Below are 57,671 nucleotides of genomic sequence, written 5' to 3'. Positions count from 1 at the left end.
GCCGAGGCGCTGCATCCCCAGACGATCCTGGCCCACACCATGAACGGGCAGCCGCTCTCGGTCGGCCATGGCGCCCCCCTGCGCCTGCGGGTCGAACGCCAGCTAGGCTACAAGCAGGCCAAGTATGTGATGCGGGTGGAACTTGTCGCCAGCCTTACCGGCCTTTACGGCGGCAAGGGCGGATACTGGGAAGACCATTCCGGCTATCAGTGGTGGGCGGGAATCTAGGCCGCCACCACCCGCGTTTCGATCAGGCTTTGCGCGCAATCGGCGATCGTCTGCTCCACCGGCCGCGTGGCCCAGCCCAGGCGGCTGAGCGCGTGGCCGGCATCGGTATCGCGCACGTTGCCCAGTTCCCCGGTCACCTGGCGCACCATCGGATTGACCAGTGCCAGGGCGTGCACCATCCAGTCGGGCACATGGCGCAGCGGCACGCGCCGGGCCTGCTGGCCCAGTTGCTGGCGCAGGATGCGGGCAATGTCGATCATCTTGAGGAACGGGCCAGACGCGATGAAGCGTTCGCCATCGATCCCCGGCTCGGTCAGCGCGCGCACATGCAGCGCCGCCACGTCGCGCACGTCCACCACGCCAAAGCCAAGATCGGCGCAGCCCGGTACCGCACCCGCCAGCAATTGCCGCACCAGCTCGATCGAGGTGGAATAGTCCTCACCCCACACCGGCCCCAGCACGACCGATGGGTTGATCGAGACGAACTCCATGCCGCGCCCCTCGCGCGCGATCCATTCGCGCGCCGCGCGTTCGGCCAGGGTCTTTGACTTGGCATAGGCATGCACGCCCGGCCCGTCGGTATCAGTCCAGTCAGCCTCGGTAAAGCGACGGATGCCCTTGCCATGGCCATAGACGATGGCGGCCACCGACGATGTCTGCACGAACCGCTCCACCCCGGCGGCACGGGCAAAGCGCAAGGCGCGCAAGGCCCCTTCGCGGGCGGGCAGGATCAGTTCATCTTCCTGGCGCGGGGCTTGTACGGTGATGGGCGAGGCGACGTGGCAAACGTGGCTGCACCCGTCCATCGCCGCACGCCAGCCCTTGTCGTCCATCAGATCGGCTTTGAAAAACCGCAAGGTGGCATAGCTGCCGCCAAGCTGGGCACGCAGCTGCGCTTCGCGCGCAAGATCGCGCACCGTGGTGTTGACGGTCCACCCTTCATCCAGCAACGCCCGGATGATATATCCGGCGATATAGCCCGATCCGCCCGTGACCAGCACGGTGCCGCCGATCTTGTCCATTGATTCCGCCCCCAGCCCTCTCCGCCTACAGCCTATCGTACCGGCGGCGCAGTTCAACGGGCATCTTTGGTTAATGCGGAATCCCGATGCGCGAAGTGGGTCAGCGCATCAGGACAAGTTCCTCGGCCATCGATGGATGCAGCGCCACGGTGGCATCGAAATCGGCCTTGGTCAGCCCGGCTTTCACCGCAATGGCAGCAGCTTGGAGCACTTCTGGTGCCTCCGGCCCGATCAGGTGTACGCCCAGCACCTTGTCGGTCTGCGCATCGACGACCAGCTTGTACAGCCCGCGTTCGTGGCGGTGGGCGAAGATGTTCTTCATCGGGCGGAAGTCAGAGGTGAATACCTTGACGTTGCTGCCCAGCATCTCGCGGGCCTGCGCTTCGGTGAGGCCGACACTGGCCAGCGGCGGCTGCGAAAAGACCGCACTCGGGATGCAATCATAGGCCACGCGCGTGTCCTTGCCGCCAAATACGCGATCGGCAAAGGCGTGTCCTTCGCGAATGGCGATGGGCGTCAACTGCACGCGGTTGGTCACGTCACCCACGGCAAAGATGCTGGGGCATGAGGTTTGCGCGGTGTCGTCCACGCGGATTTCGCCATGTTCGCCAAGTTCGATGCCGGCGTTTTCCAGGCCCAGCCCATCGGTCTTGGGACGCCGGCCGGTGGCGACCAGCACCGCATCGGCGCCAAGCGGATCAGGCTGGCCCTTCATGTGCACGTTGAGGCAGCCGTCCTCCAGTCGCTCGACACGCTCGATACCGCAGTTGAACTTGTATTCGATGCCGCGCGCCATGGTGATCTGCAGCAGGCGGTCGCGCAGCGCCGCGTCGTAGCCGCGCAGGATCGTCTCGCTGCGGTTGACGACCGTAACATGGCTGCCCAGCGCATTGAAGATGCCGGCAAATTCCAGCGCGATATAGCCAGCCCCGGCAATCACCACGCGGCGCGGCAGCTTTTCCAGGCTGAATACCTCGTTGGAGGTGATGCAATGCTCGGCGCCCTCGAACGGCGGCATCACCGGCCAGGCGCCCACGGCCACCAGGATATACCTGGCGCTGATCTCGCGCCCGCTCGCCAGCTTGACACTGTTGGGGCCGGTGATCGTGGCGCGTTCGAGGAAATGCTCGACCTTGTTGGAATTCAACGTGTTGGTATAGGCTGCGTTCAAGCGGTCGACATCCTTGGCCACGGCATCGCGCAGCGTCGGCCAATCGAACGTCATCTTCTCGACGGTCCAGCCATAGTTGGCCGCGTCCTGCAGTTCCTCGGCGAAGTGTGAACCGTAGACCAAAAGCTTCTTGGGCACGCAGCCGCGGATCACGCAGGTGCCGCCGACGCGGTATTCCTCGGCCACGGCCACCCGCGCGCCATAGCCAGCGGCGATGCGGCTGGCGCGCACCCCGCCCGATCCGGCCCCGATCACGAACAGATCATAGTCGTAGGCGGGTTCGGTCATGGCACGGCCTTCTTGCTGCTGAATCGGAAACTGGCGCCGGATATGGCAACGATGCCCATCCGGCGCCAGCCCTGGCGTAGCGATTATCTGCGCCGTTTATTCAATTAGGCAGGCTAACGTTCACTCCACGCCGATGCCGGCTTCGGCCAGCAGTGCTTCGGTGCTGGGATCAAAGCCTTCGCCGCCACCGGCATCGATCTTCTTGGCAATCGCCTTGCCCAGTTCCACACCGAACTGATCGAACGGATTGATGCCCAGCAGCATCGCCGAAACGAACACGCGGTGTTCGTGGAAGGCGATCAGCGCGCCCAGCGTGGCAGCGTTGAGTTCGTCGCACAGGATCGTTGCCGAAGGCCGGTTGCCCGGATAGGCGCGCGCGCCATCCTCGCTCGCCTGGCCCGCCATCAGCGCGGCGCCCTGGGCAAAGCAGTTGGACAGCAGGATCTTGTGATGGACCGGATCAAGATCATGGCCCGGCACCTTCACGGCCAGGAAATCCACCGGGATCAGGTGGGTGCCCTGGTGCAGCAGCTGGAACACGGCATGCTGCGCATCGGTGCCCACGCCACCCCAGGTGATCGGCGCGCTCGGGCGGGTCAGCGGCGTGCCATCGGCCAGCACGCGCTTGCCGTTCGATTCCATTTCCAGCTGCTGGAGATAGTCGGGCAGCAGCGCCAGGCGCTCGTCATAGGCAAAGACCGCGCGGGTCTGGCAGCCGCGCGCCTGGGTGTAGAACAGATCGGCAAAGGCCGCGCGCACCACCACGTTTTCACCGATCGCGGCGTCGCGGAAATGTTCGTCGATCGCCTCGGCGCCCGCGAGGAACGCGGCAAAGGCTTCGTTGCCCAGGGCCAGCGCCACCGGGAATCCGATCGAGGACCATAGCGAATAGCGCCCACCCACGGTTTCGGAGAACGGCAGGATGCGGGTTTCGTCAACGCCCCATTCCACCGCCTTTTCCGGCGCGGCGGTCAGCGCGATGACGCGGCCATAAGGATCGGCCACGCCGCCTTCGCGCAGCCATTCCAGCGCGCTGTGGGCATTGGTCATGGTTTCGGTGGTGGTAAAGGTCTTGGATGCGACCGCGATCAGGGTGGTGGCCGGATCGCACTGCTTCATCGCCTGTTCCAGCGCGCAGCCATCGATGTTGGACACCACGTGCACGGCAACCTTGGCCTCTTCGCGGGCCAGCGCGTCGATCGCCAGCGCCGGGCCCAGGGCCGAACCGCCGATGCCGATGTGGATCAGGCTCTTCACCTCGCCCAGGACGCCTTCGTGGATGGCTTCGACCAGCAGGGCCATGCGCGCGTGCAGGGCCTGGGCTTCTTCCACGCTGGCTTCGGCGCCCACGCCGCGCTGGGCGGTGTGTTCGGCGGCGCGGCCTTCGGTGTTGTTGATCTTGGCGCCAGACAGCAGCTCTTCACGCTTGCCGGCGAAATCGGTGGCCTGTGCCAGCTGGGCCAGGATCGCCTCGACGTCGGCCGAAAGATGGGTCTTGGACCAGTCAAAGCGAATCGGGCCACCGGGCAGGTCGAGCGTGGTGGCATAGCGCTCAAGACGGGCCGGATCGGCAAACAGCGCGGCGAGCGTTGGCACCTCCAGCGTCTCCAGTGCGTGCCACAGCGTGGCCTGGTCCTGTGCTGCCATTGTCTAACGTCCTTTTTCGCGGTTGCGGGATGCGCCTCTCATGCCCGCTTGCGCACAATCTTCCAAGCGGTGGCGTGGCTCGACGAACGGATCGTGCAAACGTATTTGCCTCGGGCTATGGCACGTGCATTCCTGCTTGACGGATGCCTTTGCCCTCCACATGACCCAGCCGATGAACGAAACGCCCGAACCCGCCAATCCTGCGGTGGAAACGCCTGTGCCGCCCGCGGCCGCGCCAACTCCCGCGGGCGCGCCTGCCGCCCCAGCGAAAAAGCAGAAGAAGGAAGACAGCTTCCCGGTGTTCCTGGTGAAGCTGGTGCTGATCGTGGCGATCTTCCGCAGCTTCTTCTTCTCGCCTTTCAACATCCCGTCGGAATCGATGCTGCCCCGGCTGGAAAACGGCGATTATCTACTGGCGGCCAAGTGGCCCTATGGATTTTCCAAGTATTCCCTGCCGTTCAGCGTGCCGTTGCTGCCCAAGCGCATTTTCGCCAGCCAGCCCAACCGGGGTGACGTGGTGATCTTCAAGGCGCCCCCGGGCAACGATGTCGATTATATCAAGCGCGTGATCGGCGTTCCGGGCGATACCGTGCAGATGATCGGCGGCGTGCTTCATCTCAACGGCAAGGCCGTGCCCAAGGTGAAGGTGGCCGATTTCGTGATCAAGGTTTCGGCCAATACCGAGTGCATCTCGCCCGATTTTGCCGTGACCGAGGCCGATGGCACGCAGACCTGCCACTATCCGCAGTTCCAGGAAACCCTGCCTGGCGGCAAGACCTACAATGTGCTGGACCTCGGCTATCGCCCGCAGGACGATACGCCGCCCGTGGTCGTGCCTGAAGGCCGCCTGTTCCTGATGGGTGACAACCGCGACAACTCGATGGACAGCCGTTTCCCCGCGATCGAAGGCGGCGGCATCGGCCTGGTGCCGCAGGACAACCTGGTTGGCCGCGCCACCATCGTGATGTGGTCCACCGACGGTTCGGCCAACTGGTTCCTGCCGTGGACCTGGTTTACCGCGCTGCGCTGGAACCGGATCGGGGGCATGTTCTGAGCACGCCCCTTTCCCCCGAAACCGCCAAATTCCTGGCGGAACTGACCCAGGCGCCGGTTGCACAACCGGCGCTTTGGCATGAAGCGCTCACCCATGGCTCGCTGGGCGAGGCGCGCGATTACCAGCGCCTGGAATTCCTGGGCGATCGCGTGCTGGGCCTGGCCGTGGCCGAATGGCTGCATGAAGCGAGCGATGCCGCCGAAGGCAAGCTGTCGCAGCGGCTCAATGCATTGGTCAGCCGCGAAACCTGCGCCGATGTGGCCCGCGCATTGGGCGTGCCGGCGCATATCCGCCTGGGTAAGCAGGCCCGCGACGATGGCGGGTCCGATAGCGACAATATCCTGGGCGACGTGATGGAAGCGCTGATCGGCGCGCTGTTCCTGGAACGCGGCTTTCCCGCCGCGCGCGATTTCGTGCGGCGCTGCTGGGACAAGCCGATGCGCACTGGCGCCGGGCAGCGCAAGCATCCCAAGGCCGCCTTGCAGGAATGGGCCGCCGGCAACCGCCGCAAGCCCCCGGTCTATAGCCTGGTCAGCCGCGATGGCCCCGATCACGCCGCGATCTTTACCGTAAGCGTAGAGGTCAAGGGCGTGGGCCTGGCGGAAGCACGTGGATCGAGCAAGCAGGAGGCCGAAACGGCCGCTGCGCGCGATTTCCTCAAGCAGTTTGCCTGACCGCACGCACGACCGAGCGTCCATCCCCAATTCCGCCACTTTTTCCGGGCATTTTCCAGTGCCGCACCGGCCGCTTGTCGGCCGGCGCCATGAGGTTCATTCTGTTTCCATGATCGACACCACTTCCATTCCATCCGAATCCGGCCCCACTGAAACTGGCGGCGGGCAAACCTGCGGCCTGGTCGCCGTGCTCGGCGCGCCCAATGCGGGCAAGTCCACCCTGGTCAATGCGCTGGTCGGCCAAAAGGTCGCCATCGTTTCGGCCAAGGCGCAGACCACGCGCGCGCGGCTGATGGGCATTGCCCTGGAAGGCCAGGCGCAGATCATCCTGGCTGATACGCCGGGCCTGTTCGAGCCCAAGCGCCGGCTCGACCGCGCGATGGTCAACGCCGCCTGGGAAGGCGCGAGCGAGGCCGACGCCATTCTGCTGGTGGTCGATGCGCGCAAGAAGAAGCGCGAATACCTCGAACCGATCCTCGCCTCGCTCGCCGGGCGGCCCGAACGCAAGTTCCTGGTGCTCAACAAGGTTGATGCCAGCCCCAAGGAACCGCTGCTGGTCATGGCCGAGGCGCTGAGCGGCGAAGGCCAGTTCGACGAGGTGTTCTTCGTCTCGGCCCTGACCGGCGACGGCGTGCCCGAATTGAAGACGCGGCTGGCTGCCCTCATGCCGCCAGGGCCGTGGCACTATCCCGAAGATCAGGTGTCCGATGCCTCGGAACGCCTACTCGCCGCCGAAATCACGCGTGAGCAGCTCTATCGCCAGTTGCACGACGAACTGCCCTATGACAGCGCGGTGCGTCCCGAAAGCTATCAGCACCGTCGCGACGGCTCGGTGGAAATCCATCAGCAGATCGTGATCGCGCGCGACAGCCAGCGCGGCATCGTGCTGGGCAAGGGCGGCGCCAAGCTCAAGGCGATCGGCGAGGCATCCAGAAAAGAGCTGGCCAACCTGCTTGGTGCGAAGGTTCACCTCTTCCTGCACGTTAAGGTGGAAGAGAACTGGGCCGATAGCCGCGAAATCTACGAGGAAATCGGTCTCGACTGGGTGAAGTAATGGCGCTTGACCCGCCGCCAGGGCTGGCGCAGCCTGCAAGGATGTGGACGGGACCGATGACCGCCTTTGACCAGACACCGCCGTACCTGCCGGGCCTGGCCATCATGCCGGTTTTCGCCGCCGCGCCATGCGCAGACCGCGCCACCGTGCTCGATCCGGAACACCCGTGCGCGAGGGGCGTTGTCGCCGCGCCGGGTAAACTCCAGAACGCAGCTGCGGCCCTGCCCTGACCGGATCGGATCGGACTGTCGCGAATGCGCAATTTTGCCGTGTTTTTCCTGGTTGCCTTCGTGTTGCGCGCGCCGTGGCTGGGCGATCCACTGTTTCACGCAGACGAGCAGTTCTACCTGCTGATGGGCGACAGGCTGTGGCATGGCGTCATCCCCTACGTCGATCTGTGGGATCGCAAGCCGCTGGGCCTGTTCCTTATCTATGGCGCGGCGCGGGCCTTTCCCGGCAATGGCGTGCTGGCCTACCAACTCATGGCGATTACCTGCGCCGCTGGCACTGCCGTGGTTCTGGCGCGCTGTGCCCGCCACCTGGCCGGGCCACGCGGCGCGCTGTTTGCCGGGCTTGCCTATCTCATCTACCTGATGGCGTTCAATTGCGGCATGGGCCAGGCCCCGGTCTTCTATGACCTGCCGATGATCGCGGCGGCATGGCTGGTGATCGGTGCCCTGGCCGATACGGCCGCGCCCACCATCGCCGGGCAGCGTTTCGGCCTGATGGCGCGCGGCTGCATGGCGATGGCGCTGATCGGCATTGCCTTGCAGATCAAGACCAGCGTGGTGATCGAAGGCATCGGGTTTGGCCTCATGCTGCTGTGGGCCGGCTGGCGGCGCGGCTGGGGTTGGCCAACGCTGGCCGGCGCCGGCGCAGCGTGGATTGCCCTGGCACTGCTGCCCACGGCACTGGTCTTTGCCGCCTATGCGGCAGAGGGTGAAGCCCGCGCGTTCCTCATTGCCAATGTGGTGTCCATTCTTGGCCGCGGCCAGGATCTGGGTGAGGCCTCGTTCCGCCTGGCCAAGGTGGCGGCCGCGCTGATCCCGTTCTACGTGGCGCTGGCGATGGGCTGGCGGATCGCGCTGCCCCGCAGCGAAAGCGAAATCGTGCGGCGTGCGGTGCTGATGTGGCTGGGCCTGGCGATCGTCGGGTTCCTGGCGCCGGGCACCTGGTACGATCATTACGTGGCCCCTGCCCTGATGCCGCTGGCAATCCTGGCCGCCCCGGCCCTCGATGGCCGCTGCCGCCCCACCGGCTGGCTGCGCCGCGTGCTGTTCGTCGTGGGCCTTGGCGCGGGCCTGGGCGCAACGACGGTGCAGGCGCACCGCTTTGGCGACACCACCGACCTGGACGAGGCAGCCGCCGCCATTCGCCCCCATATCGACGCCAACCACTGCCTCTATGTCTACGAAGGCGACAGCGCCCTCTACAGCGCGACAAATTCGTGCCTGCCTACGCGCTTTGCCTTTCCCGCGCATCTTTCCACCCGGTTCGAGGAACATGCCCTGGGCATCGATCCCACCGCCGAAGTGGAACGCATCATGGCCAGCCGTCCGGGCGCGGTCGTGATCGACGCCGCGCCAAACCCCTATGGCGCCAACATGCAGACCCGCGCTGTCGTGCTCCAGGCGCTGGCGCAGCACTATCAGCGGATTCGCACCATCACGCTGGGCACGCGGTCATTCGCGCTGTTTGCCGCACGCTGACAGGCCACAACAATTACGTGTCAGCATTGCGACAATAATAGCCCATCCGCATTAAACGCGACGCTGAACGTTATATTGAGATAATAACAACCGCTGCGCTTGATAGCCAATTTCCGAAGCTTTAGCCTGTACAAATACAGCTGAAAACTTCGGAAATAAACGATGATCGATATCTCTGGCCCGTCCCTGATCGCATCGCGACCAGAATATCCTGTTGGGACGAAATCAACGCCGCCTGCCAGGCTCGAATACGCTCGTCTCTTTGCCGAGTATTTTGGCCTCGCCCTCGTCTTTCGACTGATGCTGCTGGGCAATCCGCTCGTCCACGTCGATGAAGAGTTCTATCTCTTCATGGCCGATCGCTGGGCGCATGGCGCGGTGCCTTTCATCGATATCTGGGACCGCAAGCCACTGGGCCTCTTTGCGCTCTATCGGCTGTTCGTGAGCCTGCCGGGCGATCCCGTGCTGGCTTATCAGGTGTGCGGCATTGCCAGCACGGCGGCCGCGGCGCTGGTCGTGCGGCGCCTGGCGCTGGAGTTGGCCTCGCCGCGTGACGCCTGGCTGGCAGGCCTGGTCTATCTCTGCGCCATGCCCGCGTTCAATTGCGCGCTGGGCCAATCGCCCGTGTTCTACAATCCGTTGGTGGCACTGGCGGCGCTGTTGCTGTTGCGCGCATGGCAACGCGCCGATGGCGCCGATCTGCTGCGGCAAGGCGCAGTGATCATGCTACTGATCGGGCTCGCGCTGCAGATCAAGTATGCCGCCGTGTTCGAGGGCCTGGCGATCGGCATCATGCTGCTGGCACTGGGCCGCAGGGTAGGCTGGCCCCTCCCCCGGCTGGCCGGCGCAGCACTGGTGTGGTGCGCCATCGCCCTGGCGCCAACCGTGCTGGTGCTGGGCAGCTATGCCGCGATCGACCAGGCGCACGCCTTCGTCTTCGCCAATTTCACCTCGGTACTGGAACGCCTCCCCGATGGCGCGCCCAGTTGGCGCCGGCTGCTCAAGCTGTCGGCCGGCCTGTCGCCGTTCGTGCTGTGCATCGCGTTCGATCCCCTGCGCCGCGCCGGGTGGGATGATCAACGCCGCGCGCTCGCCTATCGCCTGCTAAGCCTGTGGGCCGGGGCAGCGGTGCTGGGCTTCCTGCTGTTCGGCACCTGGTATGATCACTATGCCGGGCCATTGGTGGCGCCGCTCGCCGTGCTGTCGGCCCCTGCCCTGGCGGCTGCGGCGCGCGCGGGGCAGCCGTGGCAGGCGCGGTGGAGTGGGCGCTTCCTGATCCTGGCGAGCGCGATCGGCGGCATCGTGGTGATGGCTGGCGCGGTCCAGAACCACGGCACGGCGCAGCAATTTCAGCGCGCCACTGCAGTGATCCGCAGCGCCGTGAACCGCGGCTGCTATTTCCAGTTCGATGGCGTGCCGGCACTCTATCGGGGCGTGGGCGCCTGCGTGCCGACGCGCTTTGCCTTCCCCAACCACCTCAACACCTGGACCGAAGGCCCGGCGATCGGCGCAGACCCGGCAACCGAAGTACGCCGCATAATGGCCACCCGGCCCGACGTGGTACAGGTATCGGAAAGCGCGCCCGAAGACCTCTATCTGCCCAACCACACCACGCGCACGATCATGGCCCAGGCGCTGGCCCAAGGCTACATCCGCTTTGCCGAGATCACACTGGGGCAGGAACGCTACGCGCTCTATCGCCCCCGGTAGCGGGAGGGGCGGGCATGGTCGTGCCCGCCCCGGCACAGGGTTATTCCGCCGCGGCCTTCTTGCGCGCCGGGGCCTTTTTGGCAGCAGGCGCCTTCTTGGCCGCCGGTTCCTTCTTCGCCGCTGGTTCCTTCTTGGCAGCCGCCTTCTTGGGCGCAGCGGCCTTCTTGGCTGGCGCTTTCTTCTTGCCCTTGGCCGGTCCCTTGGCGGCGCGCTCGTCGATCAAGGCGATCGCTTCGGCGGGCGTCAGGCTTTCAGGCTGCTTGTCGCGCGGCAGCGTGGCGTTGGTAGTGCCATCGGTGACATAGGGACCATAGCGCCCAGCCATCAGCTTGATTTCCCCGCCAGAGGTGGGGTGCGGCCCGAAGGTCTTGAGCGGTTCGGCCGCCGTGCGCGCGCCGCGCCCGCCCGCACCGCTGGCCGCCTCGGCCAGGCGCACCACCGCTGCGTTCATGCCAGTGTCAAACACTTCGGCAGTGGATTTGAGGCGGGCATACTTGCCGTCATGCGCCAGATAGGGGCCATAGCGGCCGATCGCTGCCGTAATCGGCTTGCCGCTTTCAGGGTGCATGCCCACTTCGCGCGGCAGGCTGAGCAGCTTGAGCGCCCATTCCAGATCCAGCTCGGGAATGTCCTTGGGGATCGAGGCGCGCTTGGCATCCTTGCCTTCACCCAACTGGATGTAGGGACCAAACCGCCCGGTGCGGCGCGTCACTTCAAGCCCGGTGTCGGGATCCTTGCCCAGCCCGGTCTCTTCGCCGTCACCACCCTCGCCATTGCCGCCCGGCTGGGCAAACTTGCGGGTGAACTTGCACTCGGGATAGTTGGAGCAGGCGATGAACGCGCCGAAACGGCCACCGCGCAGCGAGAGCCGCCCAGCGCCACACTTGGGGCATTCGCGCGGGTCGTGTCCATCGGCACGCGGCGGAAAGAGATAGTCTTCCAGGAACACGTCCAGCTCGGCGGTAACCTCGCTGGGCTTCTTCTCCATGACCTCGTCGGACTTGGGTTTGAAATCGCGCCAGAATTCGGCCAGCACCTGCTTCCAGGCGGCGCGGCCACCGGAAACATCGTCCAGCTCGTCTTCCATGCCGGCGGTGAATTCGTAGGCGACATAGCGCTCGAAGAACCGTTCGAGGAACGCGGTGAGCATGCGCCCGCTTTCCTCGGCAAAGAACCGGTTCTTCTCGGTCCGCACATAGTTGCGGTCCTTGAGAACCTGCAGCGTGGCCGCATAGGTCGACGGGCGGCCGATGCCGAGCTCTTCCAGCCGCTTGACCAGGCTGGCTTCGGAATAGCGCGGGGGCGGCTGGGTAAAGTGCTGCGTGGCGTCAACGCCGTGCTTGACCGGGCAATCGCCCTTGTTGAGCATCGGCAGCAGGTTGCCGTCTTCATCGTCGCCGTCGGCCTTCTGGTCGCGGCCTTCTTCATAGACGGCCAGGAACCCGGGGAACTTGATCACCTGGCCGGTGGCGCGCAGCTCGTGCTTGCCGGTGCCTTCGCGCAGGGTCACGGTCGTGCGCTCGATCGCGGCAGAGGCCATCTGGCTGGCCAGCGCGCGCTTCCAGATCAGGTCGTAAAGCCGCGCCTCGTCACCGCTGCCATAGTGATCGCGGGTGAAATCGGTGGGGCGGATCGCTTCGTGCGCTTCCTGGGCGTTCTTGGCCTTGGTTTCATAGTGGCGCGGCTTTTCGGGCAGGAAGTGCCCGTTATAGCGGTCGGAGATCGCCCGGCGCGCGGCATCGATGGCGCTGGGGTCCATCTGCACGCCGTCGGTACGCATATAGGTGATGGCGCCCGCTTCATACAGCGTCTGTGCCACGCGCATGGTGTGGCTGGCCGAAAAGCCCAGCTTGCGCGCCGCTTCCTGTTGCAGGGTAGAGGTGGTGAACGGCGGCGAGGGATTGCGCCGCGTGGGTCGCACGTCCACCTCTTCGACGCGGAACGTGCCCGCTTCCACCGCCGCCTTGGCCGCCAGCGCGCTGCCTTCGTCGCCCAGCGACAGGCGATCGAGCTTGTTGCCGTCAAACTTGACGAGGCGCGCCACGAACGGCGTGCCATCGTGCTCCATCCGCGCGGCGACAGACCAGTATTCCTGCGCCTTGAACGTCTCGATCTCGCGCTCGCGCTCCACGATCAGGCGCAGCGCCACCGACTGCACGCGCCCGGCCGACTTGGCGCCCGGCAGCTTGCGCCACAGCACCGGCGACAGCGTGAAGCCGAACAGGTAATCCAGCGCGCGGCGCGCCAGATAGGCATCGATCAGATCCTGGTCCAGCTCGCGCGGCGCCTTCATCGCCGAGGTTACCGCCGGCTTGGTGATGGCGTTAAACGTTACGCGCGAGACATTCTTGGGCAGCGCGCGGCGCTTGGCCAGGAGTTCGCGCACGTGCCAGGAAATAGCCTCGCCTTCGCGATCAGGGTCAGTCGCCAGGATCAGGCCGTCGGCCTCCTTGGCGGCGTCGGTGATCGCCTTCACGCGCGATTGCTTGTCGCCGTACAGCTCCCAATCCATGGCAAAGTCTTCGTCCGGGCGCACGGACCCGTCCTTGACCGGCAGGTCGCGGATATGGCCGTAAGAGGCCAGGACCTTGTAGCCGGGGCCAAGGTACTTCTCGATGGTCTTGGCCTTGGCCGGGGATTCTACAATGACAAGCTGCATGGCGACTGGCAAAACGTCCTTACGCGTATACGTGCGTATGAGGGTGGGGGCGGTTGGACGGTGGCGTCAAGCCCCCGATTTTCAGCGACGGTTCAGGCGTGCGTTCAGGCAGGCGCTCAGGCAAGCGACACCCTCCCCCCGGCATGGCGTAGCAGGCGCCCGGCCAATTCCAGTTCGATCAGCGCCAGTTGCACCGATCCGGCCGGCGCGCCGCTCAGCCGCACCAGTTCATCCACGGCAACCGGCGCGGTGCCGAGCAGCGCGACGATATCGGCCGGCGCATCGTCGGCCGGCGCGCTGTCGAGCGCCACGGGCGCGGCTGCTTCGTGAAACGTGGAGCGCGGCGTGCCGGTAAAGCTTTCGAGCAGTTCGATCACGTCGGCCGGGCTCTGTACCAGGATCGCGCCCTCGCGGATCAACTGGTTGCAGCCCTGGCTGCGGCTGTCGAGGGGGGAGCCCGGAATGGCCATGATCTCCCGCCCCGCTTCTGCCGCCAGCCGCGCGGTGATCAGCGAGCCCGACTTGGGCGCGGCTTCCACCACCACCGTGCCGGCGCACAGCCCGGCGATAATGCGGTTGCGCCGGGGAAAATGGCGGGCCTGCGGTTCGGTGCCAGGCGGCATTTCTGCCAGCAGCACGCCCTGCGCCACGATCTGGGCCTGCAACGCGGCATGTTCGGGCGGATAGATGCTGTCGAGCCCGCCAGCAATCACGCCAATCGTGCCGCCGCCACCCGCCGCCACATCGGGCAGCAAGGAGCCCTGGTGCGCGGCGCCATCGACACCCCGCGCCAAGCCGGAAACCACGGCAAAGCCGGCCGCCGCCAGCGCCGCGCCGAATTCGCGCGCCAGGCGCATCGCTCCAGCTGATGCATTGCGCGCGCCCACCAGCGCCACCGCCGGCCGCGCCAGCAACGCTGCATCACCCTGCATCGTCAGGATCGGTGGCGGCGTGTCGGTCTGCGCCAGCAGCGCGGGATAGTGCGGCGAATCATGAAAGAGATAACGCCCACCCAGCGCGCGCACCCTGGCCGCCTCTGCCGCGATGCGCGCCGCATCGGCCGGGCGATAGGGCGCCCCGCCCCGCGCCGCCAGGCTGGGCAAAGCCTCCACCGCAGCGCCGGCGCTGCCAAAGCGGCGCAGCAACTGGTAATAGGAAACCGGCCCCACGTTGGGTGAGCGCAGCAGCCGCAGCCGGGCCAGCGCCTCGTCGGACGAAAGCGGCAGGGCCGCAGCTTCGTCCGCGCTGGCCATCAGGCGGCGTCCCCGCCGGTGTTCTTCTTGCCGCCGATCTTCGGCTCGGTTCCAGCGAGCAGGCGGGCGATATTGGCCCGGTGCAAAAAGATCACCAGCGCGGCGATCACGGCCAGCACCAGCGCATAATCGCTGCGCCCGATGGCAAGCGCAGCCAGCGGCGCCACCACCACGGCCGACATGCCGCCGACCGAGGAAATACGCACCAGCGCCAGCATGCCCAGCCACACCACCGCATAAGCCAGCCCAATCGGCCAGCCGAGGCCCAGTGCCACGCCCATCGTGGTCGCCACGCCCTTGCCGCCCTTGAAGCGCAGCCACAGCGGGAAGCAGTGCCCGATCACCGCCGCCAGCGCGACCAGCGCCTCGGTGCCGGGGGCATAGGCGCGGGCCAGCCACACCGCCACGCTGCCCTTGAGCAGATCGAGCAGCAGCGTGCTGGCCGCCAGCCCCTTGCGCCCGGTGCGCAAGACATTGGTGGCGCCGATATTGCCCGACCCAATCGCGCGCAGATCACCCGCCCCGGTCAATCGGGTGAGGATCAGGCCGAAGGGAATCGCGCCGAGCAGATAGGCCAGGATGCAGGCCGGAAGGGCAAGGTCATGGGTCACGCCGCCGCTCTTAGCCGTGGTTGCGCACAATCGAAAGGTGGCACGCCCTCCCTTTTTACCACCGTTATCGCTACAAGCGCGGCCATGACCGCTGCTGCCACCGCTTCCGATCCCGCCATGCCGCCGGCCGATGCGCCGATCCTGATGTTCGATTCCGGCGTCGGCGGGCTTTCGGTGCTGGCCAAGCTGCGGCAGGTGCTGCCCCAGGCGCCGGTGATCTATGTGGCTGATAATGCGGGCCTGCCCTATGGCACCAAGACCGAGGCACAGATCGCGGCGCGGGTATCGGGCCTGCTCGGCCGCCTGACCGAACGGCTGCGTCCACGCCTGGTATGCATTGCCTGCAACACGGCCTCCACCATTGCACTGGCTTCGGTGCGCGAAGTGCTGGAGGTGCCGATCGTGGGCACGGTGCCGGCGATCAAGCCCGCCGCCGCGATGACGCAGACCGGCGTGATCGGCCTGCTCGGCACGCAGGCCACCATCCGCCAGGGCTATGTCGATCGGCTGGAGGCAGAGTTTGCCGCCGACAAGCGCCTGCTGCGGCACGGGGCGCCCGAACTGGTTGCCGCAGCAGAGGCGCAATTGCGGGGCCATGCGGTTGATCCCGCCGTGTTTGCCGCAGCAGCCCAGGCCCTGCGCGAACAGCCGGGCGGCGCCCAGATCGATACCGTGGTGCTGGCCTGCACGCATTTTCCGTTGGTAGAGGCCGAGCTGGGCAAAGCATTCGGGCCTGGCGTACGCTTCATCGACGGGTCTGACGGCATCGCCCGGCGCATCGCGTTCCTCACCCAGGGCCAGGAATTTGCCCGCCGCGTGCCCGACCTTGCGCTGTTCACCCGCCTTGACGATGCCGTGGCCGAACTGGCGCCCACGCTGGCGGCACACGGCCTTGACCAGGTGGGCAAGGCTTGAGCGTTGCGGCGCGCCGCCTGGGGCATTTTGCCGCATTGACCTAAAGTGCAATCGCTTCGATCACTCAAACCGCAAAAGTCACTTGGCAAGACTTTACCGCGGGGAGTAGAAGCGCCTGGCAACCCGCGACAAACGCCTTTTGGGAGAGAGGTGGCGGGCGCACAACAACGATGTGGCATTATCCAACCCGTGCATTCACCGCAGGATGGGATTTTGTTGCGATAAGACAAAGACGCGGCCGCCTGGCAGTGCTTCATTGCGAGGCAATCCGGGCCCAGCCGGTCAGCTGCAGGAACGAAGGAGCAGCAAGCAGTGAACTACGACCAGATTTTTGATGCTGCCATCGATCGCCTGCACTCCGAAGGTCGTTATCGCGTTTTCATCGACATCCTGCGCAACAAGGGCGCCTATCCCAACGCGCGCTGCTTTGCCGGCCACAACGGCCCCAAGCCGATCACCGTGTGGTGCTCCAACGATTACCTCGCCATGGGGCAGCACCCCAAGGTGATCGCCGCCATGGAAGAAGCGCTGCACGATGTCGGCGCCGGCTCTGGCGGCACCCGCAACATCGGCGGCAACACCCACTATCACGTCGATCTCGAAAACGAGCTGGCTGATCTCCATGGCAAGCAGGGCGCGCTGCTGTTCACCTCGGGCTATGTCTCGAACGACGCGACGCTGTCCACGCTGGCCAAGGTGCTGCCGGGCTGCGTGATCTTTTCCGACGAGCTCAACCATGCCAGCATGATTGCCGGCATTCGCAACTCCGGCGCGGAAAAGCGCGTGTTCCGTCACAACGATCTGGAGCATCTGGAAGAACTTCTGGCGGAAACCGATCCTGCCGTGCCCAAGCTGATCGCGTTTGAAAGCGTCTATTCGATGGACGGCGACGTCGCCCCGATCCACGCGATATGCGACCTGGCCGACAAGTACAACGCCCTCACCTATATCGACGAAGTGCACGCCGTGGGCATGTATGGCCCGCGCGGCGGCGGCATCACCGACCGTGACAATGCGGCCCACCGCATCGACATCATCGAAGGCACGCTGGGCAAGGCCTTTGGCGTGATGGGCGGCTATATCGCGGCCGACAGCCGGATTATCGATGTGATCCGCTCCTACGCTCCGGGCTTCATCTTCACCACTTCGCTCTCGCCGGTGCTCGTGGCCGGCGTGCTCGCCTCGGTTCGCCACCTCAAGGCATCGAGCGACGAACGCAATGCCCAGCAGGCCGCTGCCGCCACGCTCAAGCAGCTGTTCCGCGATGCCGGCCTTCCGGTAATGGACAGCACTACGCACATCGTCCCGCTGATGGTTGGCGATCCGGTGCGCGCCAAGAAGGTGTCGGACATCCTCCTCGCGGAATACGGCGTCTATGTGCAGCCGATCAATTTCCCCACCGTGCCACGTGGAACCGAGCGCCTGCGCTTCACTCCTGGCCCGGCCCACACCGAGGCAATGATGCGCGACCTGACGCAGGCCCTGGTGGAAATCTGGGAACGGCTTGAACTGGAAATGTCGCAGCGCCAGGCCGCCTAACACTTACATCACCAATCAGAAAAAACGCCCTCGGACAGCAATCCGGGGGCCTTTTTCTTTAAGCCCCATCCTCTTCAGCGGATGGGGTTTGGGGATGGTGGAAACCAGGCACCAGCCCAGCCCCCACCTCCACCCATATCAGAACCGATCTGCGTTCATCACCTTGGTCCAGGCCGCGCCGAAATCGCGCACGAACTGTTCCTTGGCATCGTCCATGGCATAGGCCTCGGCCACGGCGCGCAGTTCGGAATTGGAGCCAAAGATCAGGTCCACCGTCGTCGCCGTCCAGCGCGGCTTGCCGCTGGCACGGTCGCTGCCCTGATAGAGGCCCGCTGCCTTGTCAGACTTCTTCCATACCGTGCCCATGTCGAGCAGGTTGACGAAGAAATCATTGCTCAACGTGCCAGGCTTGGCAGTGAGCACGCCGTTGGCCGAATGGCCGGTATTGGCATCGAGCGCGCGCATCCCGCCCAGCAGCACGGTCATTTCCGGCACGCTCAGGCCCAGCATATCGGCCTTGTCCACCATGGCTTCCGCCGGGCCCTGCCAGTTCGACGGGGCATCGTAATAGTTGCGGAACGGATCCGCCACGGGTTCGAGCACGGCAAAGCTGGCCGGATCGGTCTGCGCCTGGGTGGCATCGACACGGCCTGGCGTGAACGGCAGCGCCAGCGTGACGCCGCCCTTGGCTGCGGCCTGTTCCACCGCCGCATTGCCGCCCAGCACGATCAGATCGGCCAGGCTCACCTTCTTGCCGCCCGGCGCGGTTTTGTTGAAGCCGGCCTGGATTGCCGCCAGCTTGGCTAGCACCGCGTCAAGCTCGGCCGGATCATTGACCGCCCAGGCTTTTTCGGGGCTCAGGCGAATGCGCGCACCATTGGCGCCACCCCGCATATCGGTGCTGCGGAACGTGCTGGCCGAAGCCCAGGCGGCGCGGATCAGTTCGCGCTGCCCCAGCCCGCTCGCCAGGATTTGCGCCTTGAGCTTGGCGATGTCACCGGCATCGATCATGGCGTAATCGGCCTTGGGCAGCGGATCCTGCCACAGGAACGATTGCGCTGGCACGTCAGGGCCGATGTAGCGCCCCTTGGGGCCCATGTCGCGGTGGGTCAGCTTGAACCAGGCGCGGGCAAAGGCATCGGCAAACGCCTGCGGGTCCTTGCGGAACTTGAGCGCGATCGCGCGAAAGCCAGGGTCTTCCTTCACCGCGATATCGGTGGTGAACATCATCGGTGCGTGAGTCACGCCAGCCAGGTGCGCATCGGGCACGATCTGCACGTCCTTGGCGTTCTTGGGCGTCCACTGCTTGGCGCCGGCCGGGCTGGTCGTCAGCACCCAGTCAAACCCGAACAGGTTGTCGAGATACTGCGTGGTGAACGCGATCGGATTGGCTGACCATGCGCCTTCCAACCCGCTGGTCACGGTATCTTCGGCATTGCCCTTGCCACACTTGTTCTTCCACCCGAAACCCTGGTCTTGCACTGGGGCGGCAGCCGGCTGCGGGCCGGTGCATTCCTCCGGCTTGTGCGCGCCGTGCGCCTTGCCAAAGGTGTGGCCACCGGCGATCAGCGCCACGGTTTCATCGTCGTTCATTGCCATGCGGCCAAAGGCGCGGCGGATATCGGCTGCTGCCGCGATCGGGTCGGGATTGCCGCCCGGCCCTTCGGGGTTCACATAGATCAGGCCCATCTGCACCGCGGCGAGCGGGCCCTTGAGCTGGCCATTGGCGCCGATGCGGCTGTTCGCCCCGTCGAGCCACTTCTTCTCGCTGCCCCAGAACACCATGTCCGGCTCCCACGCATCGACGCGGCCACCGGCAAAGCCCAGGGTCTTGAAGCCCATCTGCTCCAGCGCGACGTTGCCGGTCAGCACCATGAGATCGCCCCACGAGATCTTGCGGCCATACTTCTGCTTGATCGGCCAGAGCAGGCGGCGCGCCTTGTCGAGGTTGGCGTTATCTGGCCAGGAATTCTGCGGATCAAAGCGCTGTTCGCCGCCGGCCGATCCGCCACGACCATCGACCGTGCGATAGGTGCCGGCGCTGTGCCATGCCATGCGGATGAAGAACGGGCCGTAATTGCCATAGTCGGCCGGCCACCACGGCTGCGAGGTGGTCAGCACCTTGGCGATATCGGCCTTCACCGCCGCCAGATCTAGCGTCTTGAACGCAGCGGCATAATCGAAATCGGCGCCATATGGATTCGATTTCACGTCATTCTGGCGCAGCGGCGACAGGTCGAGCCGAGCCGGCCACCAGTCCTTGTTGGTCGTGACCGTGTCGCTGGCAGCCATGGCCACAGGCGCAGCCCCAGCGGGAGCGGTTGCTTCGGCATGGGCCAGCGATGTGCCCCAAGGGGCAGTCATCGCCAGACACAAAGCGCCCAGCGAGCGATGAATATGACGCATTGCAACAATCTCCTGCGTTTTAATAAGACAAGCATAGGCGCTGCCGCAAACGCGATGGCGTGCGGCACGAATTGTTTCCGAATATATTCAGACCAACAGAACGAACGCGACCATCAGGCAAAATGCCTGATGACGGGTTTGAAACAGCAATTCCTTGGATTTCAGATCATGTCATCCCGGCATTGCAAATACACTTTCCCTTCATCACGAGTTCAGGGTGTGTCTTTCCGCAATTCGCGGTTTGGCGGAAACAGATTTATCCGGTCACAAAGATTGCCGAAATCGATCATGCGAAAAAGAGCGGGAACCAAGGTGCAGCCACGTGCGTTGCAGCGCGCGAGCGATGCCGTCTGTTGCGAACGAATGCCGCAGTATTGCCCCAAAGGCCAGGGTGTAACCTGGCTGCAACACCCGGACAAGCCATTGATCGAATTGGCGCAAAACAGTTGCGTTTTGATACCTCCCACGCAAGTTTGGTCGCACTTGCAACAAACGGGGGCTTTATGGCCGCGACTACTTTTTCGCAGCGCCGCATGCGTGCCTTGGCAGCTACGGCGTCATTCCTTGTTCCTCTGACCCTGGCCGGCGTGGCGCACGCACAATCCACCGACGCGGCCCCCGCCTCGGCGGAACAGGCTGCACCGGCCGACGCGTCCGATGCCGAAATCGTCGTCACCGGTTCGCGTATCACCCGCGCCCCGATCACCGACCAGCCCGTGGCCACGCTCGGCAGCGACCTGATCGAGCAGCGCGGCTATACCAACGTGGGCCAGGCGCTGCAGCAGCTGCCGGGCTTCGGCGTTCCGGGCAACAGCGTCGCCGGTGACCAGGGCAGCTTCGGCGCCGGCCAGACCTTTGCCAACCTCTATAACCTGGGTTCGCAGCGCACGCTCACCCTCGTCAACGGCATGCGCTTCGTCAGTCCGGCGACCGGCTCGATCTTCGGCGCCGTTGCCGGCAGCCCGGTGGACCTAGGCCAGATCGCGCCGAGCCTGGTTGACCGCATCGAAGTCGTCTCGGTCGGCGGTGCGCCGATCTATGGCTCTGACGCGATCGCCGGTACTGTTAACATCCTGCTGAAGAAGAACTACGACGGCGTGGAAGCCAATGGCTCCTATGGCCTGTCGAAGTATGGCGACGGTCAGGACTACAACTTCTCGGTGCTAGCCGGCAAGAATTTCGCCGAGGGCCGCGGCAACATCACTGCCAACTTCTTCTACGATAAGCAGAACGGCATTACCGGCGCCCAGCGCCCGACCACCTACGGTGGCGAAGCCTCGTTCTTCGGCACCGCCTTGGGCGATACCACCTATGCCTATCAGCTCTACGGTGGCGGCCTGCACTATAACGTGTTCACCAACACCGGCATGCCGATGTATCGGGACAACTATCCGATCCTAGGCAATGCTCCAGCTGCCGCGATCACCAACGCAGGTGGCCAGGCAATGGTCTTCAACCGTGCCGGCCAACTGGTGCCGTTCAAAAATGGTCAGGAAACTGGCAGCCTCATTTCTCAGGCTGGCGGTGACGGCTTTGCGATCGGCGACTACAGCAACTTCCTCGTTTCGTCTGAGCGTTATCAGGGCACTGTCCTCGCACACTACGATGTGAGCGACAGCATCCGATTCAATGGTGAAGTTTGGTTCAGCCGGAATTACGCGTCGAATACTGCTGGCCAGCCGTTTTATAACTATCGCGGTTTCGGCAGAGCGGGCGACACGAACGGCAACCTTATCCTAAGCACGGATAACCCGTTCCTGAGCGCGGCGGATCGCGCCACGATCATCAGCAGCCTGACGGCGAACGGCGCCAACCCCAGCCGCTTCTACATGTCACGCGCGAATACCGATCTTGCCACGGGCGAATTCCGCACCAGTTCCGACCTTCTACGTTTTGTCGGCGGACTGACCGGCGACATTGAAGCCGGCGAACGCAAGCTCACGTGGGAAATCAACGGCACGTATGGCCGTTCCATTTCAAGCACCACCTCGCGCGAAATCGTCACGCAGAACTTCTTCAACGCGCTTGATGCCACCACCGACGGCACTGGCAACATCATCTGCCGCCCGGGCTATACCAATGCCGCGATTGCCACGTTCAGCTCCACTTGCGCGCCGCTGAACATCTTTGGCAATGGTAACGCCAGCAAGGCCGCGCTCGATTATATCACCGCTCAGGCGACCACTCGCCAGATCAACAAACAGTCTGACATCATCGCCGATATCAAGGGCGATCTCGTCAAGCTGCCGGGCGGCTTTGCCAAGTTCGTACTGGGTTACGAGCATCGCTATGAAAGCGCGCGTTTCGATCCGGGTGCGTTCTATTATGGCCAGGACAACGGCGACGGCACTCGGTCGCAGTATGGCAACTCGATCCCGATCGATCCGGTGGCGGGCAGCTACAACACCAATGAAGGCTTTGGCGAAATCAGCCTGCCGTTTATCTCGCCCGACAACGCAGTGCCGGCGGTCTATCGCCTCGAAGTCAATGCGGCGGGTCGCTATGTGAAGAACAGCATCGCTGGTGGCTTCTGGACCTACACCGGTGGTGCTACCTATGCGCCGGTCAAGGACTTGACGCTGCGCGGCAATTACACCCGCTCGTTCCGCGCGCCGTCGATCACTGAATTGTTTGCACCGATCGGGTCGATTTTCGACACCGCCAACGACCCGTGCGACAAGCGCTACATCAACCAGGGGCCGAATCCGACCAACCGCGCCGCCAACTGCGCCGCAGCGGGCGTTCCCGCCAACTTCACGTCCAATGTGGTTGACTACACGGCGCAGGGCACGTCGGGCGGCAATCCGAAGCTGCGCAACGAAGTGGCCAACAGTTGGACGATTGGCGGCGTGTTGCAGCCCAGCTTCCTCCCTGGCCTGACGATCACCAGCGACTATGTGAATATCAAGATCAAGAACGAGATCGCAACGCTCAGCCTGACCGATCTCATGAACGCCTGCTATGACTCGGCCAGCGGCAGCAGTCCGTATTGCAGCACGTTCTCGCGTGACGCGGAAGGCCAGGTTAATGGCTTTGCCGAAGGCAACTACAACATCGGTCTGGAAGTGTTCCGGGCCCTGCAGACCTCGGCCAAGTGGAACCTCCCGCTCAGCCGCCTCGGCCTGCCTTCGTCGGCCGGTGCATTGCTGTTCGACGTGAACTACCTGCATACCTTCCGCCACTACTACCAGATCGGTGAAGGCGATTTCACCAAGACGGTGGGCGGCGTTGCCGAACCGACCGACAACTTCACGGCAACGGCAGTCTGGGCCACCAAGTCGATCAACTGGATGTGGCAGGCCACGTATTATGGGCCGGCCAAGGTTGCGGTGAACTCGGCCGACACGGTGTATCAATACCCGCGCGTGGGCGCCTATGTGCTGTTCAACAGCGCACTCGGCTTCAACGTGAATGACCGTTTCAGCCTGCGCTTCAACGTCAACAACGTCTTCAATCGCAGCCTGCCGTTCCCCTATGCCCTCGGCAGCGCGACTTCGACCCGCTACTACGACGCTGTGATGGGCCGCTACATGCGCGTTACGGCTGGCATCAAATTCTGATGACCACGGCTGCGTGGCGGTTTCGGCCGCCATGCAGCACGGGCCGCAACGCCCCATACTACACAACAAAAAAGGCCCCGCCGATGCGATCGACGGGGCCTTTTTTCTGGGTTGCGACCCGATTGGACTCGGGATGTGGGAAAATTATATCGATTGCAACATGACGCAAAAATGAACCGGCGGACCGCAGTCCGCCGGTTTCAAGTGTTCAGCGCAGCGAAACCACGTTGTCGCCGGTGCGCAGGTGGCGACGGCTGCCGTTGTACTGGCTGGCCATCGGCTCGTCCGCCACGGTGTAGGTTTCAACCGCTTCAAAGCCGTTGAACGCGGTCTTCATCGCCGCGCCATAGGCACCGAGCATACCGATCTCGATATAGTCGCCGGCGCGGACATCGCCGGGCAGCGGGAACGGCCCTTCCATGAAGTCCATGTCGTCGCAGGTCGGGCCATAGAAGCTGAAGTCCTGCGCCTCGACACTACCAGCGGCATCGTTGTCGGCTTCGCGCAGCAGGCGCACCGGAAAGCGCCAGCCCACGTGTGCGGCATCGAACAGCGCGCCATAGGCGCCGTCGTTGATGAACAGCTCGTTCTCGCGGCGCTTTTCAACGCGCACGATGATCGAGTTGTATTCCGCGCACAGCGCACGGCCCGGCTCGCACCACAGCTCGGCCGAGTAGGACACCGGCAGCGATTCGTAGGTACGGTCGATCAGCGCGAAGTAATCTTCGAGCGGCGGCGGCTCCATGCCCGGATAGACCGACGGGAAGCCCCCACCCACGTCGATGATGTCCACCGTGACGGCAGCATCGACGATCGCGGCACGGGCCTTTTCCAGCGCCAGCACATAGGCATGCGGGCTCATCGCCTGGCTGCCCACGTGGAAGCACACACCCAGGCAATCAGCCAGCTGGCGGGTCTGCTGCAGCAGTTCACGCGCATCGACCAGGTCCACGCCGAACTTCGAAGCGAGGCTCAGTTCCGAATGCTCGGACGAGACGCGCAGACGCACGCAGAGCGTGAGATCGGTCGCGCCATTGGTCGCTTCGCGGATCTTTTCCAGCTCGTCGAGCGAGTCGAGGCTGAACGTGCGCACGCCGTGGACGTGATAGGCCTCGGCAATGGCGCGCGGCGCCTTGACCGGGTGCATGAAGCACAGCGTGGCTTGCGGCAGCGTGGCGCGCACCAGCTTGACCTCGGTGATCGAGGCGACGTCATAGTGCGTGACACCGGCGTCCCAGAGGATGCGCAGGAGGTCAGGAGAGGGGTTCGCTTTGACAGCATAGAGCGACTTGCCCGGAAACTTCTCGACAAAGAAGCGGGCTGCGCGCGCGGCTGCATGCGGGCGGTTCAAAATGGCGGGTTGGTCAGGCGCGGTGGCGCGAACTACAGCCCGTGCATCAGGATGAATGTGCAACTCAAGGGACCCCCAAACGGAACGTGGAACGAAAGCTGCCTTGCGGTTTGGAAGTCCCCATGGGGCAGCGAGGAAGCGCTAAATAAGGCTCAGGGGGCGAACTTCAAGCGAAAAAATCCCCCTTTCACAAATCTGTCACAGTGCCAGCCTCGGACTGGCGCACCCCCGCCCCGTCCGGGCGCAGGCAGCACCTCGACGGGAGCGAGCAATAGACTGTTTTAAAGAGATATTCTCCGGTCAGCTCAGCCGGTCGCGGAAATCTTCATAGGCAAACCGGCGCACCAGCTCGAGCGTGTCAGCCCCGCTGTCCCACAGCCAGATCGACGGCAGCGGCACCCCGTTGAACGTGGTCGTCTTGACCATCGAATAATGCGCCTGATCCAGGAACGCGAAACGCACGCCCGGCTCGGCCGGAACCGGCAGGCGATAGTCGCCGATCACATCGCCCGCCAGGCACGATGGCCCGCCCAGGCGCACCGGGGCATCGCCGGCGCCATCCTCGTATTCGTCGATCGGCAGCTCGCCCAGCATGGCCGGCCGATAGGGTGCCTCGATCACGTCGGGCATGTGGCACGTGGCGGAAATGTCGGTGATCGCAATGTCCATGCCGTTCCAATGGCGATCGAGCACGGTGCCCACCAGGATGCCGGCGTCGAGCGCCACGGCCTCACCGGGCTCGAGATAGATCTCGCACCCGGTCTGGGCCTTCACCGCGCGCAGGAAAGCCACCAGGTCGTCGCGCTGGTAATCCGCGCGCGTCACATGGTGGCCACCGCCAAAGTTCAGCCACTTGAGCTGGCCCAGGAACGGCGCGATGCGCGGCAGCAGCGCTTCCCAGGTGCGGCGCAGCGGCTCGAAATCCTGCTCGCACAGCGTGTGGAAATGCAGGCCGGACGCGCCTTCAAGGTGCTCTGGCTGCAACTGGTCCACCGGAAAGCCCAGGCGCGAATGCGGCGCGCACGGGTCATAGCGCGGCACTTCGCCTTCCTGGTGCAGCGGATTGATCCGCAGGCCCACGTCGAACGCCTGGCCATCGGCGCGCGCCTGCGCCAGCACCGGGGCAAAGCGCGCGATCTGGAACGGCGAATTGAAAATCACGTGATCCGAAAGCGCGCAGATTTCGGCCAGGTCTTCCGCCTTGTAGGCCGCGCAATAGGTCGCGATCTCACCCTGGTAGTGCTCGGCCGCCAGCTTGGCCTCCCACAGGCCCGAGGTGCACACGCCGTCGAGGTATTCGCCCACCACCGGCGCCACCTGCCACATCGAAAAGGCCTTGAGCGCGGCCAGAACCTTGATCCCGGCCCGATCGCGAATGTCGGCCAGGGTCGCCAGGTTGCGCCGCAGGGCCTGCACATCGACGACGAAGGCTGGGCTGTCGACGCGCGACAGATCGAAATGGGCGAAGGCGCCCGGGTCACCGGCTCTGGTTTCCATGAAGGTGCGGCCTTTCTGTGGTGTGCGGGTGGCTTCCACCACCCCCAACCCCCTCCTCTGAAGAGGAGGGGGCTATTTGGGTCTTACTCCCCCTCCTCTTCAGAGGAGGGGGTCGGGGGGTGGTGCGAGGCCTTGCGAGACCTCAGAACTGCAGCGGGCCTGCCAGTTCCTTCACCTGCCAGGGCAGGCCATGCTGGTTGAGCATGTCCATGAACGGATCGGGATCGAGCTGTTCGATGTTGAACACGCCCTCGCCCTTCCACAGGCCCTGCACCATCAGCGCCGCGCCGATCATCGCCGGAACGCCGGTGGTGTAGCTGATCGCCTGGTTGCCGGTTTCGGCAAAGGCATCTTCATGGTCGCAGATGTTGTAGATGTAGAACGTCTTTTCAACGCCGTCCTTGGTGCCGGTGGCGATGTCACCGATGTTGGTCTTGCCCTTGGTGGTGGCGCCGAGCGACGCCGGTTCGGGCAGCACGGCCTTGAGGAACTGCAAGGGAATGATTTCCTTGCCTTCATAGATCACCGGATCGATCCGCGTCATGCCCACGTTCTGCAGCACGGTGAGGTGCGTGATATAGGCGTCGCCAAACGTCATCCAGAAACGGATGCGCTTGATTTCGGGCAGGTGGGTCTTCAGGCTTTCGATTTCCTCATGATACATGAGGTACATGTTCTTGGGGCCGACCGCCTCGAAATCGAACTGCTGGCGGATGGTCAGCGCCGGGGTTTCCACCCATTCGCCGTTCAGCCAGTGACGCGCTGGCGCGGTCACTTCGCGGATGTTGATTTCCGGGTTGAAGTTGGTGGCAAAGGCCTGGCCATGATCGCCGCCGTTGCAATCGAGAATGTCGAGCGTGCGAATCGTGTCGAGCTTGTGCTTCTTGAGCCAGGTGGCAAACACCGACGTCACGCCCGGGTCAAAGCCCGAACCGAGCAGCGCCATCAGGCCCTTTTCCTTGAAGCGTTCCTGATAGGCCCACTGCCACTTGTATTCGAACTTGGCTTCTTCGCGCGGTTCGTAGTTGGCGGTGTCCATATAATGCACGCCGGCCGCCAGGCACGCGTCCATGATGGTCAGATCCTGGTAGGGCAGTGCCAGGTTGACCACCAGCATGGGCTTCACCTGGTTGATCAGCGCGGTGGTGGCGGCCACATCGTCGGCGTCGATCTGATAGGTGGCCACGTCAACACCGGTGCGTTCCTTCACCGATGCGGCAATCGCGTCGCACTTGCTCTTCGTGCGGCTGGCGAGCGCGATGCCGGTGAAGATATCGGCATTCATCGCCATCTTGTGGACCGCGACCGAGCCGACGCCGCCGGCGCCAATCACAAGAACCTGAGCCATGGTCACTCCATAATTCGAGAAAACAAGGGGCATTCGGCCTGCCCGGCACAGGGCAGACCCATCATGGGCAGGCCCCATAGGGCAAGCACATGACAAACCCAAGTCCTATTGCGGGCAACGCAACCGGGGCGAAACCCGATATGCCGCCGGGTTTGCCATATTACCGCAACGCCGCTGCCTTAAACCGGTGCCCATCCATACGAATGGGAAAAACACTGGCCATGGAACTGCAACGCCACCGGGGCCAACCCGGCGCCGGCAACCCGATCACCCGCTCTGTCGTGCGCAAGGGCGCCGGCGTTGCCCACCGCCTGCTCGATCATGCCTTTGCCCTGGCGTTTCGCGGGCTGGTCTATGCGCAGATCTGGGAAGACCCGGATGTCGACATGGACGCCCTGCAGATCCGGCCGGACAGCCGCGTGGTGGCGATCGCCAGCGGCGGGTGCAACGTGCTGTCCTATCTGGTGGCCGATCCCGAAAGCATCACGGCCGTCGATCTTAACACCGCGCATATCGCGCTCAACAAGCTCAAGCTGGCCGCAGCGCAGGGCCTTCCCGACCATGCCGCCTTCCACCGCTTTTTCGCCCAGGCGGATAGCCCGGCCAACATCGCGGCCTATCGCGCGCATCTGGCGCCCATGCTCGATGAGCCGACGCGCCGCTATTGGGAAGGACGCGACCTGATTGGCCGGCGCCGCATCGGCGGCTTTTCCAAGGGCATCTACAAGCGCGGGCTGCTCGGCAATTTCATCGGCGTGGCGCATCTGCTGGCCAAGCTCTATCGCATCGACCTGGCACAAATCCTGGCCGCCCCCACACAAGAGGCGCAGCGCGCCGTGTTCGAGCGCGAACTGGCCCCGGTGTTCGACAAGCGCTTCGTGCGCTGGCTGACCGACCAGCCCGCCGCGCTGTTTGGTCTTGGCATTCCCCCGGCGCAATTCGATGCCTTGGCCGGGGACCAGCGCATGGCGCAAGTGCTGCGTCGCCGCCTGGAAAAGCTGGCCTGCGATTTTCCGATCGAAGAGAACTATTTCGCCTGGCAGGCCTTTTCACGCGGCTATGCCCGCGATGGCGATGGGCCGCTGCCGCCCTATCTCCAGGCCGGGAACTGGGACGCCGTGCGCGCCCGCGCCGGCCGCGTGACCGTGCTTCACGCCAATTTCACCGAGCATCTCGCCACGCTGCCCGATGCCTCGCGCGATCGCTATGTCCTGCTCGATGCGCAAGACTGGATGACCGATACCCAGCTCAACGCGCTGTGGCAGCAGATCACCCGCACCGCGCGGCCCGGCGCCCGCGTGCTGTTCCGCACTGCGGCCCAACCCACGCTGCTGCCGGGACGCGTGGCGCCCGACCTGCTCGACCGCTGGACCTATCACGCGCAGGCCAGCGCCGGCTTTACCGCGCGCGATCGCTCGTCGATCTATGGCGGCGTCCACCTTTACGAACTGCGCGCATGACGATGCTGGCCGGGCAGGCGCGCGCGCACGGTGCGCTGATGGATGCGATCTATCGCCGCCAGGTGCGCATCTATGACATCACGCGCAAATATTACCTGTTCGGCCGCGATCGCCTGATCCGCGGGCTGGACGCCCAGCCCGGCGCCCGCGTGCTCGAACTGGGCTGTGGTACCGGCCGCAACCTGGCGATGATCGCGCGGCGCTGGCCCGGCATGCGCCTGTTCGGCATCGATATCTCGCGCGAGATGCTCGGGGCCGCACAGGCGCGGCTGGGCAATGGCGCGCGGCTGGCACTGGCCGATGCGAGCGCTTTTGACGCGGCGGCACTGCTCGGCACGGCGCGGTTCGATCGCGTCGTCATCTCGTTTGCGCTCTCGATGATCCCGCCATGGCAGCAAACGGTCGCCCATGCCGCCACCCTGCTGGCGCCGGGCGGATCGCTGCACATCGTCGATTTCCACGATGCCGCCGGTTTGCCCGGCCCGCTGCGCCGCCTGCTCCAAGCGTGGCTGACGCGCTTTCATGTGACGCCGCGCACCGAACTGGCCAAGCTGGCCCAGGACATCGCCACGCAGCAGGGCCTGTCTTGCCAGACCCATACCGGCGCCTTTGGCTATTACCGCCTGGTCGTGCTCACCCGGTCACGCTGACACCCTGTGCGCAGGCCTGTGGATAACCTGCGCACAATCCTTGGATATCGCCGGGAAAGCCTGTGCATTGCGCCGGCCCTGATCAGGCGCCTGCGCGCACGAACAGGCTCGCCAGTTCGACATGGGTGGACCAGCGGAACTGGCCCACAGCCTTGAGCCCTTCCAGGCGATAGCCGGCCGCCACCAGCGTTGCCGCATCACGCGCCCAGCTGGCCGGGTTGCAGCTGATATAGACCACCCGCGCCACGGTTGATTCCGCGATCTGCCCCACCTGCTCGCGCGCACCGGCGCGCGGCGGATCGAGCAGCACGGCAGCGAAGCGGTTCAGTTCTTCGGCCCGCAGCGGATTGCGGAACAGATCGCGGTGCAGCGCGTGCACCGGACGGCCCTGGCTGCGCGCCGCCGCCTGGCAGGCGAGATGCGCGTCGCGCGCGGCTTCCACCGCCAGCACCTTGGTGCCCGGCCCGGCCAGGGCAAAGGCAAACGTGCCCAACCCGGCGAAGAGATCGGCGACTGTGCTGGCGCCGGCCAGCCAGCCCTGTGCGACGGCGACCAGCGCCGCTTCGCCATCGGCTGTCGCCTGCAGGAACGCGCCCGGCGGAATGCCCACGGCGGTACCACCCAGGGTGATCGTCGCCGGATCAGGCTCCCACGTGGTTTCCGGGCCATAGCCGGTATCGATCGTCAGCCGCGCCAGGCGGTGATCGCGGGCGAAATCGAGCAGCGCCTCGGTCCGTGCCAGATTATCGGCCACCAGGCCGGAAAAGCCGACGGCCACGCCCTGGTCGGCCAGCGTCAGTTCCACGTCTACCGCCAGCTTACGATCCTGCCAGCTTTCCAGCAGCGTGCGCAGCGGGGCCACCAGCGCCATCAACTCGGGCGCAATGACGTGGCATTCGCGCATGTCGATGGTCTTGTGGCTGCCACCCTCGCGAAAGCCCAGCACCACGCGGCGGCCGATCGCCTGCGCATGCAGGGTGGCGCGGCGGCGGGTGCGCGGCGGCGAAAGGTGGGTGGGCTCGGGCGTGCCGGGGTCCAGTTCCTGCCCCTTGGCAGCGCCGATCACCCGGCTGCCGACGAAATCGGTCAGCGCGGCTTCGGAAAGATGCTGCAACTGGCAACCGCCACAGGCCGGGAAGTGCCGACAGGGCGGCTCGACATGGTTGGGCCCCCAGGTCAGCGTGCCATCGGCCTCCAGCATGTCACCGGGGGCAGAGAGTGCGACATAGCGGCCATCGGCCGTGGCGCCCTCACCCTTGGCGGCAACGCGCACGATCGGTGCCGCGCTCATGCCAGCACCTGTTGCATCGCACCGGCGATGGCATGGGCCAGATCGCCACTGGTGAAGGCCGGGCCGGCTAAGCGCGCCGCTTCGCCATGGAGCCACAGCCCTTCCTGCGCGGCGCGATGCGGGTCGCGCAGCACGGCCAGGCGGCTGGCAACGGTGCCAGCCAGCACATCGCCGCTGCCGGCCACCGACAGCCACGACGACGCGCGCGGCGCCACGGTCACTGCGCCATCGGGCGCGGCGATCACACTGTCCGGTCCCTTGAGAATCACCACAGCACGGGCGGCTTGCGCCAGTGCCACGGCGCGCGCGCACCGGTCACCCGTGCCGGAAAGTCCAAAATTGCGTTCCAAAACCCGCATCTCTCCATCATGCGGGGTCAACACCAAGGGTGTTCCCCGCAGCATCGCCGGCGCCAGCAAGACCAGCGCATCGGCATCAATCACCATGGGCCGGCCTGCTCCAAGCGCTGCAGCCAGGCGAGCCCGCGCTACATCATCACGGCCCAGCCCCGGCCCCACCAGCAACGCGGCAAAGCGATCATCGTCCAACGCGGCTGCCAGCGCCGCTTGTTTGGCCGTGTCGCGCACCACCAGTTCCGGCGGCGGCCCGGATAGCGCGCTTTCGCCCGCCAAGACCTGTACATAGCCTGCCCCACCGCGCAGCGCGGCCGTCGCCGCCAGAAGCGCCGCGCCGGGCATGGCACCGGCCACGATGCCCAGCAAGCCCCGGCGATACTTGTGCGCATCGGCCGTTGGCGCTGCCAAGACTGGCCGTGCCAGCACATGCGCCGCGCCGGGCACCGTGCCCACGCCGATATCCACCAGCCGCAGCGCGCCCATCTTGGCGCAAGCCGGCATGGCATAGTGGGCATGCTTCCATGCCCCCAAGGCCAAGGTCAGATGCCAATCGGGCAGACCGGGATTGAGGCATTCGCCGCTATCGCTGGCCACGCCGCTGGGCACATCGATCGCGATCCGATAGGCGTGCCGCGCGGCCAGATTGGCCAGCATCGCTGCCGATGCATCGTCCAGCGGCCGGGTCAGCCCGCTGCCGAACAGGCAATCGACCAGCACGCCGCCCAGCCCGTCAGCCGCGCTTTCCATAACGGTGCCGGCATACAGCGCCCGCGCCCGCTGCGCCGCCGGGGTGGCGGGCGGCCCGGGCGCGATCACGCACACACGCAAGCCCGCCTCGGCCAGATATTGCGCGATGACATAGCCATCGCCGCCATTGTTGCCCGGCCCGCACAGCACGGTCACGCGCCGCCCGGCCGCCACCCGGCGCACCCATTCCCCGGCGCCGCGCCCGGCCCGCTGCATCAGCGCATGAACATCGGTTCCAGCGGCGATCAGGGCGTCTTCGGCGGCGCGCATCTGCGCGACGGTGAGGATTTGCGCAGGGTCAGGGCTTGGCGGGAGCATCGGGTCCAGCCGGGGCACTGGCCGGGGCGTCGGCCTTCACTTTGGCGGGAAAGCGATAGCGGTCGCTGCCCACCGTCACTTCTAGCCGGCCATCGGCCAGCCACGCCACCTGGGCAGGCACCACACCGTCTGCCGTCACCACGCCGCGCCCGTCATCGACCTTGAGCAAGCGGCGAAATCCGCCAGCGGGATGATGCACGACCAACAGGTGCCGGCCCTGTTCCATCACCGGCTCCACCTTGCAATCGCGCGCAAAGGCCGTGGCGCCATCGGTGGCGCATTCGATAGTGACCATCGGCCGTTCCGGCGCAGAGCCGGCGCCCTGCCCGCAGGCAGCCAGCGCCAGCAGCGGCAGCAGCGGCAGCAGGGCGGCCGCGCGCAGCATCAGCTCCGCTTCAACTGCGCCAGGTCGCGCACCGCGCCGCGCGCCGCACTCGTCGTCATCGCGGCATAGGCCTGCAGGGCCACCGAAACCTTGCGCGCGCGCGGCTTGGCCGGTTGCCAGGCATCGGCGCCCTTGGCCTCCATCGCGGCGCGGCGGCGGGCGAGTTCATCGGCCGACACCAGCACGTCGATCTTGCGGCCAGGAATGTCGATGGCGATCAGGTCACCGGTTTCCACCAGGCCGATCGCCCCACCCTCGGCCGCCTCGGGCGAGACGTGGCCGATCGACAGGCCCGAGCTGCCGCCCGAAAAGCGCCCGTCCGTCACCAGCGCGCAGGCCTTGCCCAGGCCCTTGGACTTCAAATAGCTGGTGGGATAGAGCATCTCCTGCATGCCGGGACCGCCCTTCGGCCCTTCATAGCGGATCAGCACCACATCGCCTTCCACCACCTGGCCGGTGAGGATCGCGGTCACCGCGGCGTCCTGGCTTTCATAGACCTTGGCCGGGCCGGTGAACGTGAGGATGCTTTCATCCACGCCCGCCGTCTTCACGATACAGCCATCGGCGGCGATGTTGCCGGCCAGCACGGCCAGCCCGCCATCCTGGCTGAAGGCATGGGTCGCGCTGCGGATCACGCCGTTTTCGCGATCGAGGTCCAGCTCGGCCCAGCGGCGGCTCTGACTGAATGCGGTCTGCGTCGGCACGCCACCAGGGGCGGCACGATAGAATTCCTGTACCGAGGGCGCATTGGTGCGCGCCACGTCCCACTGCGCCAGCGCATCGGCCATGGTGCGGGCGTGCACCGTCGGCGTATCGGTGTGCAGCAGCCCGGCGCGGTCCAATTCGCCCAGGATCGCCATGATCCCGCCGGCGCGGTGCACGTCTTCCATGTGCACGTCGTTCTTGGCGGGCGCCACCTTGGACAGCACCGGCACCCGGCGCGACAGGCGATCAATATCGGCCATGGTGAAATCGACCCCGGCCTCGTGGGCGGCGGCCAAGAGGTGCAACACGGTGTTGGTCGAACCGCCCATGGCGATGTCGAGGCTCATCGCATTTTCGAACGCGCGGAAGTTGGCGATCGCGCGCGGCAGAGTGCTCTCGTCACCCTCTTCGTAATAGCGCTTGCACAGGTCCACAGCCAGGCGCCCTGCTTCCAGGAACAGGCGCTGGCGATCGGCGTGGGTCGCCAGGGTGGAGCCATTGCCGGGCAAGGACAGGCCGAGTGCTTCGGTCAGGCAGTTCATCGAATTGGCGGTGAACATGCCCGAGCACGAGCCGCACGTCGGGCAAGCCGAACGCTCGATATCGGCCACTTCCTCGTCAGTATAGTTGTCATCGGCGGCCACGACCATGGCATCGACCAGGTCGAGCGCGTGTTCCTTGCCACGCAGCACGACCTTGCCGGCTTCCATCGGCCCGCCCGACACGAACACCACGGGAATGTTGATGCGCATGGCCGCCATCAGCATGCCCGGCGTGATCTTGTCGCAGTTGGAGATACACACCATGGCGTCGGCGCAGTGCGCGTTGACCATGTATTCCACGCTATCGGCAATCAGATCGCGGCTCGGCAGCGAATAGAGCATGCCGTCGTGGCCCATGGCGATGCCATCATCCACGGCGATGGTATTGAATTCCTTGGCAACGCCGCCCGCGGCCTCGATTTCGCGTGCCACCATCTGGCCCAGGTCCTTGAGGTGGACGTGGCCCGGCACGAACTGGGTGAACGAGTTTACCACGGCGACGATCGGCTTGCCGAAATCGCCATCCTTCATCCCCGTTGCGCGCCACAGGCTGCGCGCGCCCGCCATGTTGCGGCCGTGGGTAGAGGTGCGGGAGCGGTAGGCGGGCATTGTTCGGAAACTCCAGGCATGCAATTTTCTCGCGCCGCGCAGGCGCAAGCACGTGCCCCTACTCCACGTGAGCCGACGCGTCCAAGGTTACATTTGCGACTTTTTGGCGAGGCCCGCAACCACCACCGGCAACAACCGGGAGAGCCGCGCGGCCCACTCCGCCTGGCCCGCCGCGTCGCCAATCAGATCCTGGCGCAGTTCCAGCCCAACATAGGCCCGCCCATGCGCCTCGGCATGGCGGTTCATCGTGGCATTGAGCAGACGCCCCGAATAGGGCTGCTGATCGCCCACGCACAGGCCCGGCTCTTGACCCAGCCAATTGAGCGCCAGATGTGCGGCGCGCGTATCGTCGTTGTACAACACGCCGACATGCCATGGCCGCTGCTGTTCGGGATCACTTGAAAGACGCGGCGTAAAGCTATGCAGTGAAAGGATAAGGGCCGGTTCATTCGCCGCCAGTATTCGCGCCAGCGCGGTATGATAAGGATCGAAGAACCGCGCCAGCCGCCCTGCGCGAGCAGCGGCGTCGAGCCGGTTGCCGGGGATCGCATGCCCGTCGCTCGCCTCGGGCACCACGCCCGGCGCATCGGCATCGCGGTTGAAATCGCAGACCAGCCGGCTCACCCCGCCCAGGAATGCCGCCACGCCAGGGGTTTGCGCCAGGATGGCGGCAATGCCGGCAACGCCAATGTCGATAGCCATGTGCTGGCTCAACAAGGCAGGATCGATACCCAGGTCGATATCGCCTGGCACACGCGCCGATGCGTGGTCGGAAACGATCAGCACCCCACCTGTTGTGGGTGTACCCAGCAGAGTCCAGGCCTCGGCGCTCATCGCAACGCTCCGGCCAGCGTCCACCATGCGCCAGGCATGGCCGCCTGCGCGGCATCGCGCGCGGCCGTATCGTCAAACAGCGCAAAGCAAGTTGCGCCAGACCCAGACATGCGCACCAGCCAGGCGCCCGTGGCGCGCAGCGCGGCGAGCACCTCACCGATTTGCGGCACCAGCGCCAGCGCCGGTGCTTCCAGATCGTTGCGCCCGTCCAGCGCGATGGTGCGCAGGTTTCCGGTCGGCAGCGGGCCGCGATCGACGCCATCCCAGCCCTTGAACACCGGTCCGGTCGCCAGCGGAATGCGCGGATTGACCAGCAGCACCGGGCAGCCGGCCAAGTCGTTGTCCACCGCTTCCAACTCGGTGCCGGTACCGCGCCCGATGCAAGCCTGGCTCGCCACGCAAGCGGGCACATCGGCGCCCAGCGCAGCGGCGCGCGCGTGCCAATCCTTCGGCAGGCCCTGCGCCCGCTCGACCAGGCGAAACACTGCGCCGGCGTCGGCCGATCCACCACCCAGCCCAGCCGCCACCGGCAAGCGCTTTTCCAGCGTGACCGCCCAGCCTTGCTCACGCGGCAGCGTGGTCAGCGCCTTGGCCACGATATTGCCAAAGGGATCGGCCAGTTCACCGCCGAATTCACCCACCACGCGCAAGGCATCCTGCGCTGCCGGGCTTACTGCCAGTTCATCGCCCGCGTCGACAAAGGCGAACGCGGTTTCCAGCGCGTGATAGCCGTCCTGGCGCCGCGCGCGCACGTGCAGCGCCAGGTTGATCTTGGCAAAGGCCATTTCATGCATGGTTTGAACAACGGGGCCTTACATATTGGGATAATTGGGACCGCCACCACCTTCGGGCGTGACCCAGTCGATGTTCTGGGTCTTGTCCTTGATGTCGCAGGTTTTGCAATGCACGCAGTTCTGCGCGTTGATCTGCAAACGCGGAGTGCCTTCTTCCACACCCACGAATTCATAGACACCCGCCGGGCAGAACCGCGCCTCTGGCCCGGCATAAAGCGGCAGGTTGACGCGCGTGGGCACCTCGGGGTCTTTCAACACCAGGTGGCACGGCTGGTCTTCTTCGTGGTTGGTGTACGAGAACGACACGCTGGTCAGGCGATCGAAGCTGATCACGCCATCGGGCTTGGGATAGGCGATCGGCTTGTAGAGATCGGCGCGCTGCGTCGCCTCGGCATCGGTATGATGCTTGAGGCCCTTGACCGGATTGACCTTGAGCACGCGGGCCCACATGTCGGCCCCGGCCAGGATCGTGCCCCACGAACCGCCGAACTTCGACACCAGCGGCTGGGCGTTCTGCACCAGCTTGAGTTCCTTGGCGATCCAGCTGTCGCGCACGGCGGCATCGTATTCCACCATGTCGTCATGTTCACGCCCGGCGGCGGCTGCCGCCACTATCGCCTCGGCCGCCAGCATACCGCTTTTCATCGCGGTATGGCTGCCCTTGATGCGCGGCACGTTGACGAAACCGGCCGAGCAGCCGATCAGCGCGCCACCGGGGAACGAGAGGCGCGGCACTGATTGCCAGCCGCCTTCGTTGATCGCGCGCGCGCCATAGGCCACGCGGCGGCCACCTTCCAGGATGGCGCGGATTTCCGGGTGCTGCTTCCAGCGCTGGAATTCCTCGTAGGGATAGACATAGGGGTTGGCGTAATCGAGCGCGGTGACAAAGCCCAAGGCCACCTGGTTGTTGGCCTGGTGATAGAGGAACCCGCCGCCCCACGAATTGCTTTCCGAAAGGGGCCAACCCTGGGTGTGCAGCACGCGGCCCGGCACGTGCTTGGCCGGATCGATGTCCCACAATTCCTTGATACCCAGGCCATAGACCTGCGGCTGGCAATCGCGCTCAAGATCGTAATGCTGCTTGAGCCGCTTGGTCAGGCTGCCGCGCGCACCCTCGGCAAACAGGGTGTACTTGGCATGCAGTTCCATGCCGGGCTGGTAATCGCCCTTGTGGCTGCCATCCTTGGCCACGCCCATGTCGCCCGTGGCCACGCCTATCACGGCGCCGGCCTCGTTGAACAGCACTTCGGCAGCGGGGAAGCCGGGGAAGATTTCCACGCCGAGTTCGGTCGCCTGTTCGGCCAGCCAGCGGCACAGGTTGCCAAGCGAACCGGTGTAGTTGCCCTCGTTCGACATGAACGGCGGCATCGGCCAGTGCGGGATGGCGTACTTCTTGGTCTTGGTCAGCACCCAGTGCCAGTTGTCGGTCACCGGCACTTCGGCCATCGGGCAGCCCATGGTGCGCCATTCGGGCAGCAGTTCGTCCAACGCCTTGGGATCGACCACCGCGCCAGACAGGATATGCGCGCCGATTTCGGAGCCCTTTTCCAGGATGCACACCGAAAGTTCGGGATTGAGCTGCTTCACCCGGATCGCGGCAGCCAGGCCTGCAGGCCCACCACCGACGATCACCACGTCATAAGGCATCGATTCCCGTTCGCTCATCGTCCCCGCTCCATCGCCCGTTCCTGCTGAGGGCTGTTAACCACGCGATTATGCAGCGCAGCCTTGAAAGCTGGGGCGCCCAAGGTCAATAGGGTGTGCATGACAAGCCGCCTCATGAGACAAAAAGGCATCGCGCCACAGGTTGCGGCATGAGCCAGCCCCCTGCCGGCACGGCCGCCGGCCATTCCCTGTCTGCCCTGGTCGACGCTGCCTTTGCCTGGTGGGAGGATGCCGGGCTCGATGGAATGTTGAGCGATACGCCGCAATCCTGGCTGGAAAGCGACCGCAAGGCTGCGGCCAAGGCCAATGCCAAGGCCGGAAATGGCGCCGCCAGCTTTGCCCCGCCACCACCGCCGCCGGCGATGGGCGGCCTGTCGCGGGATTGGCCGCAAACCCTTGATGATTTCCACGCCTGGTGGCTGGAAACGCCGAGCCTGCCCTTCCCGCCAGCGCGCCGCATCGCCCCCACCGGCCCCGCCGGCGCGCCGCTGATGATCCTGTTGCCCATGCCCGAGGCGGATGACGAGGCAGGCCTGCTCAGCGGTCGAGGCAGCAAGGTGGTGGACGGGATGCTGGCCGCTTTGGGCCTGGCGCGCGAACAGGTCTATTGCGCCGCCGCCCTGCCGGTGCATGTGCCGATGCCCGATTGGGGCCAGTTGCGGGCAGAAGGCCTGGGCGCACTCCTCGCCCATCACGCCGCCCTTGCCGCGCCGCAACGCGTGCTGATCCTGGGCCGCAGCGGCATTTCAACGCTTCTTGGCCACAGCTTGCCGAATAATGCTGCCGATTTACGAGAGTTTAACCATGACGGTGGATGCGTACCTGCGGTTTTCGCATACGATCTTGCGGCGCTCGTGGCTCGCCCGGCGCACAAGGCGGCCTTGTGGAACCGCTTGCTTGACTGGACGGGAACAGACCTGACGTGATGATCCGGCGCTTTCACCGCGCTTGCCTGCCGGCTGCAGCCCTTGCCTGCATCGCCGGCCTGGCCGCGCCTGCACACGCCAACAGCGCGGCCGTGGAGTACTTCCGCAGCCGGGCAGACCGCACCGCGGTGCCAACCCTGCTCAGCCAGGACGACCGCACCTATTACACCCAGCTGTTCGCCGCGATCGAGCGGCAGGACTGGACCAATGTCCAGACCATGCTGGCCCAGCGCAGCGATGGCCCGCTTCAGGCCGTGGCCCGTGCGCAGTATTATCTGGCCGCCACCTCGCCCAAGGCGGATCTCGCCTCGCTCACCGATCTGATCGCCCGCGCGCCCGATCTGCCGTGGACCGACCAGCTCGGCCGCCTGGCGCTCAAGCGCGGGGCCATCTCGCTGCCGATCACGCCCAGCGCGCAATCGTTCGCCACGCTGCCCAGCACGCCGCGCCGCACCCGCCCGCGCAGCATTGCCGATGGCACGATGCCCGATAGCGTGGCCCAGGCCATTCAAGAGCGGATCAAGGCTGATGACCCCACCGGCGCGCGCGTGCTGCTCGATGGGATCGACGCCAACCTTTCCTCCGACGCCCGCGCCGAATGGCGCCAGAAGGTCGGCTGGAGCTTCTACATCGAAAACGACGATGCCAACGCCCGGCTCGTCGCGCTGTCCGCCACGCAGGGCGGCTCTGGCCCATGGGTGGCCGAGGCGCTGTGGACCGCCGGGCTCGCTGCCTGGCGCATGGACGATTGCATGGCCGCGGCCGATGCGTTCCAGCAGGCAGCGACGCAGGGCAGCAACCCGGAACTGGTTTCGGCCGGCTATTACTGGGCCAGCCGCGCCATGGTGCGCTGCCGCCAGCCGGAAAAGGTGTCTGGCATGCTGCGCGCTGCTGCCCGCAACAGCGACACGCTCTATGGCATGATGGCCGCAGAGGCGCTGGGCCTGCGCAGCGCGACGCCGCCCGCAGCGCCCGATTTCTCCGCTACCGATTGGCAATCGCTCCGCGATGTCAACAATGTGCGCCTCGCCGTCCAGCTTGCTGAAATCGGTGAGGATGGTCTGGCCGACGATGTGCTGCGCTATCAGGCGCGGATCGGTGCGCCCAGCCAGTATGCCCCGCTTTCGCGCCTGGCGCGCGACCTGGGCCTGCCATCCACCCAGCTGTGGATGGCCTATAACGCCCCGGCTGGCGCGCGCGCTGATGAAGCGGCACGCTTCCCCGCGCCCAAGTGGGTCCCGGCCAATGGCTGGAAAGTCGATCCCGCGCTGCTCTTTGCCCACTCGCTGCAGGAATCGAACTTCCGCACGGCGGTAACCAGCCCGGCCGGCGCCAAGGGCCTGATGCAGGTGCTGCCTGGCACCGCCCGCGACATGGCGCGGGCCGATCCGGTCATGCAGGGCCGCGACACCCAGCTCGATCTGCCCGGCGTGAACCTGGCGTTTGGCCAGACCTACCTCACGCGGCTGCGCGACAATGGCGCCACCGGCGGGCTGCTGCCCAAGGTGATCGCCGCCTACAACGCCGGCCCGATGCCGGTGGCGCGCTGGAACACCCAGGTGAAGGACCAGGGTGATCCGCTGCTGTGGATGGAATCGATCCCCTATTGGGAAACGCGCGGCTATGTTTCGGCCGTGATGCGCAACTACTGGATGTATGAACGTCAGGCCGGTGGCCCGTCGGATAGCCGGATCGGCCTGGTCCAGGGCTTGTGGCCCAAGTTCCCGGGCCTGGCCGGCGCAGACAATGTCCGGGTTGCGATGGGCGGGAATTGAGCGCATCACGCCGCCATGGCCATAGACACGACGCGCACTTTCAAGCCGATCAACATCGCCCTGCTCACCGTGTCCGACACGCGCGGACCGGATGAGGACACCTCGGGCGACATCCTTGCCCAGCGCATTCGCGATGCCGGACACGCCCTGGTGGCGCGCGGCATCGACAAGGACGATGCTGGCGTCATCGCCACGCGGCTCAACAACTGGATCGACGATCCCAAGGTCGATGCCGTGGTGATCACCGGCGGCACCGGCCTGACCGGCCGCGACGTGACGCCAGAGGCGCTCGACCGGGTAAAGACCCGCGACATTCCCGGCTTTGGTGAGCTGTTCCGCTGGCTCAGCTACAAGACCATCGGCACCAGCACGATCCAGTCCCGCGCCTGCGCCGTGGTGGCGCGCGGCACCTATATCTTTGCCCTGCCCGGCTCGAACGGCGCGGTGAAGGATGGCTGGGACGGCATCCTCGCCGAACAGCTCGACAGCCGCAATCGCCCCTGCAACTTCGTCGAACTGATGCCAAGGCTGCTCGAAAAGTAAGCTCCTCCCCGGCCCGGGGAGGGGGACCGCGCGAAGCGTGGTGGAGGGGATTGCCAACCAGACGCGCCGTGTGAGGGGCAAACACCCCTCCACCACCGCTTCGCGGCGGTCCCCCTCCCCGTGCCGGGGAGGATCAGCCTTCCCCTGCCCGCATGTTCATGCTATGTTCTCATGCATGCAACCGATCAAAGGCAGGGGTGCGCAATCCGGCGCGGTGCCCACGCGCTTTGGCCTTGCCCAGCGCGAGGCCGATGGCGACTGGCGCGACATGGCGCCCGATATCGACGGCGCCGCCCCGCCCCTGCGCACGACAGTGACCGAGGAATTTCCCAAGTCGGTCCTCACCTTCAACGCCTCTCCCGACATTCCGTTTGACCGCAGCGTCAATGCCTATCGCGGCTGCGAGCATGGCTGCATCTATTGCTACGCCCGGCCAACCCACGCCTATCACGATCTCTCGCCGGGCCTGGATTTCGAGACGAAGCTGTTTGCCAAACCGCAGGCGGCGGTGCTTCTGCGCCAGGCCTTTGCCAAGCGCGGATATAGCCCAAGGCCGCTGGCCATGGGCACCAACACCGATCCCTATCAGCCGATCGAGCGGGATTATCGCATCACGCGCCAGGTGCTGGAACTGTGCCTGGACGTGGGCCACCCCGTCACCATTACCACCAAGTCTGCGCGCGTGCTGGATGATCTCGATCTGCTGCGCGCCCTGGCGGCGCGCCGGCTGGTGGCGGTCGGCATCTCGATCACCAGCCTCGATCCGCGCCTGTCCAGCCTGCTCGAACCGCGCGCCGCCAGCCCGGCCAAGCGCATGGCGGCGCTCGGTACTTTGGTGGAGGCCGGGGTTCCCGCGCATGTCGGCGTCTCGCCGATCATCCCGGCCATTACCGATCAGTTCCTCGAACAGATCCTGATGGACGCCGGCGCCCTTGGCGTGCGCTCGGCCAGCTGGATCATGCTGCGCCTGCCGCACGAGGTCGCGCCGCTGTTCCGCGAATGGCTCGATACCCATTTTCCCGACCGCGCCGCCAAGGTGATGCACACCGTGCAATCGATGCGTGGCGGCAAGGATTATGACGCCAGCTTCCATACCCGGATGAAGCCCAAGGGCGTTTGGGCCGATCTCGTCCGCACCCGCTTTCGCCTGGCGTTGCGCCGCGCCGGCATCCCGCAAGAGCGGCTCGATCTGGATTGCAGCCAGTTCCGCGCGCCTTCGCGGGATGGGCAGATGAACTTGTTTTGAGAGGTGCGGCGCATGATTTCCACCACCCCCAACCCCCTCCTCTTCAGAGGAGGGGGTTGGGGGTGGTGGAAACCTGAGCGCCCAATTAATCCGCGACCGGCTCATACTTGCGCGCGCCGGTCAGCGGATCGTACCACACTTCCACCACCGCGCCGGTTTCCACGTCCACTTCGCACTCGCCGGTGCGCTGCCACTGCACCTGTCCTTCGGGCGTCCGCGCGCGGTAACGCCCTTCGAACAGCGTGCCGAGCGCAATGACCGCGCCAAGGCCGATCAAGCCCCAGCCATGACCCGTCACCAGATGCAGGGCCACTCCGCCCAGGCCGACCAGCCCCGCCGTCACCAGCGCGGCGATGCGCGCCCCGCCGGTCACGGCCTGGCCAGCTTCACGGCCGTGCCATAGGCCACCACCTCGTTCATGGTCTGGCCGATGGAGCCGGAATCGAAACGCATCATCACCACGGCGTCGGCACCCATCAGCCGCGCATTCATCACCAGCCGATCGATCGCGTGGCGCCGCGTATCTTCGACCAGCGCCGAATATTCCTTGATCTCGCCGCCAATGATCGTGCGCAGGCCCGCCACGATGTTGCCAGCCAGGCCGCGGCTGCGCACCACCACGCCGAACACCTGCCCTAGGCTTTCCACCACTTCATGGCCGGCGATGTTTTCGGTGGTCGTGACGATCATGGTTCTCTCCCGTTGATTGCCGCCGATGATGGCGCTTGATCCCATGAAAAGCCATGGAATTGTGCGCGCAGATCCTTCTTGGAAATCTTGCCGGTGCCGGTGTGCGGCAGGCTTTCGACAAAGACCACGGCATCGGGAAGCCACCATTTGGCAACCCGGCTGGCCAGATAGTCGCGCAGGTCATCCGCCGTGGCGGTCATTCCAGGGCGCAGCACCACCACCAGCAGCGGGCGTTCGTCCCAGCGCGGATGGGGAATGCCGATCGCGGCGGCTTCGGCCACGGCCGGATGGCCAACGGCGATGTTTTCCAGATCGACCGAGCTGATCCATTCGCCGCCGGATTTGATCACGTCCTTGGTCCGGTCGGTGATCTGCAACGTGCCCTCGGGGTGGAGAATCGCCACATCGCCGGTGTCGAACCAGCCGTCGCCATCCACGGCATCGGCCTCGGCCTTGAAATAGCGCTGGATCACCCACGGCCCACGAACCTGCAGCGCGCCTGCTGTCTTGCCATCGCGGGGCAGCACGCGCGTGGCATCGCCCAGGTCAACGCAGCGCATCTCCACGCCGAACGGCGGCCGCCCCTGCATCGTCTTGAGCGAAACCTGCGCCTGGAAATCGAGCGTGTCCCAGTTCCACGGCTCACCGCCAGACGTGCCGATGGGCGAGGTTTCGGTCATGCCCCAGGCATGGCTGACGCGCAGCCCCGCCGCCATGAACCGCTCCACCAGGGTGCGCGGCAGGGCAGATCCGCCACACAGCACATCGCGCAGTGCCGGCGGAAAGGCGCCATCGGCCGTGGCATCGACATATTGCGTCAGCCCCAGCCAGACTGTGGGCACACCCGCCACGGCGGTTACCGCGTGGCGATGCAGCAGATCGCACAGCACCGCCGGCTCGGCCACGGCGGAAAACACCAGCTTGGCGCCCACGCTCGCCGCCGCCCATGGCGCGCCCCAGCAGGCGGCATGGAACATCGGCACCACCGGCAGCATCACACTGCGGCTTTCCAGGCCAAAGACCTGGTTTTGCAGCATCGAGAGTGCATGCAGCACGGTGGACCGGTGGGAATATAGCACGCCCTTGGGGTTGCCCGTGGTGCCGCTGGTATAGCTCAGCATGCAGGCTTCGCGCTCGTCTCCCTCCACCCAATCGGCACGGTCATCGCCGATCCAATCGGCAAAGGCTGGCGCAGGCCCATCGCTGTCAAAACAGACGTAGTGCTCCACGCTGGGCCAACGCGGTTTCATCCGCTCGACCAGCGGAGCAAACACCGCGTCGAACAGCATGACCTTGTCTTCGGCGTGGTTGACGATGAACTCCAGCTGATCCTCGAATAGGCGCGGGTTCACCGTGTGCAGCACTGCCCCGGCGCCGGGAATGCCATACCAGGCAGCCAGGTGGTGGGCGTGGTTCATGGCCAGCGTCGCCACGCGATCGCCCGGCTCCACCCCGACACGGCGCAACGCGGCCGCGAGCCGCGCCGCCACGTCGCGCACCTCTCTCCAGGTGGTTTCGGTTTCGCGGCCATCCGCCCAGCGGCTGACGATTGCCCGCGTGCCATGCTCTCGCGCGGCGTGATCGACCAAGCGGCCCACACGCAGCGGCCAGTCCTGCATTCCGCCCAGCATCGCTCTGCCCTTTCGTTACTGCCGGGTCTTGTCGCCCGGCTGACGTGTTATTTCACCAGCCGCAGGTCAGCCTTGGCCGTCAGCGCCATGTTGGCCAGCCCTTCGATCGGCACCAATCGTTCGATCAAATCGCTGTCGAGCTTGAAATTGCGCCCCAGCCGCACGCGCGGCTCGGCCCCGCTTGCGGTGCGCAGCCGGGCGATCACTTCGCCCTTGCCATCGGGCTCGCGCGGCAAGAGCAGCGCCAGTTCGCGCAAGGCATCCTCGCGTGTCACGTCCAGCGTCAGGTGCATGCGCGCCGCGCTGGTCACGCTCGACAGCGGGCGGGCGCCGCGCACGGTCACGCGTGGCGGCTCGTCAGGGTTGGGCCGATCGAGTTCGACATTGAGCAGCACGCAGGTGCCTTCGCGCGCCCAGGCGACGAAATCGTCGACCAGGGTTTCTTCAAAGCACGAGGCCGAAAACAGCCCGCTGCTGTCGGAAAAATCGGCCATGACAAAGTCCTTGCCGCGCTTGGTCTTGCGCTTCTGGACGTTTTCCACCAGCGCCGCCATTACTGCGGCCGATCGCGCGGCGCCACCGCCATCGCCAGAACCCGCCATCAGGCTGCCATAGGTGCGCGCGCCATTGGCGCTCGCCACGGCGCGGTATTCCTCCACCGGGTGCGCGGCGAAATAGAAGCCGAAGTTCTCGCGCTCGGCCGCCATCTGATCGGCGCGGCTCCACGGCTTGGTTTCCGCCAGCCGCGTAGCCGGCTGATCATGCCCGTCGCCGCCGAACAGGCCGCCCTGGCCAGAGGTGCGGCTGCGCACCGCTTCATCAGCCACGGCCATCAACAGTTCGGCGTTGGCAATGATCTTGGCCCGGTTCGGCTCCAGCCCATCGAGCGCGCCGGCCGCAGCCAGGGCTTCGAGCTGGCGCCGGTTCATCGAGCCGGCCGGGATGCGCTTGAACAGATCGTCGAGCGTGGCAAACGGGCCACTCGCCTCCCGCTCCGCGACGATCGCGTCCATCGCCTTTTCCCCCACGTTGCGCAGGCCAGCCAGGGCATAGCGCACGGCGTGGCCATCGGCAGTCCGCTCCACGGTGAATTCGGCTTCGGAATGGTTGATGTCAGGCCCGGCCAGCGCCACGCCGTTGCGGCGCATGTCGTCGACGAAGATGTTGAGCTTTTCCGATTGGTGCATGTCGAAGCACATCGACGCGGCATAAAATTCGTGCGGGTAATGCGCCTTGAACCAGGCGGTGTGATAGGCCAGCAAGGCATAGGCGGCAGCGTGGCTCTTGTTGAAGCCATAGCCGGCGAACTTGTCGATCAAGTCGAACAGTTCGTTGGCCTTGCCTGCCTCGATCTGCGACACCTCCTTGCACCCGGCCACGAAGCGCAGGCGCTGCTGGTCCATTTCCGCCTGGATCTTCTTGCCCATGGCGCGGCGCAACAGGTCGGCGTCACCCAGCGAATAGCCCGCCAGGATCTGCGCGGCCTGCATCACCTGTTCCTGGTACACAAAAATGCCATAGGTTTCAGCCAGAATGACCGACAGCTTTTCATGCGGATATTCAATTGCTTCCAGCCCGTTCTTGCGACGGCCGAACAGCGGAATGTTGTCCATCGGGCCAGGGCGATAGAGCGAGACGAGCGCGATGATGTCACCGAAATTGGTGGGCTTCACCGCCGCCAGCGTGCGCCGCATGCCTTCCGATTCCAGCTGGAACACGCCGACCGTGTCACCCACCTGGAGCAGGCGATAGACTGCGGCGTCATCGAGCGGCAGCAGCGACAGATCGATGGTGATGCTGCGCTTGGCCAGCAGATCCACCGCCTTGCGCAGCACCGACAAGGTCTTGAGGCCGAGGAAGTCGAACTTGACGAGGCCCGCATCCTCGACATGCTTCATGTCGAACTGGGTCACCGGCATGTCTGACCGCGGATCGCGATAGAGCGGCACCAGTTGCGCCAGCGGCCGGTCCCCGATCACCACGCCCGCCGCGTGGGTAGAGCTGTTGCGCGGCAGGCCTTCCAACTGGCGCGCCAGGTCGATCAAGCGCTTGACCTCGGGATCGCGATCATACTCGCGCTTCAATTCCATCACGCCGTTGAGCGCACGCTCCAGCGTCCAGGGATCGGTGGGATGGTTGGGCACCATCTTGCACAGCCGGTCGGTCTGGCCATAGCTCATCTGCAGGATGCGCCCGGTATCACGCAGCACGGCGCGGGCTTTCAGCTTACCGAACGTGATGATCTGCGCCACGTGATCGGCGCCATATTTGGCCTGGACATAGCGGATCACTTCGCCACGCCGCGTTTCGCAGAAGTCGATATCGAAGTCTGGCATCGATACGCGTTCCGGGTTGAGGAAGCGTTCGAACAGCAGGCCCAGCTTGATCGGATCGAGATCGGTAATGGTCAGCGCCCAGGCAACCAGCGAGCCGGCGCCCGAACCACGGCCCGGCCCCACCGGAATGTCATGATCCTTGGCCCACTTGATAAAGTCGGCCACGATCAGGAAGTAGCCGCCAAAGCCCATGCGGTTGATGATCGAAACCTCGAACTCCAACCGCTTGCGGTATTCCAGCACCTCGTCCCACACGCCCGCCGCGACAAGTTCGGGGTAGTCTGCGCCGTCCGGTTCGGCTTCGGGCTCCAGGCACAGGACCTGCGCCAATTCGGCGTGGCAGTGTTCCGGGTAATAGGGCTTGAGCCGGGCAACCAGGCCAGTGCGGCTGTCGCGCGCGCAGGCCAGCGCCTCCCCTTCCTTGTCGCCAGCCAGGCTGGGCAGGATCGGCTTGCGCTTGGGCGGAATGCAGGCGGTGCGCTGCGCCACCACCAGGGTGTTGGCCAATGCCTCGGGCAGATCGGCGAACAGTTCCTGCATCGCCTCGATCGGCTTGATCCACCATTGGGCCGACGACCGCGGCCGATCCGGGCTGTCGACATGGGTGGAACTGGCAATGCACAGCATGGCATCATGCGCATCATAGAACTGCGCATCGGCAAAGCAGGCCGGATTGGTCGCCACCAGTGGCAGATCGCGATCATAAGCTAGTGCGATCAGCGCCGCTTCGGCAGCTTCCTCGCTGGCCTCGTTCCGGCGCGCCACTTCGATATAGAGGCGATCGGGAAACAGCGCCTGCAACCGCGTGCAATAGGCTTCGGCCGCAGACTGCTGTTCGCCGGCCAGCAGGCGCACCAGCGCCCCTTCGCCCGCCGCCGTCAGGCAGATCAGGCTGTCGGTATAGCCTTCCAGATCGGACAGCAGCACGTGCGGTGCATGCTCCAGCGGGCGATCGAGGTGGGCTCGGCTGACCAGATGGCAGATATTGTCATAGCCGCGCGAATCCTGGGCGTAGAGCGCCAGCCAATCGATCGTCGGCGCCTGCGGGCCAAAGCCGGGGCTAGATGCCCCCTCGCGTTCGGGCCGGGCAACGGCCAGCATGGTGCCGATGATCGGCTGGACGCCACCGTCCTTGCACGCCTTGGCAAAGGCAGCACTGCCGTAAAGGCCATTACGGTCGGTAATAGCGATGGCCGGGAAGCCGCGCTTTTCTGCGGTCTTGGCAATCGCCTTGGGGTCGATCGCCCCGTCCAGCATGGTGTACGACGAAAAGACGCGCAGCGGAACGAAGGGTGCGAAGGCCATGTCATCAAGATAGCATGGCCTTCGCCCGATTTTGAGGGGCAGCGCGCCCTCATCAACAGATAACGATCACCCCTTGGCCCGCTGGCCGTCAATCCAGGCGTCAACCCGTCCTTCCAGCACCGACAGCGGCACCGAACCGGCGCTCACCACCAGATCGTTGAAGCCGCGCAGATCGAACTTGGTGCCCAGCGCGGCCTGCGCCTTTTCCCGCAGCGCGACGATTCGCAGCATGCCCACCTTGTAGCCAGTCGCCTGCCCCGGCACGGTGATATAGCGCCGCACTTCCGAACGGGCCTGCTGCGCCGGCAGACGCGCGGTGTCGATCAGGTATTGCACGGCCTGGTCTTCCGACCAGCCCTTGGCATGGATGCCGGTATCCACCACCAGGCGCGCGGCGCGGAACAGTTCGGCATCCAGCCGCTCCAGATCGGCGGCGGCGTCAGGGAACGCCCCCATTTCGCTGCACAGCCGCTCGGCATAGAGCGCCCAGCCCTCGCTGAACGCGACATAGGTATAGGCCTTGCGGAACTGCGGCGTACCGGTCTGCCGCACCTGGATATCGCCCTGCATCAGGTGGCCGGGAATGCCCTCGTGGCACATCAGGGTATAGAGCGTGGCGTCGGGGTCTTTCTCGCCCAGCATGTGCAGCCACACCCGGCCCGGCCGCTTGCCATCGGCGCTGGCAAAGGCGGCATGGGCAGCGCCACCGGCCACCTCGCTGAACGCCGGCTCGCGCACCACTTCGGTGCCGTAGGCAGGCAGCATGGTGAACACCTTGGGTAGCAGGGCGCGGTTGGCATTGACGATGGCGTTGGACTTGGCCAGGCGCGCGGCGCGCAGGTCGTCGGTCCACGGGCGCGGCGGGTCCTTCGCGACGATATCGGCCCGCAGCGCAGCAGCATCGGCAAACCCGGCCTGGCGTGCCAGGGCATCTTCAGCGGCATTGATGCGCGTCACTTCGGCAAGGCCGGTCTGGTGAATTTGTTCGGGCGTCAGGTCGGTCGTGGTGTTGAGGCGCAGCGCCGCAGCATACCAGTCTGCCCCGCCCGGCAGCGTGCCGACGCCGACCACGCCCGAACGCGCCTTGTCCAGATGGCCCTGCGCCCAGGCGATTACCCGCTCATAGGCTGGCTGCAAGGCGCGCACCGCATCGACAGCCTGCTCGGTCAGCTGGGCTGCCTGCACCGGCGAAATCGCCTTGGCCGCCAGCAGTTTGGCGATCTTGGTTTCGGCATCGTTGAGCAAGGGCGAGGCCGGGCCGTTGTCGAACGGCGCGCCGGTGATCAGACCCTTGCTGCCGGAAATCACGCGCTCCAGCTGAAACCGCGGCGGCAAGATGCCCATCGCCGCCGATTGGGTGGATTGGCCGATCGCGGTGTCGAGCACCGCCGGGATCGCGCGCAACCGCGTGATATAGGCGGCCATGTCTGAAGCGTCCTGCACCTGATGCGTGTTGATCAGGAAATTGGGCAGTTCGGCGTGGACGGAATAGAGGTAGGAATAAAACGGCGGCTGATAACGGCGAAAACGGTATTGCAGTTCGGCGCGATCGAGTTCCAATGCCCAGATATCGTAGTTGATCCGCCCTTCAGGAGAGAGCGCATCGCGAGAAAACGCGGCTTTCATCCGGGCAACACTGCCCCGCCGCCATTCCAGGCGCCGCAGCATGCCAGCATCGCTGTTGTCGTCCAGCCGGTCCATGCCTTCCTTGCGGCCTAGGCGGGTGGCAAGCTGGGGCCGCAGCGCCAATTCAGCGGTAAATTCCTTGTCGAGAAATGCCGCCAGGCGCGCGTCCTGCGCTGCGGCGGCGCTGGTCGGCGCGGTGGCGGAAGGCGCGGTGGACGTATCACGCGCCAGCGCAGCGCCGCCTGCCAGGCATGACACCATGGCTGTGGCAGCCAGCATGGCGTGAATTGGCTTGATCATGATTGCCCCCTGCGTCGATTGTGCGGTTGGGGTTTTTGTACAAAACCTCCAACTGTTTACAACCGAAACAAGCTGGGCTGTGGAAGGAGCCTGGAACGCCGCAAGGGGTATGCGCAATTCACCCGCGAGTAATCACAGCATGCGGCCTAGGGCCGAAGAGCAGCGGGACCCCAGATCAAGTCCGGGGTGTCGAGACATACGTCTGGTTTAGAATTAACGTCACCCCGGACTTGATCCGGGGTCCCGATCCTTAATTCGTTCGCACGCCATCAAAGCAAAGCGACAATGTCAGCCTCGATCGCCTCGGGCTTGTCGGTGGGCGCATAGCGGCGCACGACATGGCCGTTGCGATCGATCAGGAACTTGGTGAAGTTCCATTTGATCGCCTTCGTTCCCAAAACGCCGGGCGCCTGCGCCTTGAGCCAATCGAACAAGGGTTCGGCCTCGTCGCCGTTGACGTCAACCTTGGCCATCAGGGGAAAGCTCAGGCCGAAATTCACCTGGCAAAAGCTGGCGATCTCGTCAGCCGAGCCGGGCTCTTGCGCGCCGAACTGGTTGCAGGGAAACGCCAGGATTTCGAACCCGGCATCGCGGTGACGGCGCCATAGCGTTTCCAGGCCTTCGTATTGCGGGGTAAAACCGCATTTCGATGCGGTGTTCACCACCAGTACGACTTTGCCGACCCGGTCGGCCAAGCTGACCCGCTCACCATTGGGCAAGCGCGCGTCGAAATCGGCAATGGTCTTCGGCTCGCTTATGGCAGAATCATGCATGGCATTGCTCCGCAGGCATCGCTCCGGGTCGGTCCCGTCTCCATGCCGTGTTGCCACGGCTTGGCCCCCGAAATCAATGCCTTGGTTCACCGCATTAAAGCGGGAAGTCAGCCCGCTTGAACAGTTCCAACGCTTCGGCCGGGCCATAGCTGCGATCACCGGACTTTTCGATGACGAGGTCGTTGCGATCGGCTTCGGGCATGCGGCCCATCATGCGGACCATTTCAGCAAAGCTGCCCGAATGCAGCACGGCAAAGCCATGCAGCACGCTGCCCGCGGCATCGCGCGTCACGATCGTAGCGTGATCGTTCCAGAAATCTTGGGCACCTGCGCGGCCTTCGGCACGAATTGTGGTATTCATCTGATAAAACCCTCCTTGGGTTCCCCGGCAACGCACAAAGCGTCCTCCGGTTTCCATAGCAAAGCAATACCTGTGTGAACCTGGGCTTACACCAGGACGCCCTCGTTCAGACGCATGACCCGGTCCATGCGCACGGCAAGCCGTTCGTTGTGCGTAGCGACCAGCGCCGCGCTGCCCTCGCCGCGCACCAGCTTGAGAAATTCGTCGAGCACGCGGTCGGCGGTCGCCTCGTCCAGATTGCCGGTTGGCTCATCGGCCAGCACCAGCGCCGGCCGATTGGCCAGCGCGCGTGCCACGGCAACGCGCTGCTGTTCGCCGCCCGAAAGCTGACTGGGGCGATGGTCGAGGCGGTGGCCCAGGCCCAGCGCAGTGAGCAGTTCGGTCGCCCGCTCGCGCGCCTCCCGCTCCGCCTTGCCCGAAACGAGCTGGGGCAGGATGACGTTTTCGGTGGCGTTGAAATCGGGCAGAAGATGGTGGAATTGATAGACAAAACCCAGGTGATCGCGGCGCAACACGGTGCGGGCATCGCCGTTGAGCTTGGCCGCATCTGTTCCGGCAATCTCAATCATGCCTTCAAAGCCGCCTTCGAGCAGGCCAACGGCCTGCAGCATGGTGGACTTGCCCGAGCCCGATGGCCCGAGCAGCGCGACGATTTCGCCGGGGCGGATATCGAGGTTCACACCGCGCAGCACGTCGATGCGCACGCCTCCCTGCTCGAAACTGCGGCGCAGGTTGCGCAGGCGGACGACGGGTTGGTTCATGGCCGTCTCATTCATAACGAAGCACCTGCACCGGATCGGTGCTGGCCGCCTTCAAGGCGGGATAGAGGGTGGCAAGGAAGCTCAGGACCAGCGCCATCAGCGCGATCACGATGATTTCCACCGGGTCGCTGCGGCTGGGCAGTTCGGTCAGGAAACGGATCGAAGGGTCCCACAGATTCTGGCCGGTGAGCAGTTCCACCAGATGCACGATCGGCTGGCGGAAATAGAGGAACACGAAGCCAAGCGCCACGCCAATGATCGTGCCCAGCGCGCCGATGACAAAACCGATGGCCATGAAGATCTTGAGCAGGCTGCGCCGCGACGCCCCCATCGTGCGCAGGATCGCGATATCGCGCGTCTTGGCGCGAACCAGCATGATCAGCGACGAGAGGATGTTGAACACCGCGACCAGAACGATGATCGACAACACCACGAACATCGCCACGCGTTCCACGGCCAGGGCCTCGAACAGGCTGGCGTTGATCGTCTTCCAGTCGGCGATCTGGGCCCGGCCTTCCAGCTGCTTCTTGAGCGGGCCCAGTGTGGTCATCACGGTATCGGGATCGGTGGTGGTCACCTCGATCATGCCGATCGAATCGCCGGTGAGCAAAAGGGTCTGCGCATCTGGGATGGGCATAACCACGAACGCGTTGTCGTAGTCATAGACGCCGACTTCAAAGATCGCCGCCACCTTATAGCCCACCTGGCGCGGCACCGTGCCAAATGGGGTGGAGCGACCAGCGGGGTTGATGATCGTGATCGTGTCACCCACCTGCGCACCCAGGCTTTCAGCCAGGCGCGACCCGATCGCCACGTTGTCGCTGCCCGGCTGCAAGGCGGCAAGATTGCCGGCCTTGAGCTTGTCCGACAGGCGGTTGATATCCTTGGGCGTGTTGCCGCGCAGCACGATGGCTTCCACCCGGCCGTTGAAGCTGGTCAGCAGCGGCTGCTCGATCAGCGGAGAAGCGCGGGTGACGCCGGGCGTCTTTTCCAGCTTGGCCAGGATATCCTGCCAATCTTCAAGCCGCCCGCCATAGGCCTGGATCACGGCGTGGCCGTTGAGGCCCACGATCTTGTCGAGCAGTTCGGCGCGAAAGCCGTTCATCACGCTCATCACGATCACCAGCGCAGCCACGCCCAGCATCACGGCGGCCAGGCTGATGCCGGCAACCATGGCAATGAACGCTTCTCCGCGTCCGGGTAGCATGTAACGCTTGGCGATGGTCCATTCGAAAGGCGAGAGGATCAAAGGCGGCACACTTTCGCGCTGGAACTGGACGGATTTGTCGGCCGCGGCTTTAGGACGGCGGGCGCGACAGGGCAAGACGCCCCTGCCCAATCATGGAGTGCCGCAATGGTTCCCGCGTCTGGTGCTGCCAAGCCCTTTCAGGCGGCCACGCGCAGCCGGGCGCGGCCTTCGGCCTTGGCGCGATAGAGCGCGCTGTCTGCCGCCGCCAGCGCGGCATCTGGATGGCTACCCAGCGCGGCGATGCCTGCGCTGATGGTAATCTTGACCGGGCCTTGCGGCGTATCCACCGCCAGCGCGTTCACCGCCTTGGCCAGGCGCTGGCACACCTTTTCGGCGTGAACCAGTTCGGTATCGGGCAGCAGGACAGCAAATTCCTCCCCGCCGATGCGGGCCACGAAATCGGTCGAGCGCACGGCCGCCACGGCCGCCTCGGCAAAAGCGCGCAGCACGCGATCGCCCACGGCATGCCCATAGCGATCGTTGACCTGCTTGAAATAGTCAATGTCCACCACCGCCAGCGCCGAAGGCACGCCCAGCGCGCCGACGCGCTCGGCGGTTTCGAAGAAGGCACGGCGGTTGGGAATACCGGTCAACGGATCGGTCAGCGCGGCGCGCGAGAGGTCTTCCTCGATGCGCTTGCGCTGGGCGATGTCGCGCGTCACGCAGACCAGCCCATCGATCTCGCCTTTTTCGTTGGTGACAGCGCGGAAATGGGTCTCGAACCAGCGCGCCGGGCCACCCAGCGGCAGGCCCAGGAACTCCACCGCCACCGGTTCACCCGGGCTGGCCAAGGCAGCATTCCAGGCAGCGGCCACGGCGGCACGGTGCTCTTCCGTCACGATCTGGCGGAAATCCACGCCGTGGAGTTGTTCGGGCACATGGCCGGTCAATTGCGTGATCGCGGGAGAAGCATAGCGGATCGTACCGCGCTGGCTCATGTGGATGATCACGTCGCTCACATGGTCTGACAGCAGGCGATAGCGCGCTTCGCTGTTCGCCAGATCGAGCATGCGGCGGCGGCGGCGTTCCTGCTCGGCCACCACCGGCAGCACGGCCACCACGGTAATTCCCAGATAGACCTGGAAGAACTGCAACCGCCCGGCCAGGACATGCAGATCGGTGGGTGCCAGTTGCATGTCGGCAATCGGGCCGTGGCCCAGCACGGTCATCAACCCACCCACCGTTGCCAGAATGATCGGCAGCGTCAGGGCGACAATGGCATTGGCCCAAACCGCGCCAAACAGCACGAGCAACAGCGGAAACAGCAGCAGGGGCCGGGCGATCTGCGAAAACACCGCGATCGTCAGCACGATCATCACGCCGATCAGCAACAGCGCGCGCAGGCCGTTGCCCTTGGGCACCAACGGCTGGCGCATTTGCCACGCCAGGCACAACAGGCTGCCCGCCGGCAGGAAAATCAACAGGCCCAGCGAATGGCCCACCAGCCAATCCACGAAACTGGCGCGCATCGGCTGGCCCAGTGTCAGCCATACGATCACTGCAGCCAGCATGGCGCCGATCACCGGGACGAACAAGCCGATCCCCAGGCTGTAGCCGGCCATCCACTCGGCAGTGTCTTGCGGCCAGTGGTCTTTCATGAGGCGGCGCAGGATCGCCGCGGCGACCACGCCCTCAAACAGGTTGATCACCATCATCGCGGGCGCGGCCAGCCAACCAAGCCCGAACAAACCGGTGACGAGCCAACTGGCGATGCCGGTTGCGGCAATCGTTGCCGGCCATACCCGCGTCGGCAATGCATTGAGTCGCGAAGCGAGAACCGCGTTCGAAACCCAAACCATCGCCACGCCGCCGCTCAGCCGGCTGTACTCGATGGCGAGGAAAGCACTGATGAAAAAGGCGAGTGCCGTCACGAGGGCGGCACGCAGCGATGCTGCCGGGGTTATGGCCAGACGGGGCCGAGGAAGAACGGCGGTTTGCATGGCCCTTATACCTGCCACCAAATGGTTAATTCCAACCTAAGGGGCAGCGCTGAGCGCGCAATACGATGGTAAAGTTTTGGAAACCAGCCGCACCGTGATCGCCGCTCTTGAACAACTGTATGGCGCGAATTGATAATTTCTCCTGAATCGGGCCACGCCAAATGGCTGGGCTGCGCGCACCCTTGCCTTTGGCGGCAAACGTCGCCACATGGGCGCCATTGCTCGGCCGGGGCATTTCGCACCGGTGCGAGTCTTTGGCGCGAGCGCTTGCGAGACAGATGATCACCACCAACCCCTTCGAGGACCGCGACGGCGACAAGCTGCGCGAGGAATGCGGCATTTTCGGCGTGCTGGGCGCGCGCGATGCGGCGGCGATGACAGCTTTGGGCCTTCATGCCCTGCAGCATCGCGGCCAGGAAGCGGTGGGCATCACCAGCTTCGACGGGCAGGAGTTCTACTCCCGCCGCGGCATCGGCCATGTCGCGCAGAACTTTTCCAGCGGCCAGGCGATCGCCGAACTGCCGGGCATGATGGCCGCCGGCCACGTCCGCTATTCCACCACCGGTGGATCGGGCCTGCGCAATGTGCAGCCGCTGTTTGCCGATCTGGCCGCGGGCGGCTTTGCCATCGCGCACAACGGCAACATCTCCAACGCGATGTTCCTCAAGCGCGACCTGGTGCAAAAGGGCGCTATCTTCCAGTCGACCTCCGACACCGAGGTGATCATCCACCTCGTTGCCACCAGCCGCTATCCCACGCTGCTCGATCGCTTCGTCGATGCGCTGCGTCTGGTCGAAGGCGCCTATTCGCTGATCTGCATGACGCCCGAAGGCATGATTGCCTGCCGCGATCCACTCGGCATCCGTCCGCTGGTGATGGGCAAGCTGGGTGACGCTGTGGTGTTCGCCAGCGAGAGCGTCGCACTCGACGTGGTGGGCGCCGACATGGTGCGCGAAGTGGAGCCGGGCGAACTGGTCCAGGTGGCCCTCGACGGGTCGATCCAGACGCATCGCCCGTTTGGCGACACGCCGCAGCGCCCGTGCATCTTCGAGCATGTCTATTTCAGCCGCCCGGACTCGATCCTGGGTGGTCGCTCGGTCTATGAAGTGCGCAAGGCCATCGGCACGCAGCTGGCGCTGGAAAACCCGGCCGATGCCGATCTCGTCATTCCCGTGCCCGACAGCGGCGTTCCCGCCGCGCTTGGCTATGCCCAGCAATCGGGCATTCCGTTCGAGCTTGGCATCATCCGCTCGCACTATGTCGGCCGCACCTTCATCCAGCCTTCCGACGGCGCCCGCAATGCCGACGTCAAGCGCAAGCACAACGCCAACCGCGCCCTGGTGGCCGGCAAGCGCATCGTGCTGATCGACGATTCGATCGTGCGTGGCACCACCAGCCTCAAGATCGTGCAGATGATGCGCGAAGCCGGCGCGCGCGAAGTGCACTTCCGCGTCGCCAGCCCGCCGACCGAACATTCGTGCTTCTATGGCGTCGACACGCCGGAACGCTCGAAGCTGCTCGCCGCGCGGATGGACATTGCCGCCATGGCCGAATTCATCCAGGCCGATAGCCTGGCCTTCGTCTCGATCGACGGTCTCTATCGCGCCGTGGGCGAGGTTCAGCGCAACAGCACCTGCCCGCAGTATTGCGACGCCTGCTTCACCGGTGACTATCCCACGCGCCTTACCGATATGGGTGATCGCGCGCCGGGCTGTTCGCCGGTCAAGCTCAAGGCCAAGCCCGCCAAGGTGGCCTGATCGTGTCGGCCGCCAACGCGCAAACGCCGCTCGCCGGCCGTGTCGCCCTCGTGACCGGCGCCAGCCGGGGCATCGGTGCCGCCACGGCTCGGGCGCTGGCAGCCGCTGGTGCCCATGTGGTGCTGGTGGCCCGCACGGCGGCCGAACTGGAAAAGGTGGAAGACGAAATCTTCCAGGCCGGTGGCAATGCCACGATCGCGCCGGTCGACCTGGCCGAGCCCGATGGTGTGGCGCGCCTGGCGTCGGCGATTTCCGAACGCTGGGTGGCGCTCGATATCCTGGTGATCAACGCCGCCGTGCTGCCGGCCCTCACCCCGGTGTGGCAGATCGAGCCGCGCGATTTCAGCCGCGCGATCACGCTCAACGTGCTGGCGACGCACTCGCTGATCAGCGCGTTCCA

Annotated in this window: 45 protein-coding genes (2 of these 45 cut by a window edge); 18 read left to right on the top strand and 27 right to left on the bottom strand. The window is 65.2% G+C overall.

What is annotated here, in order from left to right:
* On the top strand, positions 1 to 228 hold the end of the coding sequence (locus tag ABIC78_RS06335) for a molybdopterin-binding protein (RefSeq protein WP_022676342.1). The gene continues 519 nt to the left of window position 1, outside the view; 228 of the gene's 747 nt are visible here — the last part of the coding sequence; its start codon lies off the left edge, out of view; the stop codon is at positions 226 to 228.
* Here the strand turns inward: ABIC78_RS06335 and ABIC78_RS06330 are convergent.
* The 3 genes from ABIC78_RS06330 to pgi all read right to left on the bottom strand — a co-directional run bounded on the left by ABIC78_RS06330 (position 225) and on the right by pgi (position 4,356).
* Positions 225 to 1,250 (bottom strand): NAD-dependent epimerase/dehydratase family protein, encoded by a 1,026-nt coding sequence (locus ABIC78_RS06330; RefSeq protein ID WP_216643450.1) that lies wholly within the window; start codon positions 1,248 to 1,250, stop codon positions 225 to 227. The genes ABIC78_RS06335 and ABIC78_RS06330 overlap by 4 nt on opposite strands.
* 100 nt (positions 1,251 to 1,350) lie before the next feature.
* Positions 1,351 to 2,709, bottom strand: a complete 1,359-nt coding sequence (gene gorA, locus ABIC78_RS06325; RefSeq protein ID WP_062782751.1) for a glutathione-disulfide reductase — start codon at positions 2,707 to 2,709, stop codon at positions 1,351 to 1,353.
* Between the two features lie 120 nt (positions 2,710 to 2,829).
* Positions 2,830 to 4,356 carry a glucose-6-phosphate isomerase gene (gene pgi, locus ABIC78_RS06320; RefSeq protein ID WP_169047912.1) on the bottom strand — a complete coding sequence of 509 codons (1,527 nt, stop codon included), beginning with the start codon at positions 4,354 to 4,356 and terminating at the stop codon, positions 2,830 to 2,832.
* A gap of 172 nt (positions 4,357 to 4,528) precedes the next feature.
* On the opposite strand from pgi, the gene lepB reads away from it, so the two are divergent.
* The 6 genes from lepB (at position 4,529) to ABIC78_RS06290 (ending at position 10,557) form a co-directional block, all read left to right on the top strand.
* Complete coding sequence (lepB, locus tag ABIC78_RS06315) at positions 4,529 to 5,410, top strand: signal peptidase I (RefSeq protein ID WP_084390757.1); 882 nt, start codon at positions 4,529 to 4,531, stop codon at positions 5,408 to 5,410.
* On the top strand, positions 5,365 to 6,084 hold the full coding sequence (gene rnc, locus ABIC78_RS06310; RefSeq protein ID WP_369801239.1) for a ribonuclease III: 720 nt from the start codon (positions 5,365 to 5,367) through the stop codon (positions 6,082 to 6,084). The genes lepB and rnc overlap by 46 nt, the downstream gene beginning before the upstream one ends.
* 109 nt (positions 6,085 to 6,193) lie before the next feature.
* Positions 6,194 to 7,138: a GTPase Era gene (gene era / locus ABIC78_RS06305; RefSeq protein WP_022676336.1), complete on the top strand. Its 945-nt coding sequence runs from the start codon at positions 6,194 to 6,196 to the stop codon at positions 7,136 to 7,138.
* A gap of 56 nt (positions 7,139 to 7,194) precedes the next feature.
* Positions 7,195 to 7,368 carry a hypothetical protein gene (locus ABIC78_RS06300; RefSeq protein ID WP_158271873.1) on the top strand — a complete coding sequence of 58 codons (174 nt, stop codon included), beginning with the start codon at positions 7,195 to 7,197 and terminating at the stop codon, positions 7,366 to 7,368.
* 24 nt (positions 7,369 to 7,392) lie between these two features.
* Positions 7,393 to 8,847, top strand: coding sequence for an ArnT family glycosyltransferase (locus tag ABIC78_RS06295; protein ID WP_354488361.1), 1,455 nt, complete (start codon positions 7,393 to 7,395; stop codon positions 8,845 to 8,847).
* Between the two features lie 300 nt (positions 8,848 to 9,147).
* Positions 9,148 to 10,557, top strand: coding sequence for a glycosyltransferase family 39 protein (locus ABIC78_RS06290; RefSeq protein WP_354488359.1), 1,410 nt, complete (start codon positions 9,148 to 9,150; stop codon positions 10,555 to 10,557).
* A 40-nt stretch (positions 10,558 to 10,597) separates the two neighbouring features.
* Here ABIC78_RS06290 and topA read toward each other — a convergent pair whose 3' ends face one another.
* From topA to plsY, 3 genes are all read right to left on the bottom strand, one after another.
* Entirely contained in the window at positions 10,598 to 13,216 is a 2,619-nt protein-coding gene (gene topA, locus ABIC78_RS06285; protein WP_354488357.1) for a type I DNA topoisomerase, read from the bottom strand.
* A gap of 116 nt (positions 13,217 to 13,332) precedes the next feature.
* Positions 13,333 to 14,469 (bottom strand): DNA-processing protein DprA, encoded by a 1,137-nt coding sequence (gene dprA, locus ABIC78_RS06280; protein WP_354488355.1) that lies wholly within the window; start codon positions 14,467 to 14,469, stop codon positions 13,333 to 13,335.
* Positions 14,469 to 15,080, bottom strand: coding sequence for a glycerol-3-phosphate 1-O-acyltransferase PlsY (plsY, locus tag ABIC78_RS06275; RefSeq protein ID WP_022678265.1), 612 nt, complete (start codon positions 15,078 to 15,080; stop codon positions 14,469 to 14,471). The genes dprA and plsY overlap by 1 nt, the downstream gene beginning before the upstream one ends.
* 84 nt (positions 15,081 to 15,164) lie before the next feature.
* Here plsY and murI point away from each other — a divergent pair, with 84 nt between their 5' ends.
* Together murI and hemA are read left to right on the top strand one after the other, a co-directional pair.
* On the top strand, positions 15,165 to 15,995 hold the full coding sequence (murI, locus tag ABIC78_RS06270; RefSeq protein ID WP_354488352.1) for a glutamate racemase: 831 nt from the start codon (positions 15,165 to 15,167) through the stop codon (positions 15,993 to 15,995).
* A gap of 312 nt (positions 15,996 to 16,307) precedes the next feature.
* Positions 16,308 to 17,534: a 5-aminolevulinate synthase gene (gene hemA, locus ABIC78_RS06265; protein ID WP_171798529.1), complete on the top strand. Its 1,227-nt coding sequence runs from the start codon at positions 16,308 to 16,310 to the stop codon at positions 17,532 to 17,534.
* A 138-nt stretch (positions 17,535 to 17,672) separates the two neighbouring features.
* Here hemA and katG read toward each other — a convergent pair whose 3' ends face one another.
* Positions 17,673 to 19,940, bottom strand: a complete 2,268-nt coding sequence (katG, locus tag ABIC78_RS06260) for a catalase/peroxidase HPI (protein ID WP_502915644.1) — start codon at positions 19,938 to 19,940, stop codon at positions 17,673 to 17,675.
* Between the two features lie 122 nt (positions 19,941 to 20,062).
* Here katG and ABIC78_RS06255 point away from each other — a divergent pair, with 122 nt between their 5' ends.
* A complete protein-coding gene (locus ABIC78_RS06255; protein WP_354488350.1) occupies positions 20,063 to 23,500 on the top strand; it encodes a TonB-dependent receptor domain-containing protein in 3,438 nt (1,145 codons plus the stop codon).
* A 208-nt stretch (positions 23,501 to 23,708) separates the two neighbouring features.
* On the opposite strand, the gene ABIC78_RS06250 is transcribed toward ABIC78_RS06255, so the two are convergent.
* The 3 genes from ABIC78_RS06250 to ABIC78_RS06240 form a co-directional block, all read right to left on the bottom strand.
* On the bottom strand, positions 23,709 to 24,914 hold the full coding sequence (locus ABIC78_RS06250; RefSeq protein WP_054131081.1) for a type III PLP-dependent enzyme: 1,206 nt from the start codon (positions 24,912 to 24,914) through the stop codon (positions 23,709 to 23,711).
* Positions 24,915 to 25,151: 237 nt separating this feature from the next.
* Positions 25,152 to 26,348, bottom strand: a complete 1,197-nt coding sequence (locus tag ABIC78_RS06245) for a carboxynorspermidine decarboxylase (protein WP_354488348.1) — start codon at positions 26,346 to 26,348, stop codon at positions 25,152 to 25,154.
* Between the two features lie 142 nt (positions 26,349 to 26,490).
* Positions 26,491 to 27,696 (bottom strand): saccharopine dehydrogenase family protein, encoded by a 1,206-nt coding sequence (locus ABIC78_RS06240; RefSeq protein ID WP_354488346.1) that lies wholly within the window; start codon positions 27,694 to 27,696, stop codon positions 26,491 to 26,493.
* Between the two features lie 221 nt (positions 27,697 to 27,917).
* Between ABIC78_RS06240 and ABIC78_RS06235 the strand changes: the two genes are divergently transcribed.
* On the top strand, positions 27,918 to 29,156 hold the full coding sequence (locus ABIC78_RS06235) for a BtaA family protein (protein WP_169048297.1): 1,239 nt from the start codon (positions 27,918 to 27,920) through the stop codon (positions 29,154 to 29,156).
* Complete coding sequence (locus tag ABIC78_RS06230; RefSeq protein ID WP_354488344.1) at positions 29,153 to 29,806, top strand: class I SAM-dependent methyltransferase; 654 nt, start codon at positions 29,153 to 29,155, stop codon at positions 29,804 to 29,806. The genes ABIC78_RS06235 and ABIC78_RS06230 overlap by 4 nt, the downstream gene beginning before the upstream one ends.
* An 82-nt stretch (positions 29,807 to 29,888) precedes the next feature.
* Here the strand turns inward: ABIC78_RS06230 and ABIC78_RS06225 are convergent, their stop codons facing one another.
* From ABIC78_RS06225 to ABIC78_RS06195, 7 genes are all read right to left on the bottom strand, one after another.
* On the bottom strand, positions 29,889 to 31,097 hold the full coding sequence (locus ABIC78_RS06225) for a class I SAM-dependent RNA methyltransferase (protein ID WP_062782713.1): 1,209 nt from the start codon (positions 31,095 to 31,097) through the stop codon (positions 29,889 to 29,891).
* Positions 31,094 to 32,518 carry an NAD(P)H-hydrate dehydratase gene (locus ABIC78_RS06220; protein ID WP_354488341.1) on the bottom strand — a complete coding sequence of 475 codons (1,425 nt, stop codon included), beginning with the start codon at positions 32,516 to 32,518 and terminating at the stop codon, positions 31,094 to 31,096. The genes ABIC78_RS06225 and ABIC78_RS06220 overlap by 4 nt, the downstream gene beginning before the upstream one ends.
* Positions 32,499 to 32,903: a hypothetical protein gene (locus tag ABIC78_RS06215; RefSeq protein WP_354488339.1), complete on the bottom strand. Its 405-nt coding sequence runs from the start codon at positions 32,901 to 32,903 to the stop codon at positions 32,499 to 32,501. Before ABIC78_RS06215 ends, ABIC78_RS06220 begins: the two co-directional genes overlap by 20 nt.
* Complete coding sequence (gene ilvD, locus ABIC78_RS06210; protein ID WP_171798532.1) at positions 32,903 to 34,759, bottom strand: dihydroxy-acid dehydratase; 1,857 nt, start codon at positions 34,757 to 34,759, stop codon at positions 32,903 to 32,905. The genes ABIC78_RS06215 and ilvD overlap by 1 nt, the downstream gene beginning before the upstream one ends.
* Before the next feature lie 87 nt (positions 34,760 to 34,846).
* Positions 34,847 to 35,593: an N-formylglutamate amidohydrolase gene (locus ABIC78_RS06205; RefSeq protein WP_354488337.1), complete on the bottom strand. Its 747-nt coding sequence runs from the start codon at positions 35,591 to 35,593 to the stop codon at positions 34,847 to 34,849.
* A complete protein-coding gene (locus ABIC78_RS06200) occupies positions 35,590 to 36,387 on the bottom strand; it encodes a 4-(cytidine 5'-diphospho)-2-C-methyl-D-erythritol kinase (RefSeq protein WP_354488335.1) in 798 nt (265 codons plus the stop codon). The genes ABIC78_RS06205 and ABIC78_RS06200 overlap by 4 nt, the downstream gene beginning before the upstream one ends.
* An 18-nt stretch (positions 36,388 to 36,405) precedes the next feature.
* Positions 36,406 to 38,052: an electron transfer flavoprotein-ubiquinone oxidoreductase gene (locus tag ABIC78_RS06195; protein WP_022675289.1), complete on the bottom strand. Its 1,647-nt coding sequence runs from the start codon at positions 38,050 to 38,052 to the stop codon at positions 36,406 to 36,408.
* A gap of 149 nt (positions 38,053 to 38,201) precedes the next feature.
* Here ABIC78_RS06195 and ABIC78_RS06190 point away from each other — a divergent pair, with 149 nt between their 5' ends.
* From ABIC78_RS06190 to ABIC78_RS06175, 4 genes are all read left to right on the top strand, one after another.
* Positions 38,202 to 38,978 carry a hypothetical protein gene (locus ABIC78_RS06190; RefSeq protein WP_354488333.1) on the top strand — a complete coding sequence of 259 codons (777 nt, stop codon included), beginning with the start codon at positions 38,202 to 38,204 and terminating at the stop codon, positions 38,976 to 38,978.
* Positions 38,978 to 40,753: a lytic transglycosylase domain-containing protein gene (locus tag ABIC78_RS06185; protein WP_054131071.1), complete on the top strand. Its 1,776-nt coding sequence runs from the start codon at positions 38,978 to 38,980 to the stop codon at positions 40,751 to 40,753. Before ABIC78_RS06190 ends, ABIC78_RS06185 begins: the two co-directional genes overlap by 1 nt.
* 15 nt (positions 40,754 to 40,768) lie before the next feature.
* Entirely contained in the window at positions 40,769 to 41,296 is a 528-nt protein-coding gene (gene moaB / locus ABIC78_RS06180; protein WP_022675286.1) for a molybdenum cofactor biosynthesis protein B, read from the top strand.
* A gap of 175 nt (positions 41,297 to 41,471) precedes the next feature.
* A complete protein-coding gene (locus ABIC78_RS06175; RefSeq protein ID WP_107716044.1) occupies positions 41,472 to 42,542 on the top strand; it encodes a PA0069 family radical SAM protein in 1,071 nt (356 codons plus the stop codon).
* A gap of 85 nt (positions 42,543 to 42,627) precedes the next feature.
* Here ABIC78_RS06175 and ABIC78_RS06170 read toward each other — a convergent pair whose 3' ends face one another.
* The 10 genes from ABIC78_RS06170 to ABIC78_RS06125 form a co-directional block, all read right to left on the bottom strand.
* Positions 42,628 to 42,915: a hypothetical protein gene (locus ABIC78_RS06170; RefSeq protein WP_354488330.1), complete on the bottom strand. Its 288-nt coding sequence runs from the start codon at positions 42,913 to 42,915 to the stop codon at positions 42,628 to 42,630.
* On the bottom strand, positions 42,912 to 43,232 hold the full coding sequence (locus tag ABIC78_RS06165) for a YbjQ family protein (protein WP_022675283.1): 321 nt from the start codon (positions 43,230 to 43,232) through the stop codon (positions 42,912 to 42,914). Before ABIC78_RS06165 ends, ABIC78_RS06170 begins: the two co-directional genes overlap by 4 nt.
* Positions 43,229 to 44,863: a long-chain fatty acid--CoA ligase gene (locus ABIC78_RS06160; protein ID WP_354488327.1), complete on the bottom strand. Its 1,635-nt coding sequence runs from the start codon at positions 44,861 to 44,863 to the stop codon at positions 43,229 to 43,231. The genes ABIC78_RS06165 and ABIC78_RS06160 overlap by 4 nt, the downstream gene beginning before the upstream one ends.
* 47 nt (positions 44,864 to 44,910) lie before the next feature.
* Positions 44,911 to 48,504 carry a DNA polymerase III subunit alpha gene (gene dnaE / locus ABIC78_RS06155; protein ID WP_354488325.1) on the bottom strand — a complete coding sequence of 1,198 codons (3,594 nt, stop codon included), beginning with the start codon at positions 48,502 to 48,504 and terminating at the stop codon, positions 44,911 to 44,913.
* A 66-nt stretch (positions 48,505 to 48,570) separates the two neighbouring features.
* Positions 48,571 to 50,430 carry a DUF885 domain-containing protein gene (locus tag ABIC78_RS06150; protein ID WP_354488323.1) on the bottom strand — a complete coding sequence of 620 codons (1,860 nt, stop codon included), beginning with the start codon at positions 50,428 to 50,430 and terminating at the stop codon, positions 48,571 to 48,573.
* Between the two features lie 269 nt (positions 50,431 to 50,699).
* Positions 50,700 to 51,203, bottom strand: a complete 504-nt coding sequence (locus tag ABIC78_RS06145) for a glutathione peroxidase (RefSeq protein WP_199223694.1) — start codon at positions 51,201 to 51,203, stop codon at positions 50,700 to 50,702.
* Positions 51,204 to 51,297: 94 nt separating this feature from the next.
* Positions 51,298 to 51,564: a hypothetical protein gene (locus ABIC78_RS06140; protein ID WP_022675278.1), complete on the bottom strand. Its 267-nt coding sequence runs from the start codon at positions 51,562 to 51,564 to the stop codon at positions 51,298 to 51,300.
* Between the two features lie 86 nt (positions 51,565 to 51,650).
* Complete coding sequence (locus ABIC78_RS06135; protein ID WP_022675277.1) at positions 51,651 to 52,325, bottom strand: ABC transporter ATP-binding protein; 675 nt, start codon at positions 52,323 to 52,325, stop codon at positions 51,651 to 51,653.
* A gap of 7 nt (positions 52,326 to 52,332) precedes the next feature.
* The gene (locus ABIC78_RS06130; RefSeq protein WP_354488320.1) at positions 52,333 to 53,574 is read right to left on the bottom strand and encodes a lipoprotein-releasing ABC transporter permease subunit; all 1,242 of its coding nucleotides are present in this window, start codon (positions 53,572 to 53,574) and stop codon (positions 52,333 to 52,335) included.
* Positions 53,575 to 53,711: 137 nt separating this feature from the next.
* A complete protein-coding gene (locus tag ABIC78_RS06125) occupies positions 53,712 to 55,514 on the bottom strand; it encodes a GGDEF domain-containing protein (protein ID WP_354488318.1) in 1,803 nt (600 codons plus the stop codon).
* A 278-nt stretch (positions 55,515 to 55,792) separates the two neighbouring features.
* On the opposite strand from ABIC78_RS06125, the gene purF reads away from it, so the two are divergent.
* Both purF and ABIC78_RS06115 read left to right on the top strand, forming a co-directional pair.
* Positions 55,793 to 57,271 (top strand): amidophosphoribosyltransferase, encoded by a 1,479-nt coding sequence (gene purF, locus ABIC78_RS06120; protein ID WP_354488316.1) that lies wholly within the window; start codon positions 55,793 to 55,795, stop codon positions 57,269 to 57,271.
* Positions 57,272 to 57,273: 2 nt separating this feature from the next.
* Positions 57,274 to 57,671: the 5' portion of an SDR family NAD(P)-dependent oxidoreductase gene (locus tag ABIC78_RS06115; RefSeq protein WP_107716038.1), read on the top strand. It continues 334 nt past the right edge of the window; only the first 398 of its 732 coding nucleotides appear in the window; its start codon is at positions 57,274 to 57,276; its stop codon lies off the right edge, out of view.

This window comes from Novosphingobium sp. 1529, from assembly GCF_040544855.1.
Classification (GTDB): Bacteria; Pseudomonadota; Alphaproteobacteria; order Sphingomonadales; family Sphingomonadaceae; genus Novosphingobium; species Novosphingobium capsulatum.
This window is presented reverse-complemented; position numbering and strand designations above follow the sequence as displayed.

Coding starts and splice junctions, on each gene's coding strand:
- era (WP_022676336.1), top strand. CDS start 6,194: ATGATCGACACCACTTCCATTCCATCCGAATCCGGCCCCACTGAAACT.
- ABIC78_RS06150 (WP_354488323.1), bottom strand. CDS start 50,430: ATGATCAAGCCAATTCACGCCATGCTGGCTGCCACAGCCATGGTGTCA.
- ABIC78_RS06140 (WP_022675278.1), bottom strand. CDS start 51,564: ATGAATACCACAATTCGTGCCGAAGGCCGCGCAGGTGCCCAAGATTTC.
- ilvD (WP_171798532.1), bottom strand. CDS start 34,759: ATGCCCGCCTACCGCTCCCGCACCTCTACCCACGGCCGCAACATGGCG.
- murI (WP_354488352.1), top strand. CDS start 15,165: ATGACCGCTGCTGCCACCGCTTCCGATCCCGCCATGCCGCCGGCCGAT.
- ABIC78_RS06185 (WP_054131071.1), top strand. CDS start 38,978: ATGATCCGGCGCTTTCACCGCGCTTGCCTGCCGGCTGCAGCCCTTGCC.
- ABIC78_RS06125 (WP_354488318.1), bottom strand. CDS start 55,514: ATGCAAACCGCCGTTCTTCCTCGGCCCCGTCTGGCCATAACCCCGGCA.
- ABIC78_RS06195 (WP_022675289.1), bottom strand. CDS start 38,052: ATGAGCGAACGGGAATCGATGCCTTATGACGTGGTGATCGTCGGTGGT.
- ABIC78_RS06245 (WP_354488348.1), bottom strand. CDS start 26,348: ATGGAAACCAGAGCCGGTGACCCGGGCGCCTTCGCCCATTTCGATCTG.
- ABIC78_RS06215 (WP_354488339.1), bottom strand. CDS start 32,903: ATGCTGCGCGCGGCCGCCCTGCTGCCGCTGCTGCCGCTGCTGGCGCTG.
- ABIC78_RS06240 (WP_354488346.1), bottom strand. CDS start 27,696: ATGGCTCAGGTTCTTGTGATTGGCGCCGGCGGCGTCGGCTCGGTCGCG.
- ABIC78_RS06165 (WP_022675283.1), bottom strand. CDS start 43,232: ATGATCGTCACGACCACCGAAAACATCGCCGGCCATGAAGTGGTGGAA.
- ABIC78_RS06225 (WP_062782713.1), bottom strand. CDS start 31,097: ATGAGCGCGGCACCGATCGTGCGCGTTGCCGCCAAGGGTGAGGGCGCC.
- ABIC78_RS06255 (WP_354488350.1), top strand. CDS start 20,063: ATGCCTGATGACGGGTTTGAAACAGCAATTCCTTGGATTTCAGATCAT.
- dprA (WP_354488355.1), bottom strand. CDS start 14,469: ATGGCCAGCGCGGACGAAGCTGCGGCCCTGCCGCTTTCGTCCGACGAG.
- purF (WP_354488316.1), top strand. CDS start 55,793: ATGATCACCACCAACCCCTTCGAGGACCGCGACGGCGACAAGCTGCGC.
- ABIC78_RS06205 (WP_354488337.1), bottom strand. CDS start 35,593: ATGAGCGCCGAGGCCTGGACTCTGCTGGGTACACCCACAACAGGTGGG.
- gorA (WP_062782751.1), bottom strand. CDS start 2,709: ATGACCGAACCCGCCTACGACTATGATCTGTTCGTGATCGGGGCCGGA.
- ABIC78_RS06330 (WP_216643450.1), bottom strand. CDS start 1,250: ATGGACAAGATCGGCGGCACCGTGCTGGTCACGGGCGGATCGGGCTAT.
- ABIC78_RS06160 (WP_354488327.1), bottom strand. CDS start 44,863: ATGCTGGGCGGAATGCAGGACTGGCCGCTGCGTGTGGGCCGCTTGGTC.
- ABIC78_RS06300 (WP_158271873.1), top strand. CDS start 7,195: ATGACCGCCTTTGACCAGACACCGCCGTACCTGCCGGGCCTGGCCATC.
- dnaE (WP_354488325.1), bottom strand. CDS start 48,504: ATGGCCTTCGCACCCTTCGTTCCGCTGCGCGTCTTTTCGTCGTACACC.
- ABIC78_RS06190 (WP_354488333.1), top strand. CDS start 38,202: ATGAGCCAGCCCCCTGCCGGCACGGCCGCCGGCCATTCCCTGTCTGCC.
- ABIC78_RS06220 (WP_354488341.1), bottom strand. CDS start 32,518: ATGCTCCCGCCAAGCCCTGACCCTGCGCAAATCCTCACCGTCGCGCAG.
- ABIC78_RS06200 (WP_354488335.1), bottom strand. CDS start 36,387: ATGCATGAAATGGCCTTTGCCAAGATCAACCTGGCGCTGCACGTGCGC.
- ABIC78_RS06295 (WP_354488361.1), top strand. CDS start 7,393: ATGCGCAATTTTGCCGTGTTTTTCCTGGTTGCCTTCGTGTTGCGCGCG.
- ABIC78_RS06135 (WP_022675277.1), bottom strand. CDS start 52,325: ATGAACCAACCCGTCGTCCGCCTGCGCAACCTGCGCCGCAGTTTCGAG.
- ABIC78_RS06230 (WP_354488344.1), top strand. CDS start 29,153: ATGACGATGCTGGCCGGGCAGGCGCGCGCGCACGGTGCGCTGATGGAT.
- ABIC78_RS06145 (WP_199223694.1), bottom strand. CDS start 51,203: ATGCATGATTCTGCCATAAGCGAGCCGAAGACCATTGCCGATTTCGAC.
- ABIC78_RS06290 (WP_354488359.1), top strand. CDS start 9,148: ATGCTGCTGGGCAATCCGCTCGTCCACGTCGATGAAGAGTTCTATCTC.
- ABIC78_RS06235 (WP_169048297.1), top strand. CDS start 27,918: ATGGAACTGCAACGCCACCGGGGCCAACCCGGCGCCGGCAACCCGATC.
- ABIC78_RS06175 (WP_107716044.1), top strand. CDS start 41,472: ATGCAACCGATCAAAGGCAGGGGTGCGCAATCCGGCGCGGTGCCCACG.
- moaB (WP_022675286.1), top strand. CDS start 40,769: ATGGCCATAGACACGACGCGCACTTTCAAGCCGATCAACATCGCCCTG.
- lepB (WP_084390757.1), top strand. CDS start 4,529: ATGAACGAAACGCCCGAACCCGCCAATCCTGCGGTGGAAACGCCTGTG.
- pgi (WP_169047912.1), bottom strand. CDS start 4,356: ATGGCAGCACAGGACCAGGCCACGCTGTGGCACGCACTGGAGACGCTG.
- katG (WP_502915644.1), bottom strand. CDS start 19,940: ATGCGTCATATTCATCGCTCGCTGGGCGCTTTGTGTCTGGCGATGACT.
- topA (WP_354488357.1), bottom strand. CDS start 13,216: ATGCAGCTTGTCATTGTAGAATCCCCGGCCAAGGCCAAGACCATCGAG.